The sequence below is a fragment of the Ignavibacteriota bacterium genome, assembly GCA_016708125.1.
Taxonomy (GTDB): domain Bacteria; phylum Bacteroidota; class Ignavibacteria; order Ignavibacteriales; family Melioribacteraceae.
Window position 1 is genome coordinate 4213301 of the sequence record JADJGF010000001.1, and the last position, 57671, is coordinate 4270971.

The 57671-nt window shown below is 29.6% G+C and carries 48 protein-coding genes (2 of these 48 running past the window's edge); 20 read left to right on the forward strand and 28 right to left on the reverse strand.

Annotated elements, in window-relative coordinates:
* The 9 genes in view from IPH62_18055 to ilvD are tightly spaced (at most 24 nt apart) and all read right to left on the reverse strand, a layout consistent with a single transcriptional unit that may run on beyond the window.
* Positions 1-1261 carry the 5' portion of a citramalate synthase gene (locus tag IPH62_18055; GenBank protein MBK7107181.1) on the reverse strand. It extends 308 nt beyond the left edge of the window, so the window shows 1261 of its 1569 coding nt (coding positions 1-1261); its start codon is at positions 1259-1261; its stop codon lies off the left edge, out of view.
* A gap of 18 nt (positions 1262-1279) precedes the next feature.
* The gene (locus tag IPH62_18060; protein MBK7107182.1) at positions 1280-1837 is read right to left on the reverse strand and encodes a 3-isopropylmalate dehydratase; all 558 of its coding nucleotides are present in this window, start codon (positions 1835-1837) and stop codon (positions 1280-1282) included.
* A gap of 21 nt (positions 1838-1858) precedes the next feature.
* Positions 1859-3154, reverse strand: coding sequence for a 3-isopropylmalate dehydratase large subunit (locus IPH62_18065; GenBank protein ID MBK7107183.1), 1296 nt, complete (start codon positions 3152-3154; stop codon positions 1859-1861).
* Positions 3155-3165: 11 nt separating this feature from the next.
* Complete coding sequence (locus IPH62_18070; GenBank protein ID MBK7107184.1) at positions 3166-4746, reverse strand: 2-isopropylmalate synthase; 1581 nt, start codon at positions 4744-4746, stop codon at positions 3166-3168.
* A 22-nt stretch (positions 4747-4768) separates the two neighbouring features.
* Entirely contained in the window at positions 4769-5866 is a 1098-nt protein-coding gene (gene leuB, locus IPH62_18075) for a 3-isopropylmalate dehydrogenase (GenBank protein ID MBK7107185.1), read from the reverse strand.
* A gap of 10 nt (positions 5867-5876) precedes the next feature.
* Positions 5877-6878: a ketol-acid reductoisomerase gene (gene ilvC, locus IPH62_18080; GenBank protein ID MBK7107186.1), complete on the reverse strand. Its 1002-nt coding sequence runs from the start codon at positions 6876-6878 to the stop codon at positions 5877-5879.
* On the reverse strand, positions 6878-7402 hold the full coding sequence (gene ilvN / locus IPH62_18085) for an acetolactate synthase small subunit (GenBank protein ID MBK7107187.1): 525 nt from the start codon (positions 7400-7402) through the stop codon (positions 6878-6880). Before ilvN ends, ilvC begins: the two co-directional genes overlap by 1 nt.
* Before the next feature lie 3 nt (positions 7403-7405).
* The gene (ilvB, locus tag IPH62_18090) at positions 7406-9121 is read right to left on the reverse strand and encodes a biosynthetic-type acetolactate synthase large subunit (protein ID MBK7107188.1); all 1716 of its coding nucleotides are present in this window, start codon (positions 9119-9121) and stop codon (positions 7406-7408) included.
* 24 nt (positions 9122-9145) lie between these two features.
* Positions 9146-10822: a dihydroxy-acid dehydratase gene (ilvD, locus tag IPH62_18095; GenBank protein MBK7107189.1), complete on the reverse strand. Its 1677-nt coding sequence runs from the start codon at positions 10820-10822 to the stop codon at positions 9146-9148.
* A gap of 453 nt (positions 10823-11275) precedes the next feature.
* Here ilvD and IPH62_18100 point away from each other — a divergent pair, with 453 nt between their 5' ends.
* The 3 genes from IPH62_18100 to IPH62_18110 all read left to right on the forward strand — a co-directional run bounded on the left by IPH62_18100 (position 11276) and on the right by IPH62_18110 (position 13698).
* Positions 11276-12568, forward strand: a complete 1293-nt coding sequence (locus tag IPH62_18100) for an MFS transporter (GenBank protein MBK7107190.1) — start codon at positions 11276-11278, stop codon at positions 12566-12568.
* Positions 12565-13197 (forward strand): lysoplasmalogenase, encoded by a 633-nt coding sequence (locus tag IPH62_18105; GenBank protein MBK7107191.1) that lies wholly within the window; start codon positions 12565-12567, stop codon positions 13195-13197. The genes IPH62_18100 and IPH62_18105 overlap by 4 nt, the downstream gene beginning before the upstream one ends.
* A 90-nt stretch (positions 13198-13287) precedes the next feature.
* Positions 13288-13698 carry a hypothetical protein gene (locus tag IPH62_18110; GenBank protein MBK7107192.1) on the forward strand — a complete coding sequence of 137 codons (411 nt, stop codon included), beginning with the start codon at positions 13288-13290 and terminating at the stop codon, positions 13696-13698.
* Positions 13699-13744: 46 nt separating this feature from the next.
* On the opposite strand, the gene IPH62_18115 is transcribed toward IPH62_18110, so the two are convergent.
* From IPH62_18115 to IPH62_18130, 4 genes are all read right to left on the reverse strand, one after another.
* Positions 13745-14398 (reverse strand): hypothetical protein, encoded by a 654-nt coding sequence (locus IPH62_18115; protein MBK7107193.1) that lies wholly within the window; start codon positions 14396-14398, stop codon positions 13745-13747.
* Between the two features lie 141 nt (positions 14399-14539).
* Positions 14540-16063: an aspartate/glutamate racemase family protein gene (locus tag IPH62_18120; GenBank protein MBK7107194.1), complete on the reverse strand. Its 1524-nt coding sequence runs from the start codon at positions 16061-16063 to the stop codon at positions 14540-14542.
* A 62-nt stretch (positions 16064-16125) separates the two neighbouring features.
* On the reverse strand, positions 16126-17226 hold the full coding sequence (locus IPH62_18125; GenBank protein ID MBK7107195.1) for a hypothetical protein: 1101 nt from the start codon (positions 17224-17226) through the stop codon (positions 16126-16128).
* A 110-nt stretch (positions 17227-17336) separates the two neighbouring features.
* Positions 17337-18269: a hypothetical protein gene (locus IPH62_18130; protein ID MBK7107196.1), complete on the reverse strand. Its 933-nt coding sequence runs from the start codon at positions 18267-18269 to the stop codon at positions 17337-17339.
* A gap of 88 nt (positions 18270-18357) precedes the next feature.
* Between IPH62_18130 and IPH62_18135 the strand changes: the two genes are divergently transcribed.
* The gene (locus IPH62_18135; protein ID MBK7107197.1) at positions 18358-18747 is read left to right on the forward strand and encodes a hypothetical protein; all 390 of its coding nucleotides are present in this window, start codon (positions 18358-18360) and stop codon (positions 18745-18747) included.
* 249 nt (positions 18748-18996) lie between these two features.
* Here the strand turns inward: IPH62_18135 and IPH62_18140 are convergent, their stop codons facing one another.
* The gene (locus IPH62_18140) at positions 18997-19392 is read right to left on the reverse strand and encodes a hypothetical protein (GenBank protein ID MBK7107198.1); all 396 of its coding nucleotides are present in this window, start codon (positions 19390-19392) and stop codon (positions 18997-18999) included.
* A gap of 201 nt (positions 19393-19593) precedes the next feature.
* Here IPH62_18140 and IPH62_18145 point away from each other — a divergent pair, with 201 nt between their 5' ends.
* The 4 genes from IPH62_18145 to IPH62_18160 all read left to right on the forward strand — a co-directional run bounded on the left by IPH62_18145 (position 19594) and on the right by IPH62_18160 (position 22985).
* Entirely contained in the window at positions 19594-20736 is a 1143-nt protein-coding gene (locus tag IPH62_18145) for an acyl-CoA dehydrogenase family protein (protein ID MBK7107199.1), read from the forward strand.
* Positions 20737-21489, forward strand: a complete 753-nt coding sequence (locus tag IPH62_18150; protein ID MBK7107200.1) for a 1-(5-phosphoribosyl)-5-[(5-phosphoribosylamino)methylideneamino] imidazole-4-carboxamide isomerase — start codon at positions 20737-20739, stop codon at positions 21487-21489.
* An 81-nt stretch (positions 21490-21570) separates the two neighbouring features.
* Entirely contained in the window at positions 21571-22047 is a 477-nt protein-coding gene (locus tag IPH62_18155; GenBank protein MBK7107201.1) for a universal stress protein, read from the forward strand.
* Positions 22048-22088: 41 nt separating this feature from the next.
* Positions 22089-22985 carry an SMP-30/gluconolactonase/LRE family protein gene (locus IPH62_18160; GenBank protein MBK7107202.1) on the forward strand — a complete coding sequence of 299 codons (897 nt, stop codon included), beginning with the start codon at positions 22089-22091 and terminating at the stop codon, positions 22983-22985.
* A 162-nt stretch (positions 22986-23147) separates the two neighbouring features.
* On the opposite strand, the gene IPH62_18165 is transcribed toward IPH62_18160, so the two are convergent.
* The 3 genes from IPH62_18165 to IPH62_18175 form a co-directional block, all read right to left on the reverse strand.
* Positions 23148-23831, reverse strand: a complete 684-nt coding sequence (locus IPH62_18165) for a T9SS type A sorting domain-containing protein (protein MBK7107203.1) — start codon at positions 23829-23831, stop codon at positions 23148-23150.
* Between the two features lie 2385 nt (positions 23832-26216).
* Complete coding sequence (locus IPH62_18170) at positions 26217-26639, reverse strand: DUF2780 domain-containing protein (GenBank protein MBK7107204.1); 423 nt, start codon at positions 26637-26639, stop codon at positions 26217-26219.
* An 11-nt stretch (positions 26640-26650) separates the two neighbouring features.
* A complete protein-coding gene (locus IPH62_18175) occupies positions 26651-27259 on the reverse strand; it encodes a tetratricopeptide repeat protein (protein MBK7107205.1) in 609 nt (202 codons plus the stop codon).
* 321 nt (positions 27260-27580) lie between these two features.
* On the opposite strand from IPH62_18175, the gene IPH62_18180 reads away from it, so the two are divergent.
* The 5 genes from IPH62_18180 to IPH62_18200 all read left to right on the forward strand — a co-directional run bounded on the left by IPH62_18180 (position 27581) and on the right by IPH62_18200 (position 34575).
* Positions 27581-29998 carry an ATP-binding protein gene (locus tag IPH62_18180; GenBank protein MBK7107206.1) on the forward strand — a complete coding sequence of 806 codons (2418 nt, stop codon included), beginning with the start codon at positions 27581-27583 and terminating at the stop codon, positions 29996-29998.
* A 96-nt stretch (positions 29999-30094) separates the two neighbouring features.
* Entirely contained in the window at positions 30095-30943 is an 849-nt protein-coding gene (locus tag IPH62_18185) for a DUF3078 domain-containing protein (protein ID MBK7107207.1), read from the forward strand.
* Positions 30944-30985: 42 nt separating this feature from the next.
* Positions 30986-31381, forward strand: coding sequence for a large-conductance mechanosensitive channel protein MscL (mscL, locus tag IPH62_18190; GenBank protein MBK7107208.1), 396 nt, complete (start codon positions 30986-30988; stop codon positions 31379-31381).
* Between the two features lie 13 nt (positions 31382-31394).
* Complete coding sequence (locus tag IPH62_18195; protein ID MBK7107209.1) at positions 31395-32915, forward strand: OmpA family protein; 1521 nt, start codon at positions 31395-31397, stop codon at positions 32913-32915.
* 181 nt (positions 32916-33096) lie between these two features.
* Positions 33097-34575 carry an OmpA family protein gene (locus tag IPH62_18200; protein MBK7107210.1) on the forward strand — a complete coding sequence of 493 codons (1479 nt, stop codon included), beginning with the start codon at positions 33097-33099 and terminating at the stop codon, positions 34573-34575.
* 16 nt (positions 34576-34591) lie between these two features.
* Here the strand turns inward: IPH62_18200 and IPH62_18205 are convergent, their stop codons facing one another.
* The 7 genes from IPH62_18205 to IPH62_18235 form a co-directional block, all read right to left on the reverse strand.
* Positions 34592-37894: a fibronectin type III domain-containing protein gene (locus IPH62_18205; GenBank protein ID MBK7107211.1), complete on the reverse strand. Its 3303-nt coding sequence runs from the start codon at positions 37892-37894 to the stop codon at positions 34592-34594.
* Positions 37891-38709 (reverse strand): hypothetical protein, encoded by an 819-nt coding sequence (locus tag IPH62_18210; GenBank protein ID MBK7107212.1) that lies wholly within the window; start codon positions 38707-38709, stop codon positions 37891-37893. The genes IPH62_18205 and IPH62_18210 overlap by 4 nt, the downstream gene beginning before the upstream one ends.
* On the reverse strand, positions 38706-39170 hold the full coding sequence (locus IPH62_18215) for a hypothetical protein (protein ID MBK7107213.1): 465 nt from the start codon (positions 39168-39170) through the stop codon (positions 38706-38708). Before IPH62_18215 ends, IPH62_18210 begins: the two co-directional genes overlap by 4 nt.
* A 179-nt stretch (positions 39171-39349) precedes the next feature.
* Positions 39350-39736, reverse strand: a complete 387-nt coding sequence (locus tag IPH62_18220; protein MBK7107214.1) for a hypothetical protein — start codon at positions 39734-39736, stop codon at positions 39350-39352.
* A 146-nt stretch (positions 39737-39882) separates the two neighbouring features.
* Positions 39883-40377, reverse strand: a complete 495-nt coding sequence (locus IPH62_18225; protein ID MBK7107215.1) for a DUF4402 domain-containing protein — start codon at positions 40375-40377, stop codon at positions 39883-39885.
* A 243-nt stretch (positions 40378-40620) separates the two neighbouring features.
* The gene (locus tag IPH62_18230) at positions 40621-41142 is read right to left on the reverse strand and encodes a DUF4402 domain-containing protein (GenBank protein MBK7107216.1); all 522 of its coding nucleotides are present in this window, start codon (positions 41140-41142) and stop codon (positions 40621-40623) included.
* A gap of 45 nt (positions 41143-41187) precedes the next feature.
* Positions 41188-41679, reverse strand: coding sequence for a DUF4402 domain-containing protein (locus tag IPH62_18235; GenBank protein MBK7107217.1), 492 nt, complete (start codon positions 41677-41679; stop codon positions 41188-41190).
* 262 nt (positions 41680-41941) lie between these two features.
* On the opposite strand from IPH62_18235, the gene IPH62_18240 reads away from it, so the two are divergent.
* From IPH62_18240 to IPH62_18250, 3 genes are read left to right on the forward strand one after another with little or no spacing between them, the layout of a single operon-like run.
* Positions 41942-43372: an FAD binding domain-containing protein gene (locus tag IPH62_18240; GenBank protein MBK7107218.1), complete on the forward strand. Its 1431-nt coding sequence runs from the start codon at positions 41942-41944 to the stop codon at positions 43370-43372.
* Positions 43369-45618 carry a molybdopterin-dependent oxidoreductase gene (locus IPH62_18245; protein MBK7107219.1) on the forward strand — a complete coding sequence of 750 codons (2250 nt, stop codon included), beginning with the start codon at positions 43369-43371 and terminating at the stop codon, positions 45616-45618. Before IPH62_18240 ends, IPH62_18245 begins: the two co-directional genes overlap by 4 nt.
* Positions 45619-45666: 48 nt before the next feature.
* Positions 45667-46629 (forward strand): XdhC family protein, encoded by a 963-nt coding sequence (locus tag IPH62_18250; protein MBK7107220.1) that lies wholly within the window; start codon positions 45667-45669, stop codon positions 46627-46629.
* On the opposite strand, the gene IPH62_18255 is transcribed toward IPH62_18250, so the two are convergent.
* The 3 genes from IPH62_18255 to IPH62_18265 are packed head-to-tail and all read right to left on the reverse strand — an operon-like array spanning position 46613 to position 49087.
* Positions 46613-47737, reverse strand: a complete 1125-nt coding sequence (locus IPH62_18255; protein MBK7107221.1) for a DGQHR domain-containing protein — start codon at positions 47735-47737, stop codon at positions 46613-46615. The two genes, IPH62_18250 and IPH62_18255, sit on opposite strands and share 17 nt — an antisense overlap.
* Positions 47730-48257 carry a hypothetical protein gene (locus IPH62_18260; protein ID MBK7107222.1) on the reverse strand — a complete coding sequence of 176 codons (528 nt, stop codon included), beginning with the start codon at positions 48255-48257 and terminating at the stop codon, positions 47730-47732. Before IPH62_18260 ends, IPH62_18255 begins: the two co-directional genes overlap by 8 nt.
* Before the next feature lie 2 nt (positions 48258-48259).
* Complete coding sequence (locus IPH62_18265) at positions 48260-49087, reverse strand: Dam family site-specific DNA-(adenine-N6)-methyltransferase (protein ID MBK7107223.1); 828 nt, start codon at positions 49085-49087, stop codon at positions 48260-48262.
* A gap of 187 nt (positions 49088-49274) precedes the next feature.
* On the opposite strand from IPH62_18265, the gene ygfK reads away from it, so the two are divergent.
* Genes ygfK through IPH62_18285 form a run of 4 tightly spaced genes read left to right on the forward strand, consistent with a single transcriptional unit; the run spans position 49275 to position 57049 of the window.
* A complete protein-coding gene (gene ygfK, locus IPH62_18270; GenBank protein MBK7107224.1) occupies positions 49275-52544 on the forward strand; it encodes a putative selenate reductase subunit YgfK in 3270 nt (1089 codons plus the stop codon).
* Positions 52545-52554: 10 nt separating this feature from the next.
* The gene (gene xdh, locus IPH62_18275) at positions 52555-55116 is read left to right on the forward strand and encodes a selenium-dependent xanthine dehydrogenase (GenBank protein ID MBK7107225.1); all 2562 of its coding nucleotides are present in this window, start codon (positions 52555-52557) and stop codon (positions 55114-55116) included.
* Between the two features lie 11 nt (positions 55117-55127).
* A complete protein-coding gene (locus IPH62_18280) occupies positions 55128-56150 on the forward strand; it encodes an adenosine deaminase (protein ID MBK7107226.1) in 1023 nt (340 codons plus the stop codon).
* Positions 56147-57049: a TIGR01777 family protein gene (locus IPH62_18285; GenBank protein MBK7107227.1), complete on the forward strand. Its 903-nt coding sequence runs from the start codon at positions 56147-56149 to the stop codon at positions 57047-57049. Before IPH62_18280 ends, IPH62_18285 begins: the two co-directional genes overlap by 4 nt.
* 36 nt (positions 57050-57085) lie before the next feature.
* Here IPH62_18285 and IPH62_18290 read toward each other — a convergent pair whose 3' ends face one another.
* Positions 57086-57671 carry the 3' portion of an Ig-like domain-containing protein gene (locus IPH62_18290; GenBank protein ID MBK7107228.1) on the reverse strand. 1790 nt of this gene lie beyond the right edge of the window, so the window shows 586 of its 2376 coding nt (coding positions 1791-2376); the start codon falls outside the window, past its right edge; its stop codon occupies positions 57086-57088.

Sequence of the window (57671 nt, forward strand, 5' to 3'; positions counted from 1 at the left end):
CTTCTACTTTCAAAACAGCTTCCGAATAATGAATATTATTTTGATCTTGCAAAACATTTACTTTTGAATATTTAACGCTAAAAAAAGGTTTATATTCCTTCAATTCACTTCTTAACAAAAGTTCAAAAGTTGCTTCAGCGCCATCAAATTGGTAACCGTCAAACTCCATCGATTTTAAGTAGTTAACAAAATTCTTGCTAAACTCCTTATCCTCAGGAAGATTAATTCCAAATTCTTTTGCTTTATAACGAATATTACTTTGTCCGGATAAATCCGATACTACTACTCGTTGTTTATTTCCAACTGCTTTTGGATCTAAATGTTCATACATTCTGCTGTCTTTTAAAACTGAACTTACATGAATTCCGCCTTTATGCGCAAACGCTGAAAGTCCAACGAATGGCGCTCTTGTATTTGGTTCGATATTCATAATTTCAGAAATGAAATGCGAAATTGTAGTTGTTTTTGTAACATCTAACTTATCAGAAAATTGGTGTCCCATTTTGTAAACAATATTTGGAATAATGCTTGATAAATTTGCGTTACCGCATCTTTCTCCAACTCCATTTATTGTTCCTTGAACATGAACTGCTCCGGCTTTTATAGCCATAAGTGAATTTGCAACTCCAAGATCACCATCATTATGTGCATGAATTCCTAAAGGTAATTTACACTTATTTTTAACGTCTTCCACAATATCAAATATTTCATTTGGTAACGTCCCGCCGTTCGTATCACATAATACTAAAATCGATGCTCCGCCTTGCTCCGCAGCTTTTAACATTTTTATTGCAAATTCTTGATCATCTTTGTAACCATCAAAAAAATGTTCTGCATCAAAAACTACTTGACGACCCTCCTTGACTAAAAACTCCACTGATTTATAAATTAACTCTTCATTTTGCGAATCTATCAATCCTAAGCTTACTTCCGAATGAAATCTCCAAGTTTTTCCAAATATAGAAATGTATGGTGTCTCTGCTTTAAGTAAAAGCTGTAAATTATTATCTTGATTTATCTTATCCGGATACCTTGCGGTTGACCCAAATGCACAAATTTTTGAATGTGTAAGATCAAGATTTTTTACAAGTCGAAAATATTCCTCATCTTTTGGATTACTTCCGGGCCAACCACCTTCAATAATATCAACACCAAAAGCGTCTAATTTTTGAGTAATTAATAACTTATCTTGGAGTGAAAGATTTATTCCTTCGCCTTGAGTTCCGTCTCTTAAAGTTGTGTCAAATAGTTCAATTCTCATAATTTTATCTTTTATTTATTAAATCATGTTATTTTTTCTTGCATATTCAAAAATTCCGCCGGCTTCAACTATTGGTAAAACACTTCCAAGTTGTTTTAGATTAAACGAAGAATTTGTTGAAATGTTATTCAATTTATAATTTTCTAAATCTAATTCTATTTCATCCCCCGTTGAAATCAGCTCATTTAATTTTTGATTTGATTCCAATGGGATTAAAAAACCGCCGTCAACAGAATTTCTATAAAATATTCTTGCGTAAGATTCAGCAATAATTGCTTTTACACCGGCTTTATTTAATGCGAAAGGAGCGTGCTCCCTTGATGATCCGCAGCCAAAATTTGAACCGCCAATTATTACATTATATTCTGATAAATAATTTTCTCCTTCAATAAATGGTTTTCCACCATTTGGTAATCCGGATTGATTTAATGGAACACCAGAAAGTGCAAATTGTCCATATTTCTTTGATTCATCTTCATCAGTTAAACTATAAACTAAATGTTCTGCGGGAATAATTTGGTCTGTATCAATATTATTTCCTAAAACAAATGCTTTACCTTTTATTATTTTTTCCATAAATCCCTATCAAATTTTATTTTATAAAAAATCTCTTGGATCAGTTATTACTCCATTTACTGCAGATGCCGCAACTGTTAACGGTGATGCTAAATAAACTGAAGACTTTTTACTTCCCATTCTTCCGGGAAAATTTCTGTTTGTTGTTGAAATTACAATATCCATGTCAACGCTTCTTCCCACTGTGTCATCAGGTCCGCCAAGACAAGCTGCGCATGAACTTTGAGCAATAACGCAACCGGCATTGACAAAAATTTCTTTCAGTGAAATTCCATTATATGTTTCTATTTCCAAATCTTTTGCTATTTGAGTAGAAGCAGGCACAACGAAAGTCGGAACTTTAACTTTATTCCCAAATAAAATTTTTGATGCAAATTTGAAATCAGAAAGTTTACCGCCGGTACAAGAACCAATATATGCTTTTGTCAATTTCGTACCTTCTACATTTCTTACTGTGTCTCTATTATCAGGGCTGTGAGGTTTTGCAACTAATGGCTCCATTTTATTTACATCATAATTAAATTTGCTTACGTATTTTGCATCAACATCACTATTAAAAATTTCATATTCATACACACCTTTAGATTTCACATAATCTTCTGTAATTTGATCTGCGGCAATAATTCCATTCATTGCGCCAGCCTCAATTGCCATATTTGTGAGAGTCATTCTTTCATTCATATCAAAAGAAAAAACACCTTCACCATCAAATTCTAATGCGCGATATGTTCCACCATCGGTTGTAATATCCCCAAGAATTGCGAGAATCAAATCTTTTGCTGTTAGATATTCCGGTAGTAATCCGTTAAAAGTAAATTTCATTGTTTCGGGAATTTTTTCCCAAATTTTTCCAGTACCCAATATGAATGCCGCATCAGTATTTCCAACTCCGGTAGAGAACATTCCAAAAGCTCCGGAAGTACATGAATGTGAATCAGTTCCGATTAAAACTTTTCCGGGAACATTGTATCCTTCTTCTGCTAATGCAACGTGGCAAACTCCTTTGTATCTCTCGGTTCCAACATCATAGTAATTATCAATTTGATATTCACATGCAAACTGGCGGAGAATTTCAACATTTCTGTTTGCATGTTTATTTGCCGTAAAAATGTAATGATCTGGAAAAATTACTAATTTATCTTTATCCCAAATTTTTGCTTTTGTACCAAACTGTTCTTTCCAAATTCCAATAGTTGGTGGTCCGCAAACATCATGCGTCATAAGTGTATCGACATTTAACCAAACACTTTCGCCGGGAGTAACATTTCTCAATCCGGCTGATTTAGCTAATATTTTTTCTGTAATTGTCATTCCCATATTTTTATCCTTTACACAACTTTTGTCAATTCATTTTGTGAATTAAATTTTTTATCCAATTGAATAGATGTATTTTTTTTATTAAGTGCGCTCAAATATGCTAATGCGCTTGCTTCAATAACGTCCGTTGAAATTCCTCTTCCGGTAAAAGATTTAGAGTTACTTCTAATTCTGACCAAAACTTCTCCCAAAGCTTGTCTTCCGGATGTAACCGATCTAACATTATATGATTCAACTTCGGGGTGAATACTTAGCGCTCGTTCAATTGCGTTAAATACTGCGTCTATTGGTCCATCTCCTATTGCAGATTCTTGAATAATTTTTCCATCAACTTTAATTCGAATTACAGCATTTGGAATTGAATTTGAACCCGAAGAAATTTGCAGATGATCCAAAGAATATAAATCATCTTTGTGAGAAATTGTATCACCCATTAAAATTCGCAAATCTTCGTCAAAAACTTCTTTCTTTTTATCGGCAAGTTTTGTGAATTCATCATAAAGCTGAATTAATTGTTCTTCGCTTACTTCATAGCCAAGTTCATTTAATCTTGATTTTAATCCATGTCTTCCAGAATGCCTTCCTAAAATAATTTTGGTTTTGGGATATCCAACAATTTCCGGAGTCATAATTTCATAAGTTTCTCTGCTTTTCAACATACCGTCTTGATGAATTCCGGACTCGTGTGCAAATGCATTTTCGCCAACAATTGCTTTATTCCGCTGAACCAAAATTCCGGTAAATCCGGAAACCAATTTACTCGAATTATAAATTTCTCTTGTGTTTATATCTGTATCAAAATTTAATAAATCTCCGCGGACTTTTAACGCCATAACAATTTCTTCCAACGAAGCATTTCCAGCGCGCTCACCGATTCCATTTATTGTGCACTCAACTTGTCTTGCACCATTCTCTATTGAAGCAATTGAATTTGCAACTGCCAAACCCAAATCATTATGGCAATGAACGCTTATAATCGCTTTATCAATATTTTTTACTCTTCTTTTTAATTCTTTGATTTTATTTCCAAATTCACTTGGGAAAGTATAACCGGTTGTATCCGGAATATTTACGACATTTGCACCGGCTTCAATTGCTGCTTCAATTACTTCTGATAAATATCCGATATCTGTTCTTCCAGCATCTTCTGCTGAATATTCAACATCGCTGCATAAAGATTTTGCATACGCAACAGAATCAAAAGTCATTTTAAGAATTGTTTTACGTTTTTCCTCAAGAGAAATGCCATATTTTTCATGACCAAATTTTCCAAGAATGTGATAATCCGAAGTACTTGTAAAAGTATGAATGCGCTTATATTTAGCCGGCTGCAAAGCTTTAAAAGCTGCATCAATATCTTTTTCATTTGCTCTGGAAAGTCCGGCAATAATTTTTTCCACTTCCGAGGAAATTGCATGAACTGCATCAAATTGTGCCGGAGAAGAAACCGGAAAACCTGCTTCAATAACATCAACATTTAGTTTTGCAAGTTGATGTGCAATTTCTAATTTTTCGTAAATATTTAATGATGCCCCGGGTGACTGTTCACCGTCTCTTAATGTCGTATCAAATATTATGATTTTCTCTTTCATAATTTCCTCAAATTAGAATTTTCTAAAGTAAAAACACACCTATCGCTTCTTCCGTAAAAACCTTTTCTATATTATTGATAATTAGAGATGTCATTTCCGTTGTTGAAACAACTTTACTTTCTGAAGTTGCAATATCAGCAGTTCTAAAACCTTCATCTAAAGTTAGAGTTATTCCCTTCTCTATAATTTGCGCAGCTTTGGTCATTCCAAATGATAAATCAAACATCATTGCTGCGGATGAAATTGCTGCAATTGGATTTGCTTTATTTTGTCCGGCAATATCCGGCGCACTACCATGGACCGGTTCATACAAAGAATATTTATTTCCCAGACTTGCTGATGGTAACATTCCTAAACTTCCGGTTATCATTCCGGAAATATCACTTAAAATATCTCCAAAAATATTTCCAGTAAGAATTACATCAAATTGTTTTGGATTTCGTACAAGCTGCATCGCCGCATTATCAACATACATGTGATTTAATTTTATATCCGGATAATCTTTATGAACTTTTTCAACAACATTTCTCCAAAATTGCGAAACCTCAAGAACATTTGCTTTATCAACACTTGTTACAACTTTTTCTCTTTTTGCGGCAATCTCAAAAGCTTTTCTTGCAATTCGTTCAACTTCATGAGTTGAATAAATCATTGTGTTCCAGCCTTTGTTTTCATCCATACCGCGCGGCTGACCAAAATAAATTCCACCAGTTAATTCTCTTAAAACGATAAAATCAGTTCCTTCCAAAACATCTTTTTTAAGCGTAGAATTATCTAACATTGACGGATAAATTCTTGCCGGTCTAATATTTGCAAATAATTCTAATTTTTCCCTTAGCTTAAGCAATGCCGCTTCCGGTTTTAAGTGATGTGGAAGTTTTTCCCATTGCAAACCGCCAACTGCTCCAAGAAATACAGCATCGGAATTATAGCAACCATTAAGTGTTTCTTCAGTTAAGGGAGTTCCAAATTTATCATAACAATTTCCGCCAATTGCGTATTCATTAAATTCAATTTTTAAGTTGAATTTTTCTGCAATAAAACTTATAACTTTTACCGCAGCATTTGTAACTTCAATTCCAATACCGTCGCCGGGTAAAAGTGCAATTTTATAATTCATAAATCCTCAATTACTTTTTGTTCGATTTTAAAAGCCAAGACATCATATTTCTTAATTCGCCACCAACTTTTTCAATTTCATGTTCTTGATTTGATGTGCGGAGTTTTCCAAAATTTTCTGATCCATTTTTAATTTCGCTAATAAACTCATTTGCAAAACTTCCGTCTTGAACTTCTGTCAAAATTTTCTTCATTTCATTTTTTGTTTCTTGAGTAATTAATCTTGGACCTCTTGTCATTCCGCCGTATTCCGCAGTATCACTAACGGAAAAATTCATTCTTGAAAGTCCGCCTTCATAATATAGATCAACAATTAATTTCATTTCGTGCATGCATTCAAAATAAGCTAATTCCGGTGGATATCCGGCTTCGACTAAAACTTCAAATCCAGCTTTAATTAATTCTGCAGAACCGCCGCACAACACAGCTTGTTCACCAAATAAATCTGTTTCAGTTTCATTTTTAAAATTTGTTTCGATAACTCCGGCTTTAGTTCCGCCAATTCCTTTTGCCCAAGCCAATGCTAAATCAAGTGTGTTTCCGGTATAATCTTGATGAACTGCAATTAAACACGGAACTCCATTTCCTTGTTCAAAAGTTCTGCGAACTAAATGTCCCGGACTTTTTGGTGCAATCATCATTACATTTACATTTGAAGGAGGAATTATTTGTTTATAATGAATATTAAATCCGTGACCAAATGCTATTGTATCCCCATCTTTAAGATTTGGAGAAATTTCAGAATCGTAAACTGATTTCTGAGTTTGATCCGGTAAAAGAATCATAATTACGTTTGAATTTTTTACAGCTTCTGAAACCGTATAAACTTTCAATCCGGCTTCTTCCGCAACTTTCCAATTCTTGCTTGATTCTTTTAATCCAACACAAACATTCATTCCACTGTCTTTAAGATTTAGTGCATGTGCATGTCCTTGACTTCCATATCCAAGTACGGCAATTTTTTTATCTTTTAAATTATCAAGTGAAGCGTCTTGATCATAATATACTTTCATTATTTCTCCAATTTATTAATTTTATTTTTTTTCGTACTTGGTTGAATTTGTTCTCCTCTTTTTAGAGCAACTGTTCCGGATCTTGCCATTTCTTTAATTCCAAAAGGAAGAAAAACATTTACTGCTGCTTCAATTTTTTCGGGAGGTCCGGTTATTTCAAGTGTGATTGATTTGTTATTTATATCAACAACTTTTCCTCTAAAAATATCAGCAAGATTTTTAATTTCTTGAAGTGAATTATTTTCAAGATTTACTTTAACAAGCGCGAGTTCCCGAATTGTTTTGGGTTCGGTGCTTAAATCAACAACTTTGATTGTATCAATCAACCGATTTAATTGCTTTACAACTTGATCAAGAATTTGATCATTTCCTTCTGTAACTATTGTCATTCTGGAAATTTCTTCAGTCTCAGTTTGACCAATAGAAATTGAATGGATATTAAAACCTTTTCCACTAAACATAGTTGCTACTCTATCAAAAGCTCCAAAGGTATTTTCGACTAAAACAGAAATTGTTCTTTTCATTTATTACACCATTTTTTTTGGATTAAGTCTCTTTACAATCATATCACTTACGGAACCGCCCGAAGGAACCATTGGGAAAACCATATCCTCTTTAACTACTTTAAATTCGATAAGAGTTGGACCATCGTTATAATTTAAAACTTTTTCTAATAAGTCGTCAACTTCATCAATTTTATCTGTTGAAAATGATTTAACACCAAATGCTTCGGCAACTTTTGTAAAATCCGGATTACTTTTACTCAAATCTGTAAAACTATATTTTTCTGCATGATATAATTCTTGCCACTGTCTTACCATTCCCAAAAAGCTATTATTCATAATGAAAAATTTAATTGGGAGTCTATAAGCTACAGCTGTAATTAATTCTTGAATATTCATCTGGAAACCACCGTCTCCACTGAATGAAATTACTGTTTTATTTTTATTAGCAAAGGCTGCCCCAATAGATGCGGGGACAGAAAAACCCATTGTTCCTAACCCGCCGCTGGTTACGTGAGATCTTGGATTAACAAATTTATAATATTGTGCAACCCACATTTGATGTTGACCAACATCGGTAACAATTATTGCGTCACCTTTTGTTTTTTCTGATATTCTTTCAATAACATATTCAGTGCGTAATTTTATATCATTTTTTTCATAACAAAGCGGGCAGTCAGTTCGCCATTGATTTATTTGATTCCACCATTCAGTTAAATCTGCTTTACCGGTTAATTCACTTGCAATTTCTGCAATAACATGTTTAACATCTCCAACTATTGGAAGATCAACTAATACATTTTTATCAATTGCAGTTGGATCAATATCAACATGGATTTTATATGATTTTGGGGAAAATGTTTCAATGTTTCCGGTAACGCGATCGTCAAATCTAGCACCTAAAGCTATTAAACAATCGCATTCATTTATTGCCATATTTGCCCAAAAAGTTCCGTGCATTCCAAGCATTCCTAAAGATTGTGGATCATCGCCCGGAAAAGCTCCTAATCCTTGCAAAGTCATTGTTACCGGAATTCCGGTTTCCTTTGCCAAAACGTGAAGTTCTTTATTTCCATCCGACATAATAACTCCACCGCCAACATACAATAAAGGCTTTTTAGCATTTTGAATTATTTGTGCAGCTTTTTTGATTTGATTAATATGTCCTTTATACTGTGGTTTATAACCTCTAATATCAATTTTAGATGGATAAACAAATTCTGTTTCCATTGCAATAATATTTTTTGGTAAATCAACCAGAACTGGTCCGGGTCTTCCTGTTGAAGCAATATAAAATGCTTTTTGAATTGTTGGTGCAAGTTCTTCAATTGAACGAACTAAAAAATTATGTTTGGTAATTGGTCGAGTTATTCCAACAATATCAGCTTCTTGAAATGCATCATTACCAATTAAGTGAGTTGCAACTTGTCCGGTAAAAACAACAAGCGGAACAGAATCCATATAAGCATCGGCAATTCCGGTAACTGTATTAGTTGCTCCGGGACCAGAAGTTACTAATACAACTCCGGGTTTTCCGGTAACCATTGCATAGCCTTTTGCCATATGAGTTGCACCTTGTTCATGTCTTACTAAAACATGTTGAAGGAAATCAATGTCATACAATTTTTCATAAATTTTTAAAGTAGCTCCTCCGGGATATCCAAAAATTACATCTACATTTTCTTTTTTTAACGCTTCAAAAAATATATCCGCACCAGACATTTTTTTTGTAGGACTCATATTATTTTCCTTCCATCATAAAGTTTAAATTTTTAATATTGCTCCAGTATTAGCCGATGTAACCATTTTAGCATATCTTGCTAAATAACCCTTTTTAATTTTAGGTTCAAACTTTTCCAATTTACTTTTTCTAATTTTTATTTCTTCTTCACTTAAAAGAACTTCTAATTTTTTATTGGGAATATCAATTGAAATTATATCCCCATTTTCAACAATTGCAATTGTTCCGCCTTCTGCAGCTTCGGGAGAAACATGTCCGATGCAAGCGCCGCGAGTTCCTCCGGAAAATCTTCCATCAGTAATTAATGCAACTTTGCTGCCTAATCCCATTCCCATTATTGCACTTGTAGGAGCTAACATTTCCGGCATTCCGGGTCCGCCTTTTGGTCCTTCGTATCGAATAATAACTACATCACCGGCTTTAACTTTTTTATTTTTAATTCCTTCCAAAGCTTCATCTTGACTTTCAAAAATTACTGCGGGACCTTTGTGAACTAACATTTCCTTTTCAACAGCGGCAGCTTTTACGATTGCTCCATTTTCTGCTAAGTTTCCGAATAAGACTACTAATCCACCGGTTTGTGAATATGGATTTTCTAATGTTCTTATTACATCACTATTTAAAATTTTAGAATTCTTTACATTTTCTAAAAGTGAATTTCCGGTAACTGTAATAACATCATTTGTTAATAAATTTTCATTCATAGAAAGTTCATTGAGAATTGCTGAAATGCCGCCGGCATAATGCACGTCTTCAATATGAACATCCGGACGAGCCGGACTGACTTTACAAATATTTGGAGTTTTTTCGGAAATATTATTTATATCATTCAAATCAATTTCTATTCCGGCTTCATTGGCAATTGCCAAAGTGTGAAGAATTGTATTTGTGCTTCCGCCCATTGCAACATCTAACGTAATTGCATTTCGAATAGAATTTTTAGTAATTATATCCGAAGGTTTTATATCTTTTTCAATAAGTGTTAAAAGTTGTTTTGCAGATGCTTTCGCTAATTCATGTCGAGCTGGATCAACTGCTAAAATAGTTCCATTTCCCGGAAGTGCCATTCCCAAAGCTTCCATTAAACAATTCATTGAATTTGCAGTGAACATTCCCGAACAAGAACCGCAAGTTGGACAACTTAAATCTTCCAATTCTTTTAATTCACTTTCGTTAATTTCACCGGATTGAAATTTCCCAACTCCTTCAAATACAGTAACCAAATCACTTGTTTTTCCGTTCGATAATTTTCCGGCTTTCATTGGTCCGCCGGAAATAAATATTGTAGGAATATTTACTCGAACAGCTCCCATCAACATTCCCGGTATAATTTTATCACAATTAGGAATACATATTAAACCATCCAATTGGTGAGCTTCAACAACTGTTTCAACGGAATCTGCAATTAATTCGCGGCTTGCAAGAGAATACCGCATTCCGATATGCCCCATTGCAATTCCATCATCAACACCAATTGTATTAAATTCGAAAGGAATTCCGCCATATTCTCTTATTGCATCTTTTACAATTTTACCAAATTCTTGAAGATGAACGTGACCGGGAATTAAATCAATGTATGAATTACAAACTCCAATAAAGGGTTTGTCAAAATCAGCATCAGACTTAATAACGCCGGTTGCTTTTAACAAACTTCTGTGCGGAGCTTTATCATAACCTTTTTTTATTATATCAGATCTCAAATAGACCTCAAAAATTTATACCAATTTAACACCTCTTTTCAGGTCATTCCAAATTTTATTATTGATTTTTACGATTATGGGAATGACCTTTTATTCTAGCCAATAATAATGAGGCTGAGAATAAGGTTAATTCCAAGAATAATCACGATGCTAATTGGTAGGTTTATTAAAATATCGTTGTTCACTGCATTACTTGCAGTAATTGAATTGTAACTTGTAATATTTCTTTGTAAGTAACTCATAATATTGACGGTAATTATAGCCGTAAATTATTTTTTTGTCAAGTATAAAAATTTTTATAGTAATTTTATTTTTATATTTAGTCGAAATTTTTAAGATATTATTCGCTTTCTTAAATAAATATTCATTTCTAAAAGATGTGGGGGTTTTGTGGCAGTAAAAAAGGAATTAGAAACTTGGAATTTCCCTAAAGAGTTTTGGCTTGCAAATTTTATGGAATTGCTTGAAAGAGCCGCATATTATGGCTTCTTTATAATTATAACTTTGTATTTAACAAATGTTGTAGGATTTAATGATATAGAAACCGGAATTATTGCCGGAATTTTTGGGGCTTTGATATATTTCTTTCCTCCTTTTGCCGGAGCAATTAGTGATAAAATCGGTTTTAAAAATGGACTAATTTTAGCATTTACATTTTTAACGGTTGGATATTTTTTCTTAGGTGTTTTTCACTCAAAAATTATTGTAATATTTTTTCTTTTAGTTGTAGTTGTCGGCGGATCATTTATAAAACCATTGATTACCGGAACAGTTGCCAAAACCACAAATGAAGCTAATAAAGCAAGAGGATTTTCCCTTTTTTATTGGGTCGTTAATATTGGTGCGTTTGGCGGAAAAACTGTTGTGCCTTCAATACGTCAAGGAATTGGTTTGGAATATGTAAATTTCTTTTCTGCCGGAATGTCTTTACTTGCTTTACTTTTTGCAATTTTCATTTTTAAAATTGATGAAAACAGAGTTGAAAAAAGCAGATCATTTGGTGATGTTTTTAAATCTCTTAAAACAATTTTTGCAACACCAAGACTTATCATTTTAACATTAATTGTTTCGGGTTTTTGGTTAATTCAACATCAACTTTATGCAACAATGCCAAAATACGTTATAAGACTTTTAGGCGAAGAAGCTAAACCCGAATGGCTTGCAAATGTTAATCCGCTTATTGTTGTACTTTTTGTTGTAATAATAACTCAACTTTTCAAAAAAGTTAAAGCTGTTTCCGTAATGTTAATCGGAATGATGATTATGCCTTTATCTGCGTTAGCAATGGCTTCAAGTCAAACTTTAGAAACATTTACGGGAAATTCAGTTGATATTTTCGGACTTTTCACAATGCATCCGCTAACTGTTATGATGATTATCGGAATTGGAATTCAAGGTTTGGCTGAATGTTTCATTTCACCAAGATTTTTAGAATATTTTGCGCTTCAAGCTCCAAAAGGTGAAGAAGGAACTTATATGGGATTTAGTCATTTGCATTCTTTTTTTTCTTATTTAATTGGATTTTTTATTTCCGGATTTTTATTGGATGCATATTGTCCGGATCCTTCCACATTACCGGCTGGAATTTCGGAAATTCAAAGAGCAGCAATTTATGCAGATGCTCACATTATTTGGTATTATTTTGTGGGAATTGCATCCGTAGCCGCAATTGCATTATTTATTTATAGATTGGTAACAAATAAAATTGATGCAAAAAACCAAAATATAAATTCTGCAAAAAATTGAAAATAGATTTTATTCCGATAATTTTAATTCTTATATCGGCAGCAATTCATATTGTTGCCGATTATAAATTTAAGAATATTACACACTTCACAAAACCAATTCCCATGCTTATTATTATTGGTTTCTGCCTATTCTCTGAAAATTGTTTTTCATCAAACAAAATTTTTATTCTTTTGGGATTTATTTTTTCTTTAATTGGAGATATTTTTTTATTGAAAAAAACTCAATTTGTTAAAGGATTATTATCCTTTCTAATTGCACATATTTTTTATATAATTTTTGTTTTTTCAACTTCTCAATTTCATTTTGCAATTATTTTATTTGCAATTACATTTTTAATATTTTCAACTTTTTATTTTGCGATAATTAGAAAAATAAATTCCAGTAAAATTTTTGTAATTATTTACTCATTTATAATTTTATTTCTTCTTTGGCAATCTTTAGAGCTTGCGATTTATTTACACAATCAAACTTCAATAATATTTGCAATTGGAATTATTCTATTTGTACTTTCCGATTCATTTTTAGCTTACAACAAATTTGTGAAGAATTTTTACTCAGCTCAATTCGTTATTTTATCAACATATTTTCTTGCTCAAACTTTAATTCTATTTTCAACTTTTAAATAATATTTATTTACTTACAGTAAAGTTTTTAGACAAATTTTCGATAATAAGACAAACTATATTATTTATATCTTTATGGGGGAAATAAGTAAAATGGATGTTCAAAATTACAGTTCGCAAATATCCCAGTTAATTAATTTATTGAATTGCGCTTTGTCAGATGGAAAATTTGTAGAAAGTGAAAAAAAATTTCTAATCGAAATTGCAAACCGTTTTGGTATGAATTCAAATTTTATTGAAAATATATTTCATTCTGAAATTGAATTTAACTTTGAAATGCCTTCTGCCAAAGAAGAAAAAATGCAGCACTTAATTGATTTGGTTTTTATGATGATGATTGATTGCAAAATAACAAATGAAGAAAAATCCTTCTGCGAAGAAATTGCCATAAGATTGGGCTTTTCGGCAAAAACTATTGATTTTTTAATTTCAAAAATATTAAAAGATATTAAAGTAAAAGTTGAAGAAGATAATTTTATATTTGATAAAATTTTAAAATATTAATAAGTTTAAATAAAATTATGTGAATGAAAGTATTTCAAAAAAAATATTATTCAATTTTTGTCAGCAGTTTTGAAGCCTTATTATAACCAAGTGCCACCGAAGTTTTCAAATCCAATTTTGCGCCGTCAATATCATTTAGTTTTATTTTAACTTCCCCGCGTTTATAATATGCAATTGCGTATTTATTATTAATTTTTAATGCATTATTCAGATCATCCAAAGCTCCAGCATGATCTTTATAGATTTCCTTTATTTCAGCACGCATAAAATAAGCTGTAGAATTTTGCGGATTTGATTTCAAAACTTTATCAAAATCTTCTATTGAACCTTTGTAATCATCCTGTTTATTATAATTGATTTCATTATTTAGTCTGGCATCTCTTGTATAATGTTGAAGAAAAATTCCTTCAAGATTATTTTGATCAATAATATCGTAAGCACGTGTATCACCCAAGCTGGCAGCCATTTTTAAATCTTGAAGCGCGGCTTTTTTATTTTGGGATTTTAAATATGACATTCCTCTTTCGTAATATGCACACGAATCGTTTGGATTAAGAGCAATCTTCACCGTAAAGTGTTTAATTCTTCCTTCATAATCTCCATATTTTACTTGATTCACATTAGTTTTACTACCTTTGTAAACCAAATAAACTAATATGGGAATGGAGATAATTAGAGAATAAATCCAAATCTCCCCCATTTGGTAACCCCTTTTGAAATAATAATTTATAATCGGAAAAAAAATTTTTAATTTTAGAGAGGAATTGATGTTTGATAATTTTTGAAAATGTGCAAAGAATTGTGAATATTTTAAATTTTGTAAAATGACTTTATTAAATAATTATTGCAATTTTTCTTCATTCAGTAGAAAAGATGTTTTTAGATTTTTAGTATTAAACTCCTTAATAAGTGAATATGTGTATGGAATTTTCTCGTAAAGTCTTTCGCTGATTGATTCAGAAATATTTGTTTTATTAAACGGAACTACTTTAACGTATTCTTGAATTTCATTTTCATTTCTTCCGTATTTATAATCATAGGTGAAATTTCCGAAATTATCTATTTGAATATTTTTATTCGTAAAATTCGGCACACTAATGAAGAATTCACTGTTCTCTATTTTATCATTGTTAAAAAGATTTTCTTGCGATAAATATTCATACAATTCCTTTGCAGTAAAAATAGATGGATCAATAAAATCTATTTCATCCGCTAAAATATCTTTATAAATAAAATTTGAATTCTCTTTATACATTCTCAAACTTTCAATTTTTTCTTTAAAGATATCCGTATAAAATGGATAATGTGTACAGCCAAGAATTATACTTTTTAATTTTGGAGAATTTTTCTGATTAAGAATTTTCTCAAGCAAAGTTGTAATATGATATGAAATATAATTTTCAACAGAATTTATTTGAATGTCTGTAGGATTTTCTTTTGTACCGTTAAATAACATTTTATTTCCGGTCCAATCAAAATTATATCTTGATAATTTCTTTATATCAATTTTAAGTTTCTCATTTTTATCAGATGGACCTATATAATTTGTTCTTGGTTTTACTGCAGATTTATCAATTGATTCAATAATTTCATCTATGGCATCTGCTAATCCAACTCCAGCTTGCTGAAAAATTGATATTTTATTTTTATGACTTTTTTCATTAAGCTGATTTTTTATTTCATTTACATATCCGTTTGAAGCAACTGTTCCCGCTGTTGCCATAACTGCCAAACTATAATTTTCATCATCTGAAATATTTTCCAAAGCAGCTCTTACTCCGGCGCCAATAACTCCGATTACTTTTATATCCAAATTTGCTTTTTTAATAAATTCTTCGATATCCACTTTTCCATATGCGGTTGCTGTATTGCAAGCAATTACAATTGCTTTTATTGCTGATTTATTTTGCTTAAAAGAAATATCTTGGGATCTTTCATAATATTTATTGTTTAGTAAAAATTGTACATCCTTTAAAATGTGTTCTTTTAAAAGCAAAGTTTTATTTTGCGATTCATAATTTCCATATGGCATGTTTGCTTGATCGGCAAGATAAATAAAACTTTCTCTATTAAAATCTCTTATAGAATCACCTAAATTAGTGTATGAATGATTTTTATTATTATACTTATCAAAATTTACGATTGCATCAAATACCGTTAATCCACCGGTTCCGGAATCAAATATTCCTATTGGAAGATTTGCATTTTTCTTTTTATAAACATCCAAATTTGTGTAATAAAAACTTGATTTGTCGTTGAGAATTGAATCAACAATTTTCAATTTTTCATCAGAAGATTTACATGAAATCAGAAATACAATTAAAAAAATAAAATGAAATATTTTTATGTAAAATTTTTGATTCATTATTTTTCCAAAATTAAAAATCAAATATTCAGAAATTAACTTTAAATATTTCTGATAGAATTTTATTTATGCAATTCAAAAAAGCCAACGAATTTTTTACCATTCCAGTATTCAATTTTATTCATTATAATTTCTCTGAACTCATGCGTATCAGATAACGGATAATTTAGAACTCCCCTTTTAACCAATTTATCTCTATCGACACTTGCATTATCTCCAATAACAATATGTGTTGGAAAATAATCTCTGTTTAATTCAACACCGTACCAGAATTTATTCAAATAGATATTTGCATCTCCTTCATTAACCGAAATTCTTAATTTATCTCCTTCAATTAAAGGTTCATGTGAAGCCGCGTTGTATTTATTAAAATATAAATTTCCCATATCCGTAATTGGAAATAAAATATAATTATTAAAATCTGCCAATTCCATATTTAGGAATTTATAATTTTCGTCTGTTGGAAATGTTCCATTCATTTTATTATGATCAATAGAAAATAAAAATGCTCTGTGCATTCCGTTAGAAATTCCACCAGCAATAATTTCTTTAATTCCATCTTTATTAAAATCATCTAAAACAGCGCCAACAATTCCTCCGGGATGCCAAAGAATTTTACTAACTGGTTTTCCGGTTTGCAGATTAAGTTTTAAAATTCCGTTTGGATAATAATTATTATGCTGGAAGTAAATCAAAACTTCCTTAATATTTTTATTATGAATAGTATCAATTATTCCATTTATTCCAAAACGTCCGGTAAATTTCTCATTTTTAGATTCTAAACTATCATAATGAAAATATCTCCAAAGTTCTTCGCCTTTATGGTTAAACAAAATCAGCGGTGCATAATCTGCTGCGTAAGTTAGTAAAACTTCATTTTTACCATCGTCATCAATATCATAAATATTTCCAAAATTTGCTATAGAGACTGGTGAATTTTTATATCTACCATTTAAGTAATACGTTAAATCAGCAGATTTTTTAATCCATAAAATTTCATTCTTACTATTTTTAATAATGTAACTTGTTCTGTCAGTTTCAATTTTATAAGGGTTATCATCAATATTAAAATAGTTATAACTTGATCTTGCAAACAATAATAAAATCAAAACAATTAATATTAATTTGTGCTTAATAAGTTTTTTACTTATCCATTTTATCAAATTTTGTTTTTCAATCTTTACAAAATCTCTTCTGTTAATTATATCATTTACATTATTTATTGGGAAAATTTCAAGCTTACGGCTTAAATAAATTTTGTTTAGTTCATTTATTATTTTTTCACAAAATTAAAATCGTTAAACGGAACTAAAAATTTTTGTGCTGTTGAGTAAAAAGCAATTTTTGATTTTGCTTCAATTATACTTTTGCCGACTTCATTTATATTTCCATTTTCATTCATCGAGCCGGTTATAAGAATATTATTTTGAAAAGTAATTTCTTCACGCAATCCATAGAATTTAAATAGCTCTTGAATAAACACAATTGTTAAAACTGCGCCAAGCGAGTTGCCTTCATAAATTCCTAGCTTTTCTACAAACTGAATTGTTACTTCAAGATTTGGTGTAAATTTTTTGTATTTATTTCTGAGAAAATTTACTGCGTAGTTCCAAGAAATTTCAATTTGCTCCTCAAGTTTTTCATCTAAATTCGGGAGACTTGGAGAAATTAAAAACTCGACTTTATCCTTATTTTTATTATGATTTACGGAAATTCTTAAATGTTCAACTGTGCCGTAAATTTGATTTGAATTTTCGGATTTTTCCAATACCGGAAAACTTAAATTTCCATTTTTAACATTTCCTTCAAAAACCGAATTAAGAATTTTAAGTTCATTTTCAATTCTTGCAATATTGTTTTTTACAATTTCTGATGATTCGTATTCCGTTAAAAATTCATAAAATTTCTTAATCGTATTAATTAACTTTTCAGTTTTAATTGGTTCAATTCCAAATGCTGAATATAAATTAATTACTTGCTGAAAATGTGGAAGGAGTTCTAAAAAGTAAGCTTCTTTTAAATTATCATCAGATTGCAGCGATAATTCATCATAAAATTCTGTTAGCGAAAGAATTAAATTTCTTACAGATTTATCATTTCGATGAAGTTCAAAAAACTTATTTTTTCTTTCTTCAAAATAAAATGAATTCATAATTAGAATAGGTAATAAAAAAGTTTTAACACTTACACTTAATTGCAAAGACAAATATTCTTCATATAAAAATATGATTTATTTCTTTCTTTGCTAAATGTTTCTGATTATGTTTGCTTCAATAATTTTGGCAAACTAAAAAGTGATAACCGTTTTAAATGATTTTGTAAAAAAGAATTTTATTTTTGCAGTTTTAAATTACTGCATTCTAATTTTCTATTTTTGCTATCCAATTTTTAATTACGGCGAATCACCATTTCTTCAGACAAGTTCCAGTGATTATATATATTCAACTCCATTATCTGAATTTGCAGTACTTCCCGGAAAACTTAAAAATACTTCTAATAATTCTGGAAGCGAAACTAATGTAGAAAATTTGAAATACGTTCATATTTTTGCGAACGATTTAGAATTTAGTTCTCACTTAAAATTTTTCAAATATGTTGTTCATTCTTCTAATTTTAGGAAATTAACTTGTATTGTTTTTAAGTTAATTTCACGCGCACCACCCGCTTATTTCACATCAAATTAATTTTTTAAAAAATCAATTTCTCTTATTGATTTTCAAATTTATTTACAAAAATTATTTTAATAATTGAGGTGTGAAATGGCTGATAAAAATAATCATGATGAAAAAATTACGAAAAATGAAATGATAATTGAATTGTTAAAACTTCTTGGTCCAATTGTTTTAATAATTGTAATTTATTATATCTTTTTTGCTTAAAAAATTAAAGGTTGTCTCAGAATTTGGGACAACCTTATTATAATTTTTATAAATTTATTGTTTTTCCAACCAAGCCATTGCCAATTGAGGATCACTAAAAATATTTACTTTAACTCCTTTTTGCTGATATCGCTCAATGATTTTTTTCATGTTAATTTGCCCAACAACTTTTTCCGGTAAAATTATTGCCCAAAATTTCCATCCGGCTTTAAATATTTTTGGTTCCCAGTTTACTTGCGCCCATTCCAAATCTTCGCTTTTTAATGCAGAATTTCCACGATCATCGGAAAGCCATTTTGAACATCTGTTTTGTACAAAAATATCCGCAGCTTTTAACATAAAATTTCTAAAATTTTCACCGAACATAAATTTTTTAAATTCATGATGAATGATTCTTTTTTCAGGATAAAATTTTAATGTTGCAAAATCATTATCAATTACTGCTTGCATAGATCCCCCAAATAGTTAAAAAATTTTCCTCATATAATCGGATAAACATAGCCGTTGTTTAGATGAAAAATTTCTCACATAAAATCTCGCTAAAATAAAAACACGAAATTTTTATCATGACAAACGAATTTTTTAGAGATTTACCTAAATTATATTATAATTAAAATGTTGATTTTAATTTTCTAAAACCTTTTATGGAGAATGATGATAAATAAAGAAGATTTTAAAATGCTGCGCGAAATGGTAAAAGATTTTACAGATACCGAAATCAGACCTTTGGCTTCAACTATTGATCAGAACGAAGAAATACCAAGAGAATTAATAAATAAAATTGCAGAAGTTGGATTACTCGGAACAGCATTTCCGGAAAAATACGGCGGCGGCGGTTTCGGTGAATATGGTTTTTGTATTGCTCAGGAAGAAGTTACAAAAGCTTGCGGATCAACTGCAACATTTATTGGTGCTCATCAATCAATTGGAACAAATGCAATTTATATTGGCGGTTCGGAGGATTTAAAACATAAATATATGCATGACTTAACTTCCGGCAAAAAAATTGCAGCTTTTGCTTTAACAGAACCGGAAGCCGGTTCCGATGCATTTAATTTACAGACAACCGCAAAATTCGATGGAACAAAATGGATATTAAATGGTCAAAAATTGTGGATTACAAATGCTGCAATTGCAGATGTCTTTTCGGTTTTTGCAAGAACAGAAAAAGGAATTACCGGATTTGTAGTTGAAAAAGATTTTCCGGGAATTATAATTGGTGCAAATGAAAAAAAATTAGGGATAAAAGGAAGCGTAACAAACACAGTAACTTTTGAAAATGTTGAAGTTACGCAAGAAAATTTAATTGGTGCTGATGGAAGAGGTTTTGCAATTGCTATGAAAACTCTTGATGCCGGAAGAATTGGAATTGGTGCTGCGAGTGTTGGTGCTGCAAAAGAAATGTTGAGGCTTTCTGTAGAATATGCAAATCAGCGAAAACAGTTTGGTCAGCCGCTTTCAAAATTTGAAGGAATTCAATTTATGATTTCTGACATGACAACTAAAATTTATGCAATGGAAAGTATTTTGTATCGTGCGGCAGAAAAATATGATAATAAAGATGAAGTTATGCAGGAAGCCGCAATGGTAAAATTATTCTGCTCGGAAGCTGTTTCGGAAGTTGCAGATATGGCTTTACAAATTCACGGCGGAATGGGTTTTTCAAGAGAATTATCAATCGAAAGATTTTACAGAGATTCAAGAATTCTAAGAATTTTTGAAGGCACAAGTGAAATTCAAAAATTAGTAATCAGTAGAAAAACAATAAAAAATAACGGACTTTGGAAAATTTAAATGAGAAAAATTTTAGTAATTCCATCTATTGATATTAAGGATAGAACAACTGTTAGAGTTGTTCAAGGAATTCCCGAACTCGATTGTAAAGAATATGGAAACGATCCAGTTGAAATGGCAATGATTTGGAGATCAGAAAATGCTAAAGTTATTCACGTTGTAGATTTTGATTTATCAAGGGAACACTCGCGCAAAAATTTAGATTTAATTGGAGAAATTTGTAACTCGGTAATTATTCCAATTGAATTCGGCGGCGGTATTACAAATGTTGAAGATGCTGAAGAAATTCTAAATTTAGGAGTTTTCCGTTTGGTTATTGGTTCAATGGCATTTTCTAATCCAAAAGAATTTAAAAGAATTTTTGATAGGTTTGGTCCGTTAAAAATTTCTGCCGCAATTGATGTTATAAATGATGAACTTGTAATTCATGCAAGAAAAGAAAAAACCGGAATTTCGGCAGTTGACTTTTCTAAAAAATTATCAGAAATAGGAGTTAACCGTTTTGTTGTTACAGATGTTTCAAGAAACGGAATGTTAGATGGACCAAATATTGAATTGTGCAAAAAAATTGCCGACGCAACAAATACAAAAGTTACTTTATCCGGAGGAATTAGCGGCTACGAAGATTTAATGAGAGTTCAGCAAAATGCTGATTGCGGTATTGATTCGGTAATTATTGGTCGTGCACTTTATGAAAACAGATTTCCTTGTCAAAAAATTTGGAGAGTTGCAGAATCTGGTATTTTTGATTAAGTTGAAATTATTAGAAAATTCCTTATTTCATTAAATATACTTATCTTCATATTACCATGATTTAATATAGGAGGTTATGATATGGAATCTATAACAAAAATATTAGTTCCAGTTGATTTCTCCAATTATTCAAAAAATGCACTTCGGTATGCGGTTAACTTTTCCAAAAAATTTAATTCTAAAATTTATCTCGTTTATGTTGTTGAGCCCGTAATTTATCCATCGGATTTTAGTATGGGACAAGTCACTTTTCCCGTTACCGATACCGAGTTAAATGTAAGAGCGAAAGAAGAATTAGAAATTTTAGCCAAAGAAGAAATTGGAGTTGAAGTTCAAGTTGAGACAATTATTAGAACCGGAAAACCATTTGTTGAAATTAACGAAACTGCAAGAGAATTGGATATTGATTTAATAATCATTGCAACTCATGGTCATACCGGAATGGAACATTTGCTATTTGGAAGTACAGCCGAAAAAGTTGTTCGAAAAGCTCCATGTCCGGTTTTAACTTTGCGAGAACCGATAAAAGGATTTAAGTTTAATCCAAACGAAAAATAATTTTTTAAATATCTATTATTGTTTGTAATCAAAAATTTATGATGAAAATTATTACGATTATTTTATTCGCGTTTTTCTTAAATATAAATGCACAAGAAAATATTGAATTTTCTGAATGGGAATTAGTTGTTTCAAATCAACAATTTCCGGAAGGAATTACTTACGATCAAAACGGAGTTTTATATTCTTCAAACTGCAATGGAAATTGGATTACAAGAATTTCCGAAACAAAAATTGATACTTTTCTTTTAGCCTCAGATTCTACATTTCAAAAAACAAACGGAATGTTAGCTTTGCCAGATGGATCAATATTAGCAACGGATTTTGGCAAAGGAGCAATTTTGAAAATTGTTAAAAATGGAAAAATTAATTCAGTTGTGAATGAATTTAATGGAACAAGATTTAACAAACCAAATGATTTAACATTAGATAAAAATGGAAATTTATTTTTCTCGGAACCAAATAATTGGGGACCAGAAATTTACGATGGAAGAGTTTTCTATTATAATTTTTCTACAAAATCTTTAAAGTTGATAAAAGATAAAATTGCATTTCCAAACGGAATTGGTATTTCTCCCAAAACTGAAAGATTATATTTATCAGAATCCGCAAAATCAAGAATATTAAGTTTTGAAATAAATGAAGATGGAACTTTACGCGATGAAAAAGTTTTTGTTGAAATTCCCGGCGGTGATCCGGATGGATTAAATTTTGATGAAAACGGAAATTTATATGTTGCACATTTTGGCGGCGGAAATATTTATGTCTTTTCTCCGGAAGGCAAAATTCTGAAAAAAGTAAAAACTCCCGGAACAAAACCAAGTAATGTAGAATTTGCCGGAAATGATTTAATGACTTTTTATATTACGGAAGACCAAACAAATTCAATTTATAAGTGCAGAGTTAACAGAAAAGGATTTAATATTTTTTCGAAATAAAAAAAATTGCATGATTTGCTGTAAGTCTTCAAAAAAATGGATAGAAGTATCAATATTTTAATGAACAGATATAAATATTCTTAATCAAGAAAAATAATTAATTTGTTAATAAATTCATTTATTTTGAATGCTGACTTCTGATTTCTTAATTCATATTTTTTTCTATTTCATCAAAATCATCTTCATTATTTCAGAAAAATTTCCAGTTTGAAGTTTATAGAAATATATTCCACTGCTTAAATTTTTTGCATTAAACTCAACTTCATAATTTCCGGGTTTTTTACTTTCATTGACCAAAGTTTTTATTTCTCTTCCTAAAATGTCAAATACCACTAATTTGACATTTGACATTTCACCTTTTATGTCTTGTGGAATTGAATATTTTATCTTTGTTGTAGGGTTAAAAGGATTTGGATAATTTTGACTTAAACTAAAAAAAGAATTTTTAATTTCCGGTTTCATTGATGTAAAAGTTTTTGAAGGACTAAAAAGAAATTCATCACCATCTTTTAAAGGTTTATACGTTTTTATGAAAAGTGTATCGCCAAATGTTGGGAGCTTATTACTAAATTCAAAATCTATTTGAAAACTTGTAAGATAAATATCATTTGTAATTGGTTTTAAAATTATTGGTTCAATTATTTCCCAACGGTTATTATTAAGATTGGTCTCACAAATTATAAACTCTGCTGGTAAAATATTATTTTCATTAATTATATATATTTCAAAAGGACAATTTACATTTTCTAAATTGGTACCTATTCCGTTATGTCCGCTATATTTGTAAGTTCCATCAGACAACAATTCTAATGAATTAAAAACAATAAACCAATCATCATTTGTCATTATTGGATTAATTCCAATAATTGGTGGAAATTTAAACTTAGCAGTATTTTCTAAATTCGGATTATTAAATTTTGATTTTGATGTATCAATTCCATCATTCCTATCAATTATTGATAATTTTATTCCATCAAATCCCGGAGTAGAATATTCATCAAATATTTCACAATCACTAATTAAAATTGCATTATCTGATTTTCTACGCACACTAATTTTTTTTTGATTTCCTATTTCAAAGCTTAATATATATTCGTCACCTGTTATTTCTGTTTCATCATATATTATAGCTTTTATTTCCGGAGTTGAATTACCAATCAATTGTTCAATTTTAATCTCATCAAAAATTCCTTTTTTATTTTCAAATATATATGGACCAATAATTTTGTTATTATTATTTACATAGTCTGTACCTAAAATTCTAAAATAGTATTCTTTCGTATTTGGTAAACTTGAAATGTCAAATTCATGTGTGTAGTTTCCCTTATCAAATGAATTGGAAATAATATTATGAAATGATTTTTTATTATCATAAGAATACTGTAAAGTAATAAATGTTTTTTCATCATCTACATCGTTACATGACCAATCGAAAGTTATTCTTGGTACACTAATTACACTTTTAATTTCTCTTATTTCAATACTTAACTGTGGAATTGCATTTACATCTAAATTATTTATTGTCAATGGTTCATCGGAGATATCATAATAGTATTCGTATGGTTTTTCAGAATCATAGCAAATCAATCTGAAAATAGTTGATGAATTGTCTGGTATCACATGTGAATCAAAACTTAATTCATTGTTGATCACGGGTATATTATAATCAATAACATGCCAACTATCTCCATTATCTGTTGAATATTGTATCATTATTTGCGCATTCTGATTCTGTCCTGTAAAATTCCACGAAATATTTGTATTACCAAAAATCTCATCAATATTATTTTCAATTATATTAATTTCGTAAGTTTCATTACCGCCTCGCGTTTGTATTCTCTTTCCAATATTTTTCCAAGAATATAATAAAACTAGATCTTTTGCGTCTTTTAACACATCACTTATATCCTCTGATAAAAATATAGCAACTAAAGAACTCACCGTTTCACCCGGCATTAATTGAAATGCTCCGCTTCCAAAATGGATGATATTGTCACTTGGCATTTTGAAATAGGCTTGGTTAGAATCAATAAATGGTTTCGAAAACCAACTTCCAATTATATCATCATCCTTAGGTCTTACAAGTCCCCAACCGTTTACAGTTAATGTTGTTAAACCATAATCACTTGGAGATTGTAGTAAGATAAAAGATAGATAGCCTGGTCGTTTACCTCCTCTGCCTTTAAAATCTGAATCCCAATTATAAATTGTATTTTTTATATAATTATCTGGAAATTCATTAGAATATTTAGAATTAAAATCTGCCAAGCCTACTAAATCATCCCCACTGTCTGTACTTCCGCCAATATGTAGATCACCATAAAATCCAAAATATAAATTATTCAATGTCTTTGCTGATTCATTTGTTATTCTATATTCAAGTAAAATTGCATCTTGTAATTCTGGTGAATTATACTGATAGCAAAAAATTTCCATCTTTATTCCTAATCCCGCTAAATCTACATCCTTACCAAATGGTTGATATAAATTGTAAAACTCACGGTTTGAAAAATCATCAACAACAGAATATGAAACATTTCCTAAATCTTTGTTTGATGTAATAAAATCAAAAGGCCATTCTTCCCAATCATCTGGCCAAGAAGTTCTATCTCCAAAATTTGCTGTTATAACATTGCTTTCATTTGAAAAATTTTTCCTTGGTAGCCAACCCCATTTACTTTTATTATCTGGACTATAATCCCCATCAATTGGTGAAATAAAAGAATCAGAACAAAGAAAAAATTTATTTCTTGCAGAATCTTCAACTTCTCCGGCTATAATTGGTCCAAATTCATACATATAACCTAATCCATTCCAAACAAAATCATTAATATCTGGTAAAGCACCCGGTTCACCAATTGTTCCATAATTATGTATTTTTGCGGAAATATTATTCGAATTCATTAAAACGAATTTATTCTTATCATATTGTTGAGTAAATAACATTTCAAATGCTATTATCCATAATATAAATATGATTTTAAATTTCATCACCATTCCTAATTTTTACTTAATTGAATTTAAATTATCGAGTTAAAATAATTCATACTTTAAATTATATAAAATATATTCAAATAATAAATTTTTGAAATAAAAAAGCCCACATAAAGTGGGCTTTCGCACAATAATTTTTCCTATTTTTTCTTACTTCTAACTCTTATTCCTTAATTCAATTTAGATTCTTACCATAATCTTACAATCTTGTTTTTTTTACTTTTCACGTTTCACTTTTTACTTCAGAACAGATTCAAGAATTTTCGTTGCATCACTTCCGCCGGCCATTGATGCATAACTTGAAATTGCGGGAACAAAATCACCAACCATTTTCTCATCCATACCCAAATTTTTAAATGCCGGTTTTACATCTTCTAAAGAATTCATAGGTCCGCTTATTTTTCCGACAAGTTTTGCAATATTTAAATATGAATCAATCCCCGGAATAATTTTGGCAAGTTTGTCAAAATCACCTTTTACTAATTTGTCTTTTGCTAAAGTTAAAATTGCTCCAATTCCCCCAAGTGCCTGTGTATCCGAAACGCCAAGTTGTTTTTTTACCATTTTCATTAATCCTTCACCAACATTTAGTGATGAGCAGCCATTTAGTAAAAGAATGCTAATTAATAAAATTGGTAAATAACTTTTTAATTTCCTCATTTATCCTCCATTTAGTTTTTGTTGTTTTCTTCTAACTTTTGAAGAGAATTTTTTGCGGTTTGAACTAATTTGTTATTGGGAAATTCATTAACAATTTTCGTCCAATTTTGTTTAGCTGCAGCAAAATTTCCCTTTCGAGCTTCCATAACTCCAATATTGTAAATTGCTTCAACATTATTTGGGTTTATTACTAAAATTTTATTGATATACTCTTCTGCTTCTTCATAATTATTTTGTTCAAAATCCAAAATTGCAATACTCATTAAAACATCAACTCGTTTCGGATCTTTATTTAGAACTGTTTTATAAAGTTCAATTGATTTTTTAGGATTGTGTGCGGCATAAAGCAAATCGGCATATTCTTTAACTTTTGCCGTATCGTTTGGATTTTTTGAAACATATTCTTCCAGTGAATTTAATTTATCTTTAAATTCTGATGTTACGTTTCCGCCGGAAGGCTGTTGCGAATTGTTAAATTGCGAATGAATATCATCCTTTGGCATTTCTTGTTCTGTAATAGATTTTTCTTCAACAGAATTTTCTTGCGTGGAAAAATATATAATTCCAATTATTGCAATTAAAAAAAGCAACAAATAAATGTGAATAGATTTAAGTTTCATTTTTGACCAATTTTTTTTAAGAATAATTGAAAAATAGTGAAAATCAAATAATAAGATAAATTATATTATTACATATTTTTCAAGTAGTTAATCAGAATCAAAATTTAATAATCTTGAAATATCTCTAACTCAAAAACTTCTTTTGAGCGATAAATTTTATAAATTTTCATATTAGTTAAATTATAAAATTTTTATATTAAAATTGTAATGACATACTAATATTACAAAATTTAATTTTACTAAAATTCATAAATTGATTGTAAATTTATAATTAATATTCATTTTTATTATTTTTATAAAAACTAAATAGTGAGAAAAAAAATGGCGGATTTTGAAAAACTCGGAGCTTTTTATTTAGGAAAAATTTATGATCATACGACAAAAGCATTAAAAGATGATTTGGTTCTTTATGATTCAAAAGATTTAACAACTCACGCAGTTTGTGTTGGAATGACAGGAAGCGGAAAAACCGGATTATGTATTTCCCTTCTTGAAGAAGCAGCAATTGATCACATTCCCGCTTTGGTCGTTGATCCAAAAGGTGATATTACAAATTTACTTTTAACTTTTCCTAATTTGGAAGGTAAAGACTTTTTGCCTTGGATTAATAAATCCGATGCAGACAGAAAAGGAATTTCCGAAGGCGAATTTGCAGAATCTCAAGCCCAGCTTTGGAAAAACGGATTGTCACAATGGGGACAAGACGGAAATAGAATAAAAATGTTACGCGAAACTTCCGATTTTATAATTTACACTCCCGGAAGTACAGCCGGAATGCCGATTTCAATTTTAGATTCTTTCAAAGCTCCAAGCGATGAAATTTTGGAAGACGGTGATGTTTTCGGCGATAAAATTTCTGCAACAACAGCAAGTTTATTAAGTTTATTAGGAATTGATGCTGATCCATTAAAAAGTAAAGAACACATTTTACTTTCAAATATTATTCAATTTCATTGGACGAATAAAAAAGATTTGGATTTACCTTTAATTATTCAAAATGTGCAAACTCCCCCATTTACAAAAATCGGCGTTTTTGATATTGAATCTTTTTATCCGGAAAAAGACAGATTTGAATTAGCAATGCAATTAAATAATATTTTATCGGCACCGGGATTTCAAACTTGGCTTTCTGGTGAATCGCTTGATATTGATAAATTACTTTACAATAAAACCGGTAAACCAAAAACATCAATTTTTTATACCGCTCATCTTTCTGATTCCGAGAGAATGTTTTTTACTTCATTGCTTTTAAATCAACTAATTAGCTGGGTTCGAACACAATCGGGAACGACAAGTTTACGTGCATTGCTTTATGTTGATGAAATTTTCGGTTATTTGCCGCCGGTTGCAAATCCGCCGACAAAAAAACCTTTTCTAACTTTGCTTAAACAAGCAAGAGCTTTTGGCGTTGGTTTAGTTTTGGCAACTCAAAATCCGGTTGATTTGGATTACAAAAGTTTATCAAATGCCGGAACTTGGTTTATCGGAAGACTTCAAACCGAACGAGACAGAATGAGAGTTTTAGACGGATTGGAAGGCGCAACTTTAGAAGGCGGCGGTAAATTTGATAGAAATGAAATTGACAAACTTTTATCAAATTTGGATAACAGAATTTTCCTTTTGCATAATGTTCACGAACCGCATCCGGTTGTATTCAAAACAAGATGGGCAATGTCTTATCTTAGAGGTCCGCTTACTCGAAATCAAATAAAAGATTTGCATAAATTAAATGCTGCGGGAAATTCTCAAAATATAATTTCAGAAAATTTTACTCAACAAACATTAACTGTAAATCCTTTACCAAAAGAAATTAAACCACTTTATTTTGATCGAGAAATTTCTGAAAGTGAAATTCCGAATACAATTAATCATCCATACATTTTTGCTCAAGCTGATATTAGTTTTATTGATAAAACTAAAAGTATAGATTTCCAAAAATCTACAAAGTTTTTAGTCCCAATTACAAATGAAGTTATTTCTGTAAAATGGAATGATGCCCACGAAATTAAATTGGATGAAAAATATTTAGTAAAAAATCCTAAGAATACATTTGCATTTTCCGAGTTACCAAATTCTGCAAAAAATGAAAAGAATTATCCGGCTTGGCAAAAGTTTTTTGAAGATTTTTTAGTAAGCGATTATTCTATAGAAGTTTACCATAGCCCAAATCTCAAACAAACATCAATGCCGCTTGAAAGTGATAGAGATTTTAAAATTAGATTAACTCAAATAACACGCGAACAACGCGATTCGGAAATCGCAATTATCAAAGAACGATTCGAAAGAAGAATTCAAACTTTAGATAGCAGAATTAGAAGAGCTCAAGAAAAAATTGAAAGAGAAAAATCTCAATCGTCCCAAGTAAAATTGCAGACTGCAATTTCAATTGGTTCAACAATTTTAGGTGCACTTTTTGGTAAAAAAGCAGTCAGCACTTCCACAATCAGCAAAGCCGGAACTGCAATGAAATCAGCTGGAAAAGCTATGAAAGAATCCGGTGATATAAATCGAGCCGAAGACGAATTAGAAATTCTAAATCAACAAATGGTTGAACTGCAAGACAAATTGCAAGATGAATTGAATATTCTTCAAGATAAATTTGATTTATCGATTGAACAGCTTGAAACCATAAAAATACGACCGAAAAAACCAAATATTTCAGTAAAACTATTTAATTTCATTTGGCTTCCATTGGGAAATGAAAATGTAAGTGATATACATGAAATAGAATTTATATAAATATAAATATTTGGAATAATCTTAGTTGTTGTATATATTTTCGTGATTTAAATCACAAATAGGGGGATTTACTAATCACACATTATAGGAGACAAAATGAGAAAACTTATTTTTTTTACAATAATTTTAACAATTTCGATACTTGCCGAAGATGCGAAAAAAGATAGTGTCGCACAGAAAACATGGCTGCCAATTGGAGTTGCCGGAATAAATTTAAGTCAAATAGCACTTGATAATTGGACACAAGGCGGTGAAGATGCATTAGCATTTAGTCTTTACGGAAATTTTGGTTTAGATTATTTTGATAAACCTTGGTCTTTTACAAATAAACTTAAATTAGCTTTCGGAAAAACAAAGTTAGGATCTGAAGATTATAAAACGACAGATAACGAAATATTCTTAGAAGATCTTTTAACATATAGTGCCGGCTGGTTTGCAGATCCATACTTCGCTAATACATTTAGAACAGTAATTGCAAATGGTTATGATTACAGCGGTGATTCTCCAATTCAAACAGCCTCTTTTTTTGATCCCGGTTATTTAATGCAGTCAATCGGTATGGCTTATAAAATTTCTGATAATTTTACAACAAGATTAGGTTTTGGATTTCAAGAAACTTTCACTAGTAAATTTAACAGTTATTCTGATGATGTTGAAACATTAGACGAAGTTGAAAAATTCAGATTTGAAACCGGTATTGAGTCAGTTACATCTGCAAATTTTAAACTTGATGATAATTTATTCTACACCAGTGAATTAAGATTATTTGGTGCATTTGATGCTTTAGATATTTGGGATGTAAGATTTGATAATATTCTAACTGCTCAGGTTACAAAATTAGTTAATGTTAATTTTAATGTACTGCTTATTTATGATGAAGATCAGGTGAAGAGAACACAAATGAAAGAAGCTTTACAAATTGGAATTGCATACGCATTATTTTAATCAAAACTAGCAACCTAAAAAGAAAGGAGAACAACCATGAGTATGATGAAAGAATTTAAAGAATTTGCCATGAAGGGTAATGTTATAGATATGGCAGTAGGTATTGTAATAGGCGGTGCCTTTGGTAAAATTATAAATTCATTAGTTCAAGATGTAATTATGCCTCCAATAGGAGTTTTATTAGGTGGCGTAGATTTTTCCAAAATGGGAATTGTAGTAAAAGCAGCTACCGAAACTACTGAAGCTGTTATTTTAAAATACGGTTCTTTTATTAATACAATTGTTGAATTTTTAATTATTGCTTTTGCAATTTTTATGGTTGTTAAAGCAATGAATTCACTGAAGAAAAAAGAAGAAGCTGCTCCAGCTGCACCTCCGGCTCCTACTAAAGAAGAAACTCTTTTAACGGAAATTAGGGATCTTCTAAAAAATAAATAAAAAGGCAACCAAAATGCATAAGAGAATTTTTAATTTAATTTTGTGTAATCTAATTTTTCTTTCGTTTACAAATAGTTTTGCACAATTAAATGATTATCCAATTAAAATTGGAATTCATGCATCTGGTTTATTACCTGAAACAGATTATAAAAATGATGATTTAAAATTATCTTTTCTCGGCAGAGCTTTTTTACGTATTAAAGTTATTGATTTATTTGATATTGAAGCCGGAGCGGGATATGCAAAGCTTGCGGGTGAAGATGGCAAAAATAATTATTGGGAAACTTCTTTAATTCCAGCGGACTTGAGATTAATCTTAAGTCCGTTTAATTCAAAATCTGTAAGCCCATATGCTTATGGTGGAATTGGATATGTGAAATGGAATGTTGAAGATAAGCCAAGTGAATTAAATGGTTCCACAAAAGAAGATGGCGGTGATTTATATGCACCATTGGGTATTGGAATTGAAATGAAATTATCCAATTCCCTTCTTCTTGATCTTTCCGGCGGATATAATCAAATTTTTTCTGATTATGTAAATTATGTTAAAGGCGGAGATTTTAATGATGGATTTTGGAATTTAGGAATTGGTTTAATTTTTACCGGCGAGGGCGGCAGTTCAGATTCAGATTTGGATGGAATTTCAAAAGACCAAGAAATTGAATTAGGAACAAATCCAGATATTGCAGATTCTGATGGCGATGGTTTAACAGACGGTTTAGAATTCAATCAGTATAAAACTGATCCTTTGAATTCTGATAGCGATGGCGACGGTTTAACGGATAATGATGAAATTAAAAACTACACAACAAATCCAAATATTATTGATACGGATAAAGATGGATTAACAGACGGTGATGAAATTTATCAACATCAAACTGATCCTTTACGAGAAGATTCTGATATTGACGGAATAAAAGATAAAATTGAATTGGATGAATTTAAAACTAATCCTACAAATTCAGATACCGATAAAGATGCACTAAAAGACGGTGATGAAATTCATAAATACAAAACCGATCCGACAAAACAAGATACAGATGGAGACGGTATTTTTGACGGTGATGAAATATTTAAGTATAATACAAATCCATCAAAAGCTGATACGGATAGCGGAACTGTAAATGATAAAGTTGAGATTGATAGAAAAACAAATCCGTTAAATCCGGAAGATGATGTAGTTCTTGATATTGCAGCTCCCGTAATTTTAGAAGGTGTAACTTTTGAAACCGGAAGTGTAGAGTTAACTCCGGAAAGTGAAAAAATGCTTTTAAGAGTTTTAAACACACTTAACATTTATCCTGATATAAAAGTTGAAATTCGCGGATATACAGATAATGTTGGAAACACATCGAAAAATTTAAAACTATCTCAACAAAGAGCCAATTCCGTGAGATACTGGTTAATTAACAAAGGGGTTAACCAAGAACGTGTAGTTGCAAAGGGATTTGGCAAGGATAATCCAATTGCTGATAATAGTACGCCAGAAGGAAAAAGATTAAACCGAAGAATTGAATTCGTAAAAATTAATTAGTTATAATATTCCCTCTTTTAAAAGAGGTTGTCTTTTAATTGTCTTCCGAATTTATTTCGGAATCTACAATGTGATTTTGATACAAAATTAGGATCTGAAAAAATTTCAGATTGACAATCAAAACTTTTAAGACAACCTCTTTTTTATTTAATAAAAATTCCCGCCAATCCGATTATACCATATGCGAATAAAATTACTATATATTTTTTTACTAATTACTAATATAAATTTTGCCCAAATTAATGAATATTTAATAAAATTCGGAGTTCAAGGAAATTTATTAATTCCTGATACAGAATTCAAAAATGATGCTTACGTTTTGTCTTTATTTGGCAGAGGATTTATTAAATATGAATTATCATCAAGCTGGGAAAGTGAAATTGGGTTTGGAATTGGAAATCTTTCCGGTGTTAATTATCAAAATAAAAAATGGGAAACAAATTTAATTCCGTTAGATTTTAGGTTTAATTTCAGTCCGTTTCAATCTCAAATTTACAGTCCTTATATTTTTTGCGGAATTGGTTTGCTTCGCTGGAATGTTACAAATCTGCCAAGCGGAGAAATTACTAAAAAAAGCGGATGGGATATTTTAATTCCAATTGGTGCCGGAATTGAGTTTTGCATAAATAGTAAATTATTAATTGATCTTAAAGGAAGTTATAATTTTACATCAACTGATTATTTAAATAATTATGATAGCAAAAAAAACAAAGACGGATTTTATTCTTTTAGTTTTGGATTTACATTTGTAGAAGGCGGAAATTTATCTGACTCAGACGGTGACGGAATTATTATGAAAATGGAAGAGGAAATTGGTACAAATCCAAATAAATTTGATACTGATGATGATGGATTATCTGATGGAGAAGAAATTAATCTATATTTTACAAATCCATTAGTCCCGGATTCTGATAAAGATAATTTGACAGATTTTGAAGAAGTTAAATATTTTTTTTCTGATCCTAATTCTCAAGATTCTGATGGAGATGATATTTTAGATTTTGATGAAATTGATAAATTTAAAACAAATCCTAACCAAAAAGATTCCGATAAGGATGAATTGAGCGATGGTTATGAAGTTTTTAAATATAGTACAAATCCAACATTGATTGATTCCGATAGTGATGAACTTAACGATAAAGAAGAAATATTTTCAACAAAAACTAATCCAATTAAGTTTGATACAGATGAAGATGGTGTTTCAGACGGCATTGAATTTAATATATTAAAGACAAATCCTTTAGTGAAAGAAAATCACGAAAAATATATTTCAGAAAATAAAACTGAAAATAAAATTAATTTAGAAAATTTGAATACAGATAAGTCGGTCATTCTTCAAGGTGTTCAATTTCTTCTTGGTTCTGCAGAAATTAATTCTTCATCAGAAAATATTTTGCAGCAAGTAAAACTGATTTTGAACGAAAATCCCAATCTGAAAATTGAAATTCACGGCTACACAGATAATATTGGAAATCCTGATTTTAATCAAAAATTATCTGAGAATCGTGCAGAAACTGTTAAAAATTGGTTTGTTAAAAATGGAATTAATTTTCAGCGAATTGCTACAAAAGGGTTTGGTTCGTTAAATCCAATTGGAAATAATGAAATTCAAGGAGGCCGAGAAAAAAATAGAAGAATAGAAATTATAAAAGTTAAATAGTTTTATTCGTTCTTAATCACTTCAAAATAAAAATAATATCTTCATTTATATTATTGGAATTTATTGAGAATATTTTTGTCTCAAATTTTTCCGGATAAGATTTTAATTTAATTTTTTCCAATTGTTTTTCATCAATATTGATTATGTAATTTCCCGGAGCAATGCCATAACTGTAAAAACTTCCATCGCTCATTGATTTTATTTTAATTACATCTTCAGATTTTTCTTTCTTTAAATAAATATTAATTCCTTCCAACGGAATTTTTTCATTCCCAACAATTTTAAAAACATTTCCATTAATTACTGCAGCTTCATAAAAAGGAATATTGATTTCTTTATACTGGTTTGGATCAGAAATAAAACTAAATTTATTCCACACCGGAAACCATAAAGGGTTTTTACTCTTTCTATCAATTAATCTTAAATCAAATTTTGTATAAGATTCCAAATCGTTTAAAATAATTTTTCCATCATCAACAATTTTTTTATTGCTTACGGAATTTACCGAGACATCCATATTGTTAATTAATTTTTCTTCATCATCAAATAAATTATTATTGTTTTCATCAAGATAAAATCTAATTGCCGAAGCCGATCTTCCGACCATTCCCCTATTGTGAAAATCAATTTGGTTAAAAATACTGTTGTAGTTTAATGATCCAGAAGCCGATTGAGAAATTACTGATTTTGAAATATTTGTATTTGATCTTAAAAATGGAAGATCAAAAATAATTCGAAGCTGCGTATCGGTAAATGAAGTAATAAAATTAATATTATGCGTAAGTTGAATTCTATAATTCTGCATAAATGTTGTTGCCAGCGAAACATTAAAACTTTCAAACTTGTTTCTGTTGGTATTATAAAAAAGTCTTGTGTCAATAATGCTTCCTCCAAAAATATTTGAAGGAATATAAAATGAATAATTGAGTCGAAAGTTTAAATAAGAAGACGCAAAATCATTATTAGTAATTTTGAAATAATTATATTCAAGTGAAGGACTAATATTTTTAAAATCATAAAAAGTTCTTACAGAAAAATCATATCGATCAAAATTTGTTAAAGAAGTTTTTTTTAATTTCGCAAAAATACTCAGCATACTTTCATCAAAGGAGATTGGCAGAAAAATATTCCCGTCAATTTCGTTTTTAATTTTTGTGGGATTAAACTTCAAATTATTTTCATAAAATTTTGCGCCAATATTAAAACTTGCCAAATCACTAAAAATGGAATTTACCTCAACGTTATAAAATGCATTTGGCGCAATTGTGAGACTTGAAATATATCCATCTAAAATATGCGCAGTTGTTTTTGAATAAATTGAAGAATTAGAAAAATCATCAACAAATAAATCTGTACCTATTTGAGTTGTAATTCTATCGCTTAAACCGTAAGCTGCATTTGCTTGAAGCATATATTCATCAATTGTTAAAAGCTTTCCAAAATTAAAATTATAGTCTAATTCACCAATTGGAATTTGCGTAATTGGAATTTGATATAATTTCCTTTCAAATTTTGTTTCTCCGTTTGTTCCATATTTTTTAAACTCTAAAATTGTTGTCCCGTAAGAAAATGGAAGGCTGAAACTAAAATTTCCATTTTCATCGGCTTCAATTATTTCAATAATTTCATTGTTCATGGAAATTTCAACTTTCCAAAAAGGGTTAGTCTTTTCCTGAATAATTTGTTTACCGTAAATTCTTCGTAATTCTAAAGGTTCATTTGAAACTGTAATTCCTTTAAAATCATAAGATTGCAAACCAAACGCATTGCCATTTCCCAGAATAATATTGCTGATTGTTCTGTTGTTGAGAAATGCATAACGCCATCTATATTGCGTTTGATTATAAATGAATTTATTTTGAAACAACGAGTGATTTGTTGCGAGCTGAAAATCTCCGCCGAATAATTCATTTCCCAAACCTAAATCAAATGAATAAAATGGATTTTCATTTTTTACAAAATTACTGCTTAATGAATAATCTAAAAATCCTCCGTTAAAATTTTTACGTTCTCTTTCAAATTTTATTGGATAGTTTTCACTAACTGCTGCATTTTTACTAAGAGAAAATTTTTGCTGATTTATTAATCTTTCAACCATAGGAAGCTGATTTGCCGAACTAAATTTTACTTCAAGATTTCTTAAACTTACTTCAAGTTTTCCTTCTAATAAATTTTCTATTAAATCTGGTTTTACAAAATATTCCAAATCACTTTTTATAAAATCATTATTTGTAAAATTTATTTTTTCATCATTTTTAATTTGATTCAAATTTCTGAAATCAATTGAGTTTGTAATTTTTAGTTCACTTAAACTTTGCGCAGAAAATTTTTCAACTATTAAATCTTCATTATGATTTATTTGCAGAATTGTCAAAATCTCACTTAACGGTAAATAAACAATGGAGTTTTTATATTTTGCTAAAATCATTTCATCAATATATCCGGCATATTTGAATCGTAAAATTAAATCATCAACAGATTCTTCAATTTGCTTTTGTTCTTGTTCACTTTGAATAGTAAAATAAAAATAATCCGAAAAATTGCTCCATTCATTTCCAATTTTACTTCTTAATTTCCATCGGTAATTATTGTAGTTTTTTAAAGAATTTGGATTAAGATTAAAAAGTGTATCGGTCAATTCTTCCTTTAAAATCAGTAAATATTCTTCACCCAAAATATTTGAAGTGTTAATTCCCTCAATCGTAATTTCATAAAAATCAGCATTATTATTTTTATTCCAAATTAAACTTGAATTTTTATTTTCAGAATCATTGGAGCTAATTATTAAATTATTTTTACTGATAATTGCGGGCGGTAAATTAAATTTTTCTTCTTCTATAAAATCTTTCTTTGGAGAATTGATAATAAAATAAATGGTTTTAGAAAATTCACTCCAATCTGTTTTATTATAAGCGCGTAATCTTATTGAATATTTTTTTTCAAATTGCAAAAAGTTTTCCGGAAACAAATATTCATTTTTTTCAATTACACAAAAATATGGCGAAGAAAAAATTAATTTATTTTTTTCGCCAATTTCTTCAATATAAATTGTGTAACCATTTGCGTTTGTAATTTGGTTCCATTTGAAAAATGGCGTTACGGTTGTTATGTTAAATATCGAATCGGAACTTGGATAAATAAGTTTTGGAATTTCAAGTTTTACAGAATCAATTAATTTTTTTTCGTTTGATTTTATTTTACTTTGGCTTGATTGAGCTAAATTGTTTGAAAAACAAAATAAAGTAAACGTTAGAAATAAAATTTGAGATATTCTAATTTTTGAAATAATCCAAATATTTATTTTATAAAAAATTCTCAAGGAATAGTGAACTCAAAACTATTTGAAATATCATTTGGCGGAACTAATTTGCTTTCCGGAATATCTTCTTTTTCGTTGAACTTAATTAATAATTTTGCGGTATAATTTCCTACCGGGAATTTATCTTTGGGCAAAACATAATTCCTAACAATATTATAATAGACCGATAAATAATCATGTTCTTCTAAAATTATTTCACCTTTTGAATTTGTAACCGTTAAATTAAAATTTCCAAAATAAGGCGAATTTCCCAATTGTTTTATTTTATATAAAAGTTGGTGAGTATCTGTAGAATCTTTTATTAAAGAAGTTTTCTCAATTTCCAAATCCGTAAAAACAGAATCGGTCCTGTATAAAGCAGTGGTAACTTGATTTAAAACAAATTTAAGTTTTGCAGAAACTCCGCTTCCATCACTTATGGTTGTATCTTTATTTATTGGAGTTGATGAAGTTACAATTCTTGTCCAATAAGTTCCATTTGCAATTTCTTTTGGCGGTTTAATCATTAAACGAATTGTTTGCCGTTCTTTGGAATTTAACACAAACTTTTTGGGAAATGCAGTAATCCAATTATTTATTGAAGGAAATTCTTCGGTCGGATTTTCCAAATATTTCATTGTTCTTGTGCCAAGCGAATCTGAAACCGGAAAACCAAAAATAAATGAAATTGTAATTTCATAATTTTCAAAAGATTCATTCTGTACAATCATACTTCCGAATTTATTGTTTTCATCCATGTAAACAACATACGGCGAAATAATAACTTGTGCGTAAATTGAAATTGAAAATAAAAATATCAGCAAAAATTTTTTCATAAAAACTCAATTGTTAAAGTTATAGAACCAATATAATTTCCCGGACTAACACCAGAATTTGTTGAAATACTTCCGCCAAGCCATAAATAAATCGGAAGATAAAAAAATGCTCGTCTAATTTCTAAAGGTGAATTTGGATTAAAATTTACTCTTCCGGTTTGTCTATCATAATAAGACCAAGCTCCGCTGTTGCTTGAAAATTTTAACGGAACTGAATTATTTCCATTTGATAAAAAACTTGGAAGTTTAAAAGTTACGAGCAAATCTGATCTAAAAAATTTTGTATGATAAAAATAAAATTTAGCTGCTCCTTCATCCGTGTGTAAAATTGTTTCGGAATATCCGATAAAAATATCGCCAAACTCAAGATCATTATTTCTGTAAGTAATAATTGATTGTGAATTCACATCAGAAAGTGCAAGTACAAATAAATAGAAAAAATATAATTTTGCTTCTTTCATATTTTAAAATTTTGTCATTTCAAATTAGATAATTTTTAAATTATTTACAAAAAAACTACATTAAAAAACAATTAGTTAGAGGATTTATTTGAAGTAATATTTAAAGTTGATTTGAAATAAGAATTGAAAACTTAAATTGGCTGAGATTACAAATTTTTATATTCTAAAAAAGTGGATTTTTAATAAACTACTGTAATTGTAAAATTTTTCTGCGAATTTATATTTTCTTCGCCTGGTTTATATTTGGAAAATTCATCAATATTTAGATTTGAAAAATATTTAGAATCATAATTTTTATCCGAATTATTTCTAATTAATGAATTTTTGTTTTCATTTATAAACTTTGATGATCTTTTTAAAACATCAAATATATTTGATTTTGATTCATTTTTAATAATATTTTTTTGGATTACTCTATTATTGTAGTTAACCAAAATGTTTCTTTTTCTAAAAAAATTAGTTTCATCTGAATAAATAACTTTTCCGGTTTCTGTATCATAATTGGTAAACTGAAAAACTTCACTTTTAACTAATTTTATTTTAATCTCAACATTTGCAGTCTGCATTGATTGGCAAAATAAAAATGAGGAAGAATACAAAAGTATGAAAAATAATATTTTTAAATATTTATGCAATTGCAAGTTTCTAAAGTTGATTGATGTTTTTGTAAATTATCGAATTTAGAAACAATAATGTTTATTGCAGATCACAATTAATAAGTTACCGAAAGCACAAAAAGTCCAACATAATCCCCAATTTCTTGTTTTGGATTAATATAAATTTCGCCACCGACGAAAATCTGAAGCTCACCAATCAATCCATTTTGAGCAAGCGGTAAAGTATTTCCATCCAAAATTTTTTGAGAATTTTTTGTTTCAACATTAGGAGTAAAAATCAAAGTGCCAAAATTTCCACCAAAATTTGAAGCCCAATCGTAATTTGTTAATTCAACTGAACTAAATCTTACGGTAATATTTTTCCCGGGATGACCGGTTACAATAAATTGTTTCCCAAAATTTGGCTCAATTTTTTCGATAAAAGAAGAACCGGAAACTATAATTTCTCCAAAATCCAAATCGCCGGAACCTGCTTCAATAGAAAGCGGCTGAATTAAATTTGCACTTGCATTTCCGCTTATATATCCAGTTTGTTGTGCAAAAAGTGACGTTAGAGAAATTAAGGTAAATACTATGAATATTTTTTTCATAGTACAAAATATGAATTGAAATGATTTTTTTAAAGAATAAAAAAAATGGCGTCAGATATCAATTTTCTTATTATCTAACGCCACTGAGGACCCATGAGGATTTTATAAAATTAAATTCTATTTCACTATCGGTACATAATTAAAAAACTTTAATTTTAATCACTTTCAAGATCTAAGTATATTATTATAAAATATTTTAATTCTTCTAAAATGAACAATTCTAAACTAAATAACACAAATACCTCAATATTCTACAGTTAATGTAAATGTTCCTTTATAATCTCCATATGGCTGATTACTATTTATAGTCATCGAACCGCCAATCCAAATGTAAAGTTTACCCAAAGGTGAATCATTACTTAATCTTACGGTATTTCCATTGCGTAAAATTCTTGATGAAACATAATTTATATTTCCATTTGTATGGCGCACATTTGGAGTAAATCTAATTGTTCCATTAGTTCCGCCAAAATTATCAACCCAATCATTATTATTTAGGTTAACATTTCTTGAAAAAGTTACCGTAACATTTCTTCTACTAAAACCGGTTACTTCAAATTCAATTCCCAAATCTGCAGATCTTGTTAAAGTAAATCTGTTTCCGGTATAAATAATTTCACCAAAATCTAAATCGCCTTTAACTTTATTTAATGCTAATCCATTATTTAGTGAAATACTAATATTTGTTGAAATATTAAAACTTGATTGAGCAAATATTTTTATTGTAGAAATCAGTAATAAAAGAACAATTATTTTTTTTAACATTTAGTTTAAATAAAGTTTTGGGAATAATTTTGTTATTCCCGATTATTAATTATAACTTACTTCAATATTAAAGGTGCCAGTATAATCACCACCAATAGTAGTTGGCGTAATATCAATTGATCCCCCTAGCCATAAATACAATAAACCAGTTCCAGCGGTTAAAGTATGCTGTGATTCATCACCAACAGAAGATCCAGAAACATAGGTTGCATCACTGGTTTTTTCAACTTTTGGAGCAAAAGTTAAATTATTTGATTCGTATGATAGATTAACTGAGCTAGAATAATCAACTATAATATTTTTGTTTGAATGACCAGATACTAAAAAAGCAACTGGGGTTGTAACACTAATTGTTTCATTACTTGTACCAATTACTTTTTCTCCAAAATCGATTCCACTAGATGGTGGAGTAATTGATAAACCTTTTTTAAGTTGAACTGCAACAGAAGTGCTGCTATTAGCTAAACTTTGACCAAATATCACACTTGTTGAAAAAATAAGTGCTGCTAAAACTAAAAGATATTTTTTTGCGTACATTTAATACTCCCTAATTGATTTGTTTGAGTTTCTTTTTGAAGTATTTTTCAAAGTGTGTGCCAGATCACATTATGCGCAAAATTTGATTTATCTTAATAATTAAAAGGAAATTATTTTTCCTAATGTTTCAAATTGCGGGATTAAAATTGTTGTGTATTTTATTGGGACATTTTTATATTTTAATTTGTGAAATCATTTATTAAATATTTCTCACTTTTTTCAGATTGCTAATTTCAAAATCTTAACAAATTTATTGATCAGAATGGAAAGTGAAATAAATTTCATATTAAACAATCAAGAAATTAAAACCAAAATTAACCCATCTACAGTTCTGCTTGATTATATTAGAAAAGACAAAAAATTAACCGGAACAAAAGAAGTTTGCAAAGAAGGTGATTGCGGAGCATGCACAGTTTTACTCGGTGAACTTACAAAAGTTGGATTAAAATATAAAACAATAAACTCTTGCATTTTCCCAATTCAAAATGTTGATGGAAAACATGTCGTAACAATTGAAGGAATTAATCAAGAAAATCTAAATATTATTCAGCATGAATTTGTAAATCAAGGAGCTTCTCAATGCGGATTTTGTACACCGGGATTTATAATTTCACTCACCGGATACCTTTTAAATTCAGAAAAATTAGAGTATGACGAAATGATAAATTCAGTTGCCGGAAATATTTGTCGCTGCACCGGATATAATTCGATTAAAAAATCAATTGAGAAAATAAAACTTAATATAAATGATATTAACTTGCAGAATAACAATAAGTTAGCATATTTGATTAAAAGCAATATTTTACCAAAATATTTTTCAGAAATTGAACAAAGGTTAAATCTAATTAATTCTACAAAAGTAGATAATCCGGAATTCCATAAAAATATACACTCTGTTTTCATTGGTGGAGGAACTGATTTATTCGTTCAAAAAGCGGAGGAAATGTGCAAATCAAATGTTCATTTTATTTACAATATTCCGCAACCAAAAATTTTAATAAATGATTCTGTAATAATAATTCATTCTTCCACGACTATTGAAGAATTAAAAGATTTCTTTGAAAAGAATATTCCAAATATAAATTTCAATACATTGTTTAAACTTTTCGCATCAAAACCAATTAGAAATTCGGCAACAATCGGTGGAAATATTGTAAATGCTTCCCCAATTGGAGATATGTCGGTTGCATTACTTTCACTAAATGCTAAACTTATTTTGAAGAATTCGAAAAAAGAAACTCGAAAAGTAAACTTGGATAAATTCTATTTTGATTACAAAAAGTATGATTTAAATTCCGATGAAATAATAGATTCGGTTTCGATTCCAATTCCAAACAGCAATTTCTTATTCAATTTTGAAAAAGTTTCTAAGAGAAATCATTTAGATATTGCAAGTGTAAATTCCTCCATGCTCCTTGAAATTATTGACAATAAAATAGCTGGAGCACGTTTGGCTGCTGGAGGTGTTGCTCCAATTCCTCTTTATTTTAGAAATACATCTGAATTTTTAATTAATAAAGAAATTTCTATGGAATTAGTTAAAGAATCTGTGGAAATTGCAAAATCTGAAATTTCACCAATAAGTGATATTCGCGGGAGCAAGGATTACAAAACATTATTATTAGGTCAATTAATAAAAGCCCACTTCATCGAAATGTTTCCGCAAATTATAAATCATGAGGTGTTAATTTGAACACTGATGTGATTAAACATGTTTCTGGCAATTCACTTTTTGTTGATGATTTCCCTATTCTTGAAGGAACTTTATTCGCTAAAGTTTTTACTTCTTCAATTGCACACGGAAAAATAAAAAATATAAATTTAGAAAGTGCCAAATCTTTTCCCGGCGTTGTTAAAATTTTAACTTCGGAAGATATTCCCGGAATAAATCAAGTTGGCGGAATAATTCAAGATGAAACTCTTTTAGCCGAAAACGATGTTCATTTTATTGGAGAGCCAATTGCTCTCGTAATTGCAGAATCTCAAAAAATTGCAAAGGAAGCTGCAAATTTAATTGAAATCGAATTTGAAGAATTAGAAATTATTGTTGATCCGAGAAAAGCTTTTGAAGTAAATTCTTTAATAATGCCTCCAAAAATTTTTGAAAGCGGAAATGTTTCCGAAGCTTGGACGAAATGTGATATTATTGTTGAAGGAAATGTTGAAAGCGGCGGACAAGAACATTTATATCTGGAAACACAATCTGCCGTTGCAATTCCAAAAGAAACAAACGAAATAAAAATAATTTCATCTACACAAAGTCCAACCGCAGTTCAAAAAACTATTGCAAAAGTTTTAAATTTACCAATGAACAAAATTGAGGTAGATGTTTTAAGATTAGGCGGCGCATTTGGAGGCAAGGAAGATCAAGCAACACATTGGGCAACATTGGCAGCTTTGGGAACTTATCATACAAGTAAACCGGTAAAGCTTGTTTTATCTCGATCCGAAGATTTATTTATGACGGGAAAACGTCATCCATATTCTTCTGATTTTAAAATTGGTATTACGAAAGATTTAAAAATTCTTGCGTATGAAGTTATGTTTTATCAGAATGCCGGAGCTGTTGCTGATCTTTCTCCCGCAATTTTAGAACGAACTTTATTTCATGCGACAAATTCTTATTTCATTCCAAATGTAAAAGCGACGGCTATAAGTTGTAAAACTAATCTTCCCCCATTTACTGCATTTAGAGGTTTTGGCGGACCTCAAGGAAAATTTGTTATTGAATCTGCAATTCATAAAACTGCAGAAAAATTAAAAATTGATGTAAGTGAAATCCAGAAGAAAAATTTAATTTCAGAAAAAGATTTTTTCTATTATGGACAGCAAGCAGAAAATTCTAAAGCAAATATTTGCTGGCAAACTGCTGATGAAAAATTTGATTTTAATTCATTGAAAATGCAAGTAGATGTTTTCAACTCCGAAAATAAATTTTTCAAAAAAGGTTTGGCGGTTATGCCAATTTGTTTTGGAATTTCATTTACAAATACATTCTTAAATCAAGCAAGTTCATTGGTTCATGTTTATAATGATGGAAGTATTGGAGTAAGTACTGGTGCGGTTGAAATGGGTCAAGGTGTAAATGAGAAAATTAAATTAGCAGTTGCAAAAACTTTTTCTGTAAAAGTTGAAAGGATAAAAATTGAATCGACAAATACAACTCGAAACGCAAATACTTCTGCAACTGCGGCAAGCAGTGGAGCTGATCTAAATGGAAATGCTGCAATTAAAGCTGCTCAATCAATTTTAAAAAGATTATTAGAATTTGCCGCTTCTGAATTAAAAATTCAAGATTTATCAAAACTTAAAATTGTAAACGAAAAAGTTTTTTACGATAATCATGAAACAAATTTGAAATGGGATGAATTAATTCTAAAAGCATATCAGAATAGAATTAATCTTTCATCACATGAATTTTACGCAACTCCGGAAATATTTTTTGATAGAAAAAATAATAAAGGAAATCCTTTTGCATACCATGTTTACGGAACATCCATAACCGGCGTTACTATTGATTGCGTGCGAGGAACTTACGAAATTGATTTTGTAAAAATTGTTCACGATTTTGGAAAAAGTATTGATAACAAAATTGATATTGGTCAAGCTGAAGGCGGATTAGTTCAAGGAATTGGCTGGATGACAATGGAAGAATTAAAATATTCAGATAAAGGTAAATTGCTCTCCAATTCTCTTTCGACATACAAAGTGCCGGATATTTATTCTGTTCCGAAAAATATTGAAATTGAATTTTTAGAAAACTCAGAAAATAGATTTGGACTTTTAAAAAGTAAAGCAATCGGAGAACCGCCGTTGATGTACGGAATTGGAACTTTTTTTGCGATTTATAATGCTGTAAAAAGTTTTAATCCAAAAAGTAAACTTGAATATTCTTCGCCAATAACTCCAGAAAAAGTTTTACTGGGTTTGTATTCTTAAACAAAATTAAATTTAAAAATAATTAGATTAGAAAATTTTGAGAGTTTTATGAAAGAAGTTGATTTATGGATTTTCGTTTACAATAAACTTAACAGAAATATAAAAGTAAATTTATTAATTGTTGCTGATTCAAGTTTGTCTTCTCCAGGAAAATCCGGATTTAAAATGGCAATTTCCGAAGACGTTGAAACCTACGGAACAATTGGCGGCGGAATTATGGAGTTTGATATTTTAAACGAAATCAGAGGAACTCTTAATTTTACTGAACCAGTTAATTTTATTAGAAAACTTCATCACAGCAAAACAAAAGATGGGCATTCATCCGGGTTAATTTGCGGCGGAACTCAAACATTAATTGTACAAACATTAACAATAGAAAATCGTGATTTAGTGAAAAATATAATTGATAATTTGGAAGATCAAATAAATGGCGTGTTAAGGTTAAATCCGTTTGGGCTTGATTATACGCCGCATAAAGAAAATGACAAAGATATAAATTTGTTTTTTGAAGATGAGCAAAATTGGCAATACGAAGAAAATATAGGATTACTTAATACAGTTTATATTATTGGCGGAGGTCATGTTGGATTAGCAGTTTCAAGAGTTATGTCAACTTTAGATTTTTATGTTGTTACTTTTGATCAAAGAGATGATATAATTACAATGAAGCAAAATACATTTGCTGATAAAAAAATTATTACAAAATATGATGAAGTAAATAAGTTTATTCGTGAATCAAAAAAATCTTATGCAATAATTGTAACTCCAAATCATGATGGAGATAAGGAAGCATTAAAATCAATTATTGGATTGAAACTAAAATATATTGGATTAATGGGAAGCGAAAAAAAATCCAAAAGTATTTTTTCACATTTGGAATCCGAAGGAATTAATTCAGAATTGTTTAAAAAAGTTCACACTCCGGTTGGATTAGAAATAAATGCAGAATCTCCGGAAGAAATTGCAATTAGTATTGCGGCAGAAATTATAAAGATTAAGAATTTAATTTAGTTTCTTCAATCAAAGTACTATACAATTTTGATTGACCGCTTGAGCCTGGAAGAAAGTTTGTTCTATTGAAATCTTCAGATTTTAATGTTGATTTACTTAGTAAAACTAAATAATATTCTTTGGATAAAACTTCACCGATTTTATTAGACTTGACATATGCATCTTTAAAAAATCGCATTAAAGCGATAAAACCCGTTGATTTATTAAGAATCATCTCTTTTTCTACAAGCTCCCAAGCATTCGGCCATTTTTCTCTAACTGCATTAAAATATTCCCATATGATTTTTGCAATTTCAAGGTCTTTTTCATCTATAAACAAATTGCGAAGAGGTCTAAACATTAGTTCTGTAGAAGAAATTTTCTTAGGTTTCATTCCTTTTTTATATATGTTTCTGTCTTCCATGGGATCCTTTGAAATTAGTTTAATAAGTGATTGAGAAAACGTTGCTTGAGTAATAGTCTCTTTTTCTTTGTCCTCAGCACTTCCTAATATTTTAATTTTATCTTTAAAAGGACTACCTTGTTTTTGATTTAACGCGCGAACAATATTATGACAAGTCTTTTGAGGACTACGTGATGTTGCAAATGAAAATAAATCTGCAACTAAAGATTTATTAACCTTTGTTTGTGTCTTATTAATTGTAGCAAAAACTATTGCTTGATCTTCCAACTCCATATCAACAAATATTGTAACATTCATATCGAATTCACTTATTTTTCCTTTAAAGTTTTCTAAACCGGCAATTCGATGTTGACCATCAAGTACTTTTGCTACATTATCTCTAAACGGAACATACATTATCTGTTCTTTTCTATTATATTCAACATCTGTATTATTAAGATGTAAAATTACAGATGACGGGAAAGTTGCGTCAACAAGATTTACATACTTACTAATTTCAAGCACTCTTTTCTGAGATAGTTCTCGTTGAATTCCAGAATATATCTCAACTTCTCTTTTCTCATCACCTGAATCCAATCTCCTAATATCAGCATATGATATTTTAACTAAATCCTGGTGCTTCATAACGCCAATATAAAATTGACCAATCGGCTGATTTACTTCAATGCATTTAATTTCAATTTTTTGGTTTTCAGCATTAATCATTGCCTAATCCTTCTAATATATTTTCAACCTCTTCATTGCTTTTTGATTTAACATCTATATTTGGATAAATTTTAAGAAAGTCAATATATATACTTCTGTAAGATGTATAACTTGATAATATAAACAATAAAATTGATGCTATTCTTACAAACCATAAATTAATATTTACATCAATATTCTTATGTGAAATCTCGATTGAATATAAAATTGCATATATAACAGAACTTATAATAATAAAAAATATGCTTAAATGACTTAATAAACGATCAAATTTGAATACTGATTTCTTAAGCGCTTTTTGATTTTCTTCATCGCGAAATAAATAAAATGCACCTGTTGCAAGACCTGCAGAAAATAATAATATTTGGCCGTCATCAATAAAAGATATTATATGTTCATATTTTTGAATAATAAAAATCCCTATTAATGAAATTAAAAATGGTAACGTAATTCCAGATAATGAATATAAGAATCCCGTCCAAGTTTTTTCTGAATGTAATTTTCTTTCTAGTATTTCCATATCTAATAATTTTTAATTATCAATTCTTTTACTTTTATTTTATCCTTTTTACATGAAATATATCTATAGGCATTAGTTGAATAAATATCCCAATTCGAATATAGTTCTTTAATAGAATCAACATCTGCATTAGAAATAATAACTTTACAGCCTTTTTTAGATAATTTTTCAGCAAATAAAGCCACTTTTCCATGTTCCTCTTCATCAAATTTTTCAAGTGTATAATGATTAAAAGATGCTGTAGAAGAAATTCGTGGATAAGGTGGATCAAGATATACTAGATCATTTTCTTCTACTAAAGATATAATTTCTTGATAATGCGATGTAAATATTTCTGCATTATTTAATTTTTCACTTAAAATTTTAAATTGTTCCAAGGGAAGAAAAGATGGTTTGCTCTTACCAAATGGTACGTTATAATTTCCACTCTTATTCACTCGGTAAATACCATTAAATGACGTTTTATTCAAAAAAATAAATTTAATCGCTTGATCTAATGTCGGTTCGTTAATGCTTCTATTAAAATTCTCTCTAATTCTATAATATGTTTTCTCTGAAACTGGAATTCTGAATTTCTTCAATCCATTATATACATCTTTATAATTATATTTAATTTGATTATAAGTATTTATCAAATTTGAGTTCATATCAGAAAGGTAGGCCTTGGAAAAAGAACCTTTTAGGAAAAAAGAACCTCCACCAAGAAAAGGTTCGAAGTATCTATTTATTTTAAAACCATTTACAAACTTGAAAATTTCATTTATCAAATTTTGTTTTCCACCTGCCCATCTAATAAAAGGTTTTATCGATTCATTCAAATGTAAATTCAATTTTTATTTTAAATAATACTATAATAAAAAATATAATAAAAATCATTCAATTTTAAATAAATGTAAATTAATATTTTATGTTTTCGCTAAGTCTATCTATATATAAAAGAAATTTTTCTTACTGATAGTTAAAGTAATTTTTCATAATTTCTTAATTAGATTATACCATATTGGAAAGTTTCTTTTCATGAGTGATAAATTTTACAGAGTTCCAATTGAGCGACTTTACAGTTGGATTGTTGAAGAAGAAAAGTATGGAAGAATTTTCGGATTATATAAAGAGAATTTATTCACTCCAAAAACATCCGATCCATATAAAATGTATAGATATGGCAAACTCTTAGAAACTCCGCTTGGCGTTGCCTCTGGTCCGCATACACAAATGGCACAAAATATAATTGCTTCTTGGTTAGTTGGCGCAAGATATATTGAATTAAAAACTGTGCAAACTTTAGATGAACTCGAAGTTACCAAACCTTGCATCGACATGGAAGATATTGGTTACAATTGTGAATGGTCGCAAGAATTAAAAATAAAAGATTCTTTTGATGAATATTTGAACGCATGGATTTTAATTCATTTATTAAAATATAAATTTGATTGGGATGAAACTGAATCCGGATTTATTTTTAATATGAGTGTTGGTTATAATCTTGAGGGAATCTTAAAACCCAATGTGCAATGGTTCTTTGAGAAGATGAATAATTGCAAAGTTGAAAAAGAAAATAAATTAGAAACACTTTCAAAATACTTTCCGGAAATTCACAAAGTAAAAATACCAAATCAAATCACTGATAATATTACACTTTCAACAATGCACGGTTGTCCGGCAAACGAAATTGAAGAAATAGGAAAATATTTAATTAGAGATAGAAAACTTCATACGACAATTAAGTTGAATCCTACTTTACTTGGAAAAGAAAGACTACATTTTATTTTAAATGATAAACTTGGTTACAAATTTGTTATTCCGGATAAAGCTTTTGAACATGATTTAAAATATGATGATGCAATAAAAATGATTACCATACTTCAGAATATTGCGGCAGAGAATAATGTTAAATTCGGATTGAAATTAACAAATACTTTAGAATCAATAAATTTCACTAATTGGCTTCCGCAAAAGGAAAAGATGGTTTACGCAAGCGGTCGCGCTCTTCATCCAATAAGTATAAATCTTGCTGAAAAATTACAAAGTGATTTTAATGGTGAACTTGATATTTCTTTTTCTGCCGGTGTTGATGCTTTTAATGTTTCGGATACTTTGGCCTGCAATTTAAAACCAATTACAGTTTGTTCAGATTTACTAAAGCCCGGCGGATATTTACGTTTAACGCAATACATCGAAGAACTAGATAAAAACTTTTTTAAATTCGGTGCAAATAATATTGAACAATTCATTTCAAATGTTGCAAATAAAAGTGATATAACGAAATCCGGTTTAAATAATTTAAGAAAATATGCTTCGAAAGTTTTAGAGCAAAAGCAATATTTCAAATCCTTTTTCCCATTTAAGAATATTAAAACAAATCGTGAACTTACTCCATATGATTGCATTCATGCACCGTGTATTGAAGCTTGTGCGATATCGCAAAACGTTCCGGAATATATGTATCATACAGCAAATGGCGATTTTGATAAAGCCTACAAAGCAATTTTAGATGAAAATCCTTTGCCAAATATTACCGGAAATGTTTGCGATCATTTGTGCCAGACAAAATGCACAAGAATGAATTATGATAATTCAATATTAATTCGTGCAATAAAAAGATTCAATGCAGAAAAGTTTGATAATAATTTTGACGCAATTTTAAAAAATAAAAATGGAATTAAAGTTTCAATAATTGGCGCTGGACCATCCGGTTTAGCGTGCGCTTATTTTCTCGCATTGGAAGGATTTGAAGTAAATGTTTATGAAACAAAATCATTTGCCGGCGGAATGGCTTCAGACTCAATCCCCGCTTTTAGATTAACGGATAATCAAATTAATTCTGATATAAATTTAATTAAATCATTAGGCGTTCATTTTCATTTCAACCAAAATGTTACCAAAGATTTGTTTAGTGAAATTAAATCAAATAGTAATTTTATCTATATAGCAATTGGCGCTCAGAAAGGTAAAAAGTTAAATATTCCCGGTGAAGATTTAGAAAATGTATTTGATCAACTAACATTTCTATCAAATGTGAGAAGGAATATAAATATTAATTTGGGAAAAACAATTGCGGTAATTGGCGGAGGAAATTCAGCAATTGATGCAGCCAGAACAGCAAAAAGATTGTCTGCTGAAAGTGGGAAAGTCGCAATTTTGTATCGAAGAACAATAAAGGAAATGCCGGCTGATCCCGAAGAAATTAGAGCATTGCTCGATGAAGGAATTTTTATTTTTGAATTAGTGTCGCCAAATTCAATTTCTAGAATAAATAACCAGTTACAATTAAATTGTATTAAAATGCAATTAGGCGAACCAGATGAAAGTGGAAGGCAAAAGCCAATTCTCGTATTGGGTTCAGAGTTTTCAATGATTTTTGACTCAATAATTACTGCAATTGGTCAAGATATAATTTTGGATTTTATCGATGAACAGAATCTAATTACTGATAAGAATTATGAAACACAAATTACAAATGTTTTTGCCGGCGGTGATGCAATTCGCGGAGCTGATTCTTTAATAAACGCAATTGCAGATGGAAAAAATGTAGCTTACAAAATCATAGAAAATGTAAAAAGTAATTTTACTATTCCAAAACAAATTAAAAGTGATAAACATACTTTAGCTGAGTTTCAGAAAAAACAAAGTTACCGCGAATTTGGGAATAAAATTCCCGAATTAAATTTAGAGAAAAGAAATAATTTTAATTTGGTTCATCCAAACATGACAGAAGCTCAAGCAATTTCAGAAGCGCAAAGATGTTTGTTCTGTAATGATATTTGTAATATTTGTGTTGGTGTTTGTCCCAATTTTGCTAATCTATCATTTGAAACAAATAAATTTAATATTCCAATTTATTCAATTGATATTGGTGATGAGATAAATTATACAATTGTTGATCACTTGATTATTGAACAAACAAATCAAATTATTAATATTGGTGATTTTTGTAATGAGTGCGGAAATTGCAACACATTTTGTCCAACGAACGGAGCACCATATTTAACAAAATCAAAATTTTATTTAACCCAAGAAAGTTTTGACTTTGAAGATAACTGTTTTTATTTATCCGGTGAATTAATAAAATATAAATCAAATAATAAAATTGAATCGGTGAGAATGTTTGAAGATAATTTTGTTTATGAAGCAGAAGATATCAAAGTAATTTTTGATAAAAATAATTTTGACATAATAAGTATTGATACTCAAAAAATAATTCAGAATAAATTATTGGATAATGCTGCAGAAATGATTTTTCTTTTTATAAGTCTAAAAGATAATTCCATTTTTAAACAATTTAATTAAATTATTTTCTATGATATTCAAACTAAACGGAATTGAAAAAGATTATAAAGGAAATCACGAACTATCGTTACTAATATACTTGCGTGATGTTGAAGGAATTACTTCCGTAAAAGACGGATGCTCACCTCAAGCTTCTTGCGGAGCTTGCACAGTTGAGCTAAACGGAAAAGCCGTACTTTCATGCGTAACTCAAATGTCAAAAGTAGAGAATGGAACTGTAATCACCATTGAGGGTATTGAGAAAAATAAACAAGATATTTATGCAAATGCTTTTATAGAAAAAGGCGGAACGCAATGCGGATTTTGTACACCCGGAATTGTTATGCAATCAAATGTATTGATTGATAATAATAGCAATCCAACCGATGATGAAATTAAGAAAGCCATTCATCCAAATTTATGTAGATGTACCGGATATAATAAAATTATTGAATCTGTAAAATTAGCGGCTGAAGCAATCAGAGAAAATAAAGAAATACTCAAACCAAAAATTGAAGCTAAAGTTGGAAAACGTTTTCCGAAATATGATGCATACAATTTAGTATTAGGTAAATCTAAATTTGTCGATGATATGATATTTGATGAAATGCTTTTCGCTTCACTCAAATTTAGTGAACATCCCAGAGCAATAATTAAAAATATCAATTGTGAAAAAGCATTGAATTATAATGGAGTTTTAAGAATTCTTACTGCAAAAGACATTCCCGGAAAAAGAAATACTGGATTGATAATAAATGATTGGCCAATGATGATTGATGTTGGAGAAACAACGAGATATGTTGGAGATGTTTTAGCTTTGGTTATTGCAGAGTCTCAAGAAATTGCAAGAGAAGCCGCGAAATTAATTGATGTTGATTACGAAGTACTTGCACCATTAGTTGATATGGAAAAAGCTTTAGATTCTGAATCACCACAAATTCATTCAAATGGAAATTTACTTTCCGAAACAATAATAAATCGTGGCAATATTGAAGAAGCAAAAAGTAATTCTGATTTTATTTCTTCTGGAATTTATCATACACAAATGATTGAACATGCTTATCTTGAGCCGGAATCTGCAATTGCCCTTCCAACACAAGACGGAATAACGATTTATTCGCAAGGTCAAGGTGTATATGAAGATCGAAAACAAATTGCAAAAGTTTTAAATTTATCTGAAGAAAATGTTAGAGTTATTCAAGTTCCAAACGGCGGTGGATTTGGCGGGAAAGAAGATTTAACAGTTCAACATCAAGCAGCTTTATGTTCTCTCATTTTACAAAAACCAATTAAAATTACGTTAACAAGAGATGAATCAATATTGATGCACCCGAAACGCCATCCTCTTAGAATGAAATACAAGGTAGGATGTGATAAAGAAGGCAAATTAACTTTTCTTGAAGCTGATATTCTTGGAGATACCGGAGCTTACGCTTCAGTTGGTATGAAAGTTTTAGAGCGAGCAGCCGGTCATTCAACCGGAGCTTACACTATTCCCAATGTTAAAGTAATTAGTAAGGCGGTTTACACAAATAATATACCATGCGGTGCGATGCGCGGGTTTGGAGTTAATCAAGTTACATTTGCAATTGAAAGCTGTATAGACGAACTTTGTGAGAAAGGTGGATTTGATCGCTGGCAATTTAGATTTGATAACGCAATTAAAAATGGAGAAAAAACTGCAACCGGACAAATAATTCATAAAGGTACCGGAGTTAGAGAAACATTGCTTGCTGTAAAAGAAATTTTTCAAAAATCAAAATATGCTGGAATTGCATGCGGAATAAAAAATACCGGAATCGGAAATGGGATGCCAGATGACGGAATTGTAAAAATTGATATTGTATCAAAAGATAAAGTTGTACTTCATCATGGCTGGACTGAAATGGGTCAAGGTGTAAATACAATGGCAGTTCAATTTTTAGTTGATGAAATTAATATTGATCCAAATATTATTGAAGTAAAAGTTGATACATCTTACGAAGCAAAATCCGGAATGACAACCGCTTCTCGTGCAACATCAATAATTGGTAATTCAATTAGAGAAACTTGTAAGCAATTAAAAGAAGATTTATCTAATAATACTTTAGAAGAATTAATCGGTAAAACTTATACGGGTATTTGGGTTTGTGATTGGACAACAAAACCGGGCGCAACTGCAAAAGAAATTATCACACATTATTCATATAGTTATGCAACTCAAGTTGTAATTTTAAATGATGATGGGAAAATTGAAAAAATTGTTGCTGCACATGATGCCGGTAAAATTATAAATCCATCTTTGTTTGAAGGACAAATCGAAGGTTCTGTTCACATGGGTTTAGGTTATGCAATTTCAGAAGAATTAGTATTAGAAAACGGAAAACCTAAGAGTACAAAATTACGCAAGATGGGAGTTTTACGTGCAAAAGAAACACCGCAAATTGAAGTAATCGGTGTTGAAGTTGAAGATCCCAATGGTCCGCATGGCGCAAAGGGAGTTGGCGAAATTGGTCTTGTTCCAACTGCCGCGGCTGTTGCAAATGCTTTTGCACAGTTTGATAAAACAAGATATTACAGATTACCGATTAAGAAACGAATTAAAAATAATTGAATGGATTTTTGATGAACAGAAATAACTTAGACTTATTCATTCAACAAATTCCCAAAGCTGAATTACACTTGCACATAGAAGGTACGTTCGAGCCGGAATTAATATTTACAATTGCTGATAGAAATAAAATAAAATTAAAATATAATTCTGTTGATGAATTAAGAAACGCATACAATTTTAATAATCTTCAAGAATTTTTAGATATTTATTATGCCGGAGCAAATGTTTTGAAAACCGAAGAAGACTTTTATGATTTGACAATGGCTTATTTTACAAAAATTAATTCTCAAAATGTTGTTCATACAGAAATTATGTTTGATCCGCAAACGCATACCGATAGAGGTGTTAAATTTTCTACAGTAATTATTGGAATTAAAAACGCACAAGATAAAGCCAAAGTAGAATTCGGAATTTCATCACTATTGATAATGAGTTTTCTACGCCATTTGGATGAACAATCTGCATTTAATACTTTAAATCATTCACTTGATTATAAAAATTGGATTACTTCTGTTGGATTAGATTCTTCAGAACTTGGAAATCCTCCTTCAAAATTTAAAAATGTTTTTACCGAAGCAAAAAATATCGGATATAAAACTGTTGCTCATGCTGGTGAAGAAGGTCCCGCTGAATATGTTTGGGAAGCTCTAAATCATTTAAATATTTCTCGAATAGATCACGGAAATAAATCTCTTGATGATAATAATTTAGTGAAGGAATTGGTTGCGAAACAAATGCCGCTAACGGTTTGTCCGCTTTCAAATATTAGACTTAAAAATGTTGATAAAATTGAGAATCATCCAATAAAAGCTATGCTGGATATGGGTTTAATAGCAACTATAAATTCTGATGATCCGGCATATTTTGGCGGCTATATGAATGAAAATTATAAAGCCGTAACCGAAGCTCTCAATTTAAGTAAGGCAGATTTATATCAACTTACATTAAATTCATTCAAAGCTACTTTTTTGGAAGAAGATGAAAAGAATAATTTGGTGAGTAATCTCAATTCATTTTATGAGAATAATAAATGAAAAGAGTTTTAATCACCGGAGCTTCCGGACTTATAGGTTCTGAACTTGCAAAATTTCTTTCACAAAATAATTTTGAAGTAATTAAACTTGGTCGATCAAAAAATAATTCTTTAAATACATTTGTATGGAATGTTGAAAATGAATTTATTGAAAATGGAGCATTGGAAAATTTAGATTACATAATTCATCTTGCCGGTGCGGGAATTGGCGATAAAAGATGGACACAAAAAAGAAAAAAAGAAATTATTGATAGCCGCGTAAAATCCACAGAATTACTTTTCAACGAAATTGCTAAATTAAAAAATAAACCTAAAACAATTATTTCTGCTTCGGCAGTTGGTTATTATGGAGCAGCAACAAGTAATAAATTATTTTCTGAAATTGATCCGCCCGCAACTGATTTTCAAGGAACAGTTTGCAGAATGTGGGAAGAATCTTCAGCCAAATTTGAGCAATTAGGAATTAGATCAGTTCAGCTAAGATTTGGAGTTGTTCTTTCTAAAAATGGCGGCGCATTAGAAAAGATTATTATTCCCATTAAACTTGGGGTTGGTTCGGCTTTGGGAAATGGAAATCAATATATGCCTTGGATTCATATTTCCGATGCATTGAATATTATTCTGCATTGTATTAAAAATGATAATTTAATCGGAGCATATAACGCAGTTTCACCAATGCTAGTAACAAATCACGAATTCTCAAAAACACTTGCTAAACTTTTACGTAAACCATTTTTTATGCCCAACGTTCCTTCTTTTATTTTGAAATTAATTTTAGGCGAAATGTCAGAATTAGTTTTGGAGGGGAATAAAATTTCTTCAGAAAAAATTATTGAAACCGGATTTACATTTCAATATTCAAATTTAGAAAATGCATTACAAAATTTACTATTTGAGTAAACTATCATAAACAAAAAACAATTTTTAAAACTAAGTTTATTTTAGCAACAACATTTTTTTTGAAATTACACTATTACCATATTTTAATTGATAATAATAAATTCCGCTTGATAAATTATTTCCATCAAAATTTATTTTATAAATTCCGGGTTTTTTAATTTCATTAACTAATGTTATTACCTCTCTTCCTAAAATATCGTAAACTATTAATTTCACAGTTGCATTTTCATTTTCTTCATTATATGGAATTGTAAAAGTAATATTTGTATTCGGATTAAACGGATTAGGATAATTTTGTAATAATTCAATTTTATTTGGGAAACTGTTTTTAACTTTTTCAATATTTGTAATTACATCATACTGAGCATTATCAAAAAATAATTCGCCGGATTTTTCTCCGGATTTATTTTGAACAATTGCAATACTATTAAATATATAATTATCTGAATTGCCAAGATAAATTTCTTTAAATTTCCAACCAGTCCAATCAATGTATTCTAAATTGTATTGAATAATACTGCTATCCAAATTTTTAAACCATATTTGCAAATTATTAAAACTCAAATCTCCAAAAATCCAAATCCCAAAATTATTTTGCTGATTAATATTTATTAAATCATGA

What these genes read in the sequence shown, in the direction of transcription:
- IPH62_18060 (MBK7107182.1), bottom strand. Translation starts at nt 1,837, where the DNA reads ATGGAAAAAATAATAAAAGGTAAAGCATTTGTTTTAGGAAATAATATT.
- IPH62_18065 (MBK7107183.1), bottom strand. Translation starts at nt 3,154, where the DNA reads ATGGGAATGACAATTACAGAAAAAATATTAGCTAAATCAGCCGGATTG.
- IPH62_18070 (MBK7107184.1), bottom strand. Translation starts at nt 4,746, where the DNA reads ATGAAAGAGAAAATCATAATATTTGATACGACATTAAGAGACGGTGAA.
- leuB (MBK7107185.1), bottom strand. Translation starts at nt 5,866, where the DNA reads ATGAATTATAAAATTGCACTTTTACCCGGCGACGGTATTGGAATTGAA.
- ilvC (MBK7107186.1), bottom strand. Translation starts at nt 6,878, where the DNA reads ATGAAAGTATATTATGATCAAGACGCTTCACTTGATAATTTAAAAGAT.
- ilvN (MBK7107187.1), bottom strand. Translation starts at nt 7,402, where the DNA reads ATGAAAAGAACAATTTCTGTTTTAGTCGAAAATACCTTTGGAGCTTTT.
- ilvB (MBK7107188.1), bottom strand. Translation starts at nt 9,121, where the DNA reads ATGAGTCCTACAAAAAAAATGTCTGGTGCGGATATATTTTTTGAAGCG.
- IPH62_18100 (MBK7107190.1), top strand. Translation starts at nt 11,276, where the DNA reads ATGGAATTGCTTGAAAGAGCCGCATATTATGGCTTCTTTATAATTATA.
- IPH62_18110 (MBK7107192.1), top strand. Translation starts at nt 13,288, where the DNA reads ATGGATGTTCAAAATTACAGTTCGCAAATATCCCAGTTAATTAATTTA.
- IPH62_18115 (MBK7107193.1), bottom strand. Translation starts at nt 14,398, where the DNA reads ATGGGGGAGATTTGGATTTATTCTCTAATTATCTCCATTCCCATATTA.
- IPH62_18120 (MBK7107194.1), bottom strand. Translation starts at nt 16,063, where the DNA reads ATGAATCAAAAATTTTACATAAAAATATTTCATTTTATTTTTTTAATT.
- IPH62_18140 (MBK7107198.1), bottom strand. Translation starts at nt 19,392, where the DNA reads ATGCAAGCAGTAATTGATAATGATTTTGCAACATTAAAATTTTATCCT.
- IPH62_18145 (MBK7107199.1), top strand. Translation starts at nt 19,594, where the DNA reads ATGATGATAAATAAAGAAGATTTTAAAATGCTGCGCGAAATGGTAAAA.
- IPH62_18150 (MBK7107200.1), top strand. Translation starts at nt 20,737, where the DNA reads ATGAGAAAAATTTTAGTAATTCCATCTATTGATATTAAGGATAGAACA.
- IPH62_18155 (MBK7107201.1), top strand. Translation starts at nt 21,571, where the DNA reads ATGGAATCTATAACAAAAATATTAGTTCCAGTTGATTTCTCCAATTAT.
- IPH62_18160 (MBK7107202.1), top strand. Translation starts at nt 22,089, where the DNA reads ATGAAAATTATTACGATTATTTTATTCGCGTTTTTCTTAAATATAAAT.
- IPH62_18165 (MBK7107203.1), bottom strand. Translation starts at nt 23,831, where the DNA reads ATGACAAATGATGATTGGTTTATTGTTTTTAATTCATTAGAATTGTTG.
- IPH62_18170 (MBK7107204.1), bottom strand. Translation starts at nt 26,639, where the DNA reads ATGAGGAAATTAAAAAGTTATTTACCAATTTTATTAATTAGCATTCTT.
- IPH62_18175 (MBK7107205.1), bottom strand. Translation starts at nt 27,259, where the DNA reads ATGAAACTTAAATCTATTCACATTTATTTGTTGCTTTTTTTAATTGCA.
- IPH62_18180 (MBK7107206.1), top strand. Translation starts at nt 27,581, where the DNA reads ATGGCGGATTTTGAAAAACTCGGAGCTTTTTATTTAGGAAAAATTTAT.
- IPH62_18185 (MBK7107207.1), top strand. Translation starts at nt 30,095, where the DNA reads ATGAGAAAACTTATTTTTTTTACAATAATTTTAACAATTTCGATACTT.
- mscL (MBK7107208.1), top strand. Translation starts at nt 30,986, where the DNA reads ATGATGAAAGAATTTAAAGAATTTGCCATGAAGGGTAATGTTATAGAT.
- IPH62_18195 (MBK7107209.1), top strand. Translation starts at nt 31,395, where the DNA reads ATGCATAAGAGAATTTTTAATTTAATTTTGTGTAATCTAATTTTTCTT.
- IPH62_18200 (MBK7107210.1), top strand. Translation starts at nt 33,097, where the DNA reads ATGCGAATAAAATTACTATATATTTTTTTACTAATTACTAATATAAAT.
- IPH62_18210 (MBK7107212.1), bottom strand. Translation starts at nt 38,709, where the DNA reads ATGAAAAAATTTTTGCTGATATTTTTATTTTCAATTTCAATTTACGCA.
- IPH62_18215 (MBK7107213.1), bottom strand. Translation starts at nt 39,170, where the DNA reads ATGAAAGAAGCAAAATTATATTTTTTCTATTTATTTGTACTTGCACTT.
- IPH62_18220 (MBK7107214.1), bottom strand. Translation starts at nt 39,736, where the DNA reads ATGCAGACTGCAAATGTTGAGATTAAAATAAAATTAGTTAAAAGTGAA.
- IPH62_18225 (MBK7107215.1), bottom strand. Translation starts at nt 40,377, where the DNA reads ATGAAAAAAATATTCATAGTATTTACCTTAATTTCTCTAACGTCACTT.
- IPH62_18230 (MBK7107216.1), bottom strand. Translation starts at nt 41,142, where the DNA reads ATGTTAAAAAAAATAATTGTTCTTTTATTACTGATTTCTACAATAAAA.
- IPH62_18235 (MBK7107217.1), bottom strand. Translation starts at nt 41,679, where the DNA reads ATGTACGCAAAAAAATATCTTTTAGTTTTAGCAGCACTTATTTTTTCA.
- IPH62_18240 (MBK7107218.1), top strand. Translation starts at nt 41,942, where the DNA reads ATGGAAAGTGAAATAAATTTCATATTAAACAATCAAGAAATTAAAACC.
- IPH62_18250 (MBK7107220.1), top strand. Translation starts at nt 45,667, where the DNA reads ATGAAAGAAGTTGATTTATGGATTTTCGTTTACAATAAACTTAACAGA.
- IPH62_18255 (MBK7107221.1), bottom strand. Translation starts at nt 47,737, where the DNA reads ATGATTAATGCTGAAAACCAAAAAATTGAAATTAAATGCATTGAAGTA.
- IPH62_18260 (MBK7107222.1), bottom strand. Translation starts at nt 48,257, where the DNA reads ATGGAAATACTAGAAAGAAAATTACATTCAGAAAAAACTTGGACGGGA.
- ygfK (MBK7107224.1), top strand. Translation starts at nt 49,275, where the DNA reads ATGAGTGATAAATTTTACAGAGTTCCAATTGAGCGACTTTACAGTTGG.
- xdh (MBK7107225.1), top strand. Translation starts at nt 52,555, where the DNA reads ATGATATTCAAACTAAACGGAATTGAAAAAGATTATAAAGGAAATCAC.
- IPH62_18280 (MBK7107226.1), top strand. Translation starts at nt 55,128, where the DNA reads ATGAACAGAAATAACTTAGACTTATTCATTCAACAAATTCCCAAAGCT.
- IPH62_18285 (MBK7107227.1), top strand. Translation starts at nt 56,147, where the DNA reads ATGAAAAGAGTTTTAATCACCGGAGCTTCCGGACTTATAGGTTCTGAA.